The organism is Thalassolituus sp., from assembly GCF_034111725.1.
In the GTDB taxonomy this organism is placed as follows: domain Bacteria; phylum Pseudomonadota; class Gammaproteobacteria; order Pseudomonadales; family Oceanobacteraceae; genus Thalassolituus.
Map to the genome: position 1 here is coordinate 1 of NZ_JAWUWR010000033.1, position 57,671 is coordinate 57,671.

General features: G+C 47.4%; 47 protein-coding genes (1 of these 47 running past the window's edge). 27 read left to right on the forward strand and 20 right to left on the reverse strand.

What is annotated here, in order from left to right; all coding sequences use genetic code 11:
* Positions 1-489: 489 nt before the first annotated feature.
* Positions 490-2,346 (forward strand): hypothetical protein, encoded by a 1,857-nt coding sequence (locus UXZ23_RS04535; RefSeq protein WP_320819453.1) that lies wholly within the window; start codon positions 490-492, stop codon positions 2,344-2,346.
* A 63-nt stretch (positions 2,347-2,409) separates the two neighbouring features.
* On the opposite strand, the gene yihA is transcribed toward UXZ23_RS04535, so the two are convergent.
* Entirely contained in the window at positions 2,410-3,087 is a 678-nt protein-coding gene (gene yihA, locus UXZ23_RS04540; protein ID WP_025264446.1) for a ribosome biogenesis GTP-binding protein YihA/YsxC, read from the reverse strand.
* Between the two features lie 144 nt (positions 3,088-3,231).
* Here yihA and UXZ23_RS04545 point away from each other — a divergent pair, with 144 nt between their 5' ends.
* The 7 genes from UXZ23_RS04545 (at position 3,232) to glmS (ending at position 10,241) form a co-directional block, all read left to right on the forward strand.
* Complete coding sequence (locus UXZ23_RS04545) at positions 3,232-3,534, forward strand: c-type cytochrome (RefSeq protein ID WP_320819454.1); 303 nt, start codon at positions 3,232-3,234, stop codon at positions 3,532-3,534.
* Positions 3,535-3,592: 58 nt separating this feature from the next.
* A complete protein-coding gene (locus UXZ23_RS04550; RefSeq protein ID WP_320819455.1) occupies positions 3,593-4,195 on the forward strand; it encodes a c-type cytochrome in 603 nt (200 codons plus the stop codon).
* A gap of 187 nt (positions 4,196-4,382) precedes the next feature.
* Complete coding sequence (locus tag UXZ23_RS04555; RefSeq protein WP_320819456.1) at positions 4,383-5,015, forward strand: thiol:disulfide interchange protein DsbA/DsbL; 633 nt, start codon at positions 4,383-4,385, stop codon at positions 5,013-5,015.
* A 2-nt stretch (positions 5,016-5,017) separates the two neighbouring features.
* Entirely contained in the window at positions 5,018-5,806 is a 789-nt protein-coding gene (locus tag UXZ23_RS04560) for an endonuclease/exonuclease/phosphatase family protein (protein ID WP_320819457.1), read from the forward strand.
* Between the two features lie 86 nt (positions 5,807-5,892).
* Positions 5,893-7,542 carry a diguanylate cyclase gene (locus UXZ23_RS04565; RefSeq protein ID WP_320819458.1) on the forward strand — a complete coding sequence of 550 codons (1,650 nt, stop codon included), beginning with the start codon at positions 5,893-5,895 and terminating at the stop codon, positions 7,540-7,542.
* A 73-nt stretch (positions 7,543-7,615) separates the two neighbouring features.
* On the forward strand, positions 7,616-8,416 hold the full coding sequence (locus UXZ23_RS04570) for a DeoR/GlpR family DNA-binding transcription regulator (RefSeq protein WP_320819459.1): 801 nt from the start codon (positions 7,616-7,618) through the stop codon (positions 8,414-8,416).
* 1 nt (position 8,417) lies between these two features.
* Positions 8,418-10,241, forward strand: coding sequence for a glutamine--fructose-6-phosphate transaminase (isomerizing) (gene glmS / locus UXZ23_RS04575; RefSeq protein ID WP_320819460.1), 1,824 nt, complete (start codon positions 8,418-8,420; stop codon positions 10,239-10,241).
* 1 nt (position 10,242) lies between these two features.
* Here glmS and UXZ23_RS04580 read toward each other — a convergent pair whose 3' ends face one another.
* Positions 10,243-11,142, reverse strand: a complete 900-nt coding sequence (locus UXZ23_RS04580; RefSeq protein WP_320819541.1) for a surface lipoprotein assembly modifier — start codon at positions 11,140-11,142, stop codon at positions 10,243-10,245.
* Between the two features lie 36 nt (positions 11,143-11,178).
* Complete coding sequence (locus UXZ23_RS04585) at positions 11,179-12,546, reverse strand: S8 family serine peptidase (RefSeq protein WP_320819461.1); 1,368 nt, start codon at positions 12,544-12,546, stop codon at positions 11,179-11,181.
* A gap of 106 nt (positions 12,547-12,652) precedes the next feature.
* On the opposite strand from UXZ23_RS04585, the gene UXZ23_RS04590 reads away from it, so the two are divergent.
* The 5 genes from UXZ23_RS04590 to UXZ23_RS04610 all read left to right on the forward strand — a co-directional run bounded on the left by UXZ23_RS04590 (position 12,653) and on the right by UXZ23_RS04610 (position 18,642).
* Positions 12,653-13,150 (forward strand): RNA polymerase sigma factor, encoded by a 498-nt coding sequence (locus tag UXZ23_RS04590; protein WP_320819462.1) that lies wholly within the window; start codon positions 12,653-12,655, stop codon positions 13,148-13,150.
* An 11-nt stretch (positions 13,151-13,161) separates the two neighbouring features.
* Positions 13,162-13,833 (forward strand): hypothetical protein, encoded by a 672-nt coding sequence (locus UXZ23_RS04595; protein ID WP_320819463.1) that lies wholly within the window; start codon positions 13,162-13,164, stop codon positions 13,831-13,833.
* Between the two features lie 192 nt (positions 13,834-14,025).
* Positions 14,026-15,120: a hypothetical protein gene (locus UXZ23_RS04600; protein WP_320819464.1), complete on the forward strand. Its 1,095-nt coding sequence runs from the start codon at positions 14,026-14,028 to the stop codon at positions 15,118-15,120.
* A 23-nt stretch (positions 15,121-15,143) separates the two neighbouring features.
* Positions 15,144-16,049 (forward strand): hypothetical protein, encoded by a 906-nt coding sequence (locus UXZ23_RS04605; RefSeq protein WP_320819465.1) that lies wholly within the window; start codon positions 15,144-15,146, stop codon positions 16,047-16,049.
* 265 nt (positions 16,050-16,314) lie between these two features.
* Positions 16,315-18,642, forward strand: coding sequence for a hypothetical protein (locus UXZ23_RS04610; RefSeq protein ID WP_320819466.1), 2,328 nt, complete (start codon positions 16,315-16,317; stop codon positions 18,640-18,642).
* A gap of 59 nt (positions 18,643-18,701) precedes the next feature.
* Here the strand turns inward: UXZ23_RS04610 and rep are convergent, their stop codons facing one another.
* Positions 18,702-20,735: a DNA helicase Rep gene (rep, locus tag UXZ23_RS04615; RefSeq protein ID WP_320819467.1), complete on the reverse strand. Its 2,034-nt coding sequence runs from the start codon at positions 20,733-20,735 to the stop codon at positions 18,702-18,704.
* A 201-nt stretch (positions 20,736-20,936) separates the two neighbouring features.
* Here rep and UXZ23_RS04620 point away from each other — a divergent pair, with 201 nt between their 5' ends.
* A complete protein-coding gene (locus UXZ23_RS04620; RefSeq protein ID WP_320819468.1) occupies positions 20,937-22,544 on the forward strand; it encodes an EAL domain-containing protein in 1,608 nt (535 codons plus the stop codon).
* On the opposite strand, the gene UXZ23_RS04625 is transcribed toward UXZ23_RS04620, so the two are convergent.
* From UXZ23_RS04625 to UXZ23_RS04635, 3 genes are all read right to left on the reverse strand, one after another.
* A complete protein-coding gene (locus UXZ23_RS04625) occupies positions 22,507-22,710 on the reverse strand; it encodes a hypothetical protein (protein ID WP_025264426.1) in 204 nt (67 codons plus the stop codon). The two genes, UXZ23_RS04620 and UXZ23_RS04625, sit on opposite strands and share 38 nt — an antisense overlap.
* 280 nt (positions 22,711-22,990) lie before the next feature.
* A complete protein-coding gene (locus UXZ23_RS04630; RefSeq protein WP_320819469.1) occupies positions 22,991-23,875 on the reverse strand; it encodes a choice-of-anchor X domain-containing protein in 885 nt (294 codons plus the stop codon).
* A gap of 77 nt (positions 23,876-23,952) precedes the next feature.
* Entirely contained in the window at positions 23,953-25,470 is a 1,518-nt protein-coding gene (locus UXZ23_RS04635; protein ID WP_320819470.1) for a YifB family Mg chelatase-like AAA ATPase, read from the reverse strand.
* Positions 25,471-25,724: 254 nt separating this feature from the next.
* Between UXZ23_RS04635 and UXZ23_RS04640 the strand changes: the two genes are divergently transcribed.
* Positions 25,725-28,391, forward strand: coding sequence for a S8 family peptidase (locus UXZ23_RS04640; RefSeq protein ID WP_320819471.1), 2,667 nt, complete (start codon positions 25,725-25,727; stop codon positions 28,389-28,391).
* Positions 28,392-28,403: 12 nt separating this feature from the next.
* Here the strand turns inward: UXZ23_RS04640 and UXZ23_RS04645 are convergent, their stop codons facing one another.
* The 7 genes from UXZ23_RS04645 to UXZ23_RS04675 all read right to left on the reverse strand — a co-directional run bounded on the left by UXZ23_RS04645 (position 28,404) and on the right by UXZ23_RS04675 (position 35,453).
* The gene (locus UXZ23_RS04645; RefSeq protein WP_320819472.1) at positions 28,404-29,471 is read right to left on the reverse strand and encodes an SMP-30/gluconolactonase/LRE family protein; all 1,068 of its coding nucleotides are present in this window, start codon (positions 29,469-29,471) and stop codon (positions 28,404-28,406) included.
* A 93-nt stretch (positions 29,472-29,564) separates the two neighbouring features.
* On the reverse strand, positions 29,565-30,470 hold the full coding sequence (locus UXZ23_RS04650) for an MBL fold metallo-hydrolase (RefSeq protein ID WP_320819473.1): 906 nt from the start codon (positions 30,468-30,470) through the stop codon (positions 29,565-29,567).
* A gap of 238 nt (positions 30,471-30,708) precedes the next feature.
* Positions 30,709-31,479: an SDR family oxidoreductase gene (locus UXZ23_RS04655; RefSeq protein ID WP_320819474.1), complete on the reverse strand. Its 771-nt coding sequence runs from the start codon at positions 31,477-31,479 to the stop codon at positions 30,709-30,711.
* A 15-nt stretch (positions 31,480-31,494) separates the two neighbouring features.
* The gene (locus tag UXZ23_RS04660; protein ID WP_320819475.1) at positions 31,495-32,187 is read right to left on the reverse strand and encodes a histidine phosphatase family protein; all 693 of its coding nucleotides are present in this window, start codon (positions 32,185-32,187) and stop codon (positions 31,495-31,497) included.
* A 3-nt stretch (positions 32,188-32,190) separates the two neighbouring features.
* Positions 32,191-33,294 (reverse strand): phosphotransferase family protein, encoded by a 1,104-nt coding sequence (locus UXZ23_RS04665; protein ID WP_320819476.1) that lies wholly within the window; start codon positions 33,292-33,294, stop codon positions 32,191-32,193.
* Between the two features lie 4 nt (positions 33,295-33,298).
* Entirely contained in the window at positions 33,299-34,111 is an 813-nt protein-coding gene (locus UXZ23_RS04670; protein ID WP_320819477.1) for an SDR family oxidoreductase, read from the reverse strand.
* 118 nt (positions 34,112-34,229) lie between these two features.
* Positions 34,230-35,453, reverse strand: coding sequence for an acyl-CoA dehydrogenase family protein (locus UXZ23_RS04675; protein ID WP_320819478.1), 1,224 nt, complete (start codon positions 35,451-35,453; stop codon positions 34,230-34,232).
* Between the two features lie 482 nt (positions 35,454-35,935).
* Here UXZ23_RS04675 and UXZ23_RS04680 point away from each other — a divergent pair, with 482 nt between their 5' ends.
* Both UXZ23_RS04680 and UXZ23_RS04685 read left to right on the forward strand, forming a co-directional pair.
* Positions 35,936-36,745: a formate/nitrite transporter family protein gene (locus tag UXZ23_RS04680; RefSeq protein ID WP_320819479.1), complete on the forward strand. Its 810-nt coding sequence runs from the start codon at positions 35,936-35,938 to the stop codon at positions 36,743-36,745.
* 84 nt (positions 36,746-36,829) lie between these two features.
* Positions 36,830-38,557 carry a bifunctional protein-serine/threonine kinase/phosphatase gene (locus UXZ23_RS04685; RefSeq protein WP_320819480.1) on the forward strand — a complete coding sequence of 576 codons (1,728 nt, stop codon included), beginning with the start codon at positions 36,830-36,832 and terminating at the stop codon, positions 38,555-38,557.
* A gap of 51 nt (positions 38,558-38,608) precedes the next feature.
* Here UXZ23_RS04685 and lpxL read toward each other — a convergent pair whose 3' ends face one another.
* From lpxL to hldE, 3 genes are read right to left on the reverse strand one after another with little or no spacing between them, the layout of a single operon-like run.
* Positions 38,609-39,517 (reverse strand): LpxL/LpxP family Kdo(2)-lipid IV(A) lauroyl/palmitoleoyl acyltransferase, encoded by a 909-nt coding sequence (gene lpxL, locus UXZ23_RS04690; RefSeq protein ID WP_320819481.1) that lies wholly within the window; start codon positions 39,515-39,517, stop codon positions 38,609-38,611.
* Entirely contained in the window at positions 39,510-40,481 is a 972-nt protein-coding gene (gene rfaD / locus UXZ23_RS04695; RefSeq protein WP_320819482.1) for an ADP-glyceromanno-heptose 6-epimerase, read from the reverse strand. The genes lpxL and rfaD overlap by 8 nt, the downstream gene beginning before the upstream one ends.
* Complete coding sequence (hldE, locus tag UXZ23_RS04700) at positions 40,478-41,908, reverse strand: bifunctional D-glycero-beta-D-manno-heptose-7-phosphate kinase/D-glycero-beta-D-manno-heptose 1-phosphate adenylyltransferase HldE (protein WP_320819542.1); 1,431 nt, start codon at positions 41,906-41,908, stop codon at positions 40,478-40,480. The genes rfaD and hldE overlap by 4 nt, the downstream gene beginning before the upstream one ends.
* 112 nt (positions 41,909-42,020) lie before the next feature.
* Here hldE and waaA point away from each other — a divergent pair, with 112 nt between their 5' ends.
* The gene (waaA, locus tag UXZ23_RS04705) at positions 42,021-43,325 is read left to right on the forward strand and encodes a lipid IV(A) 3-deoxy-D-manno-octulosonic acid transferase (protein ID WP_320819483.1); all 1,305 of its coding nucleotides are present in this window, start codon (positions 42,021-42,023) and stop codon (positions 43,323-43,325) included.
* Positions 43,326-43,413: 88 nt separating this feature from the next.
* Here waaA and UXZ23_RS04710 read toward each other — a convergent pair whose 3' ends face one another.
* A complete protein-coding gene (locus UXZ23_RS04710; RefSeq protein ID WP_320819484.1) occupies positions 43,414-44,778 on the reverse strand; it encodes a TolC family outer membrane protein in 1,365 nt (454 codons plus the stop codon).
* 158 nt (positions 44,779-44,936) lie between these two features.
* Here UXZ23_RS04710 and UXZ23_RS04715 point away from each other — a divergent pair, with 158 nt between their 5' ends.
* From UXZ23_RS04715 to parC, 7 genes are all read left to right on the forward strand, one after another.
* Positions 44,937-45,551: an NUDIX domain-containing protein gene (locus tag UXZ23_RS04715; RefSeq protein ID WP_320819485.1), complete on the forward strand. Its 615-nt coding sequence runs from the start codon at positions 44,937-44,939 to the stop codon at positions 45,549-45,551.
* Positions 45,552-45,685: 134 nt separating this feature from the next.
* Complete coding sequence (locus tag UXZ23_RS04720) at positions 45,686-46,174, forward strand: DUF1249 domain-containing protein (RefSeq protein WP_320819486.1); 489 nt, start codon at positions 45,686-45,688, stop codon at positions 46,172-46,174.
* A gap of 117 nt (positions 46,175-46,291) precedes the next feature.
* Positions 46,292-47,098, forward strand: coding sequence for a 3',5'-cyclic-AMP phosphodiesterase (cpdA, locus tag UXZ23_RS04725; protein WP_320819487.1), 807 nt, complete (start codon positions 46,292-46,294; stop codon positions 47,096-47,098).
* A gap of 5 nt (positions 47,099-47,103) precedes the next feature.
* Complete coding sequence (locus tag UXZ23_RS04730; RefSeq protein WP_320819488.1) at positions 47,104-47,736, forward strand: YqiA/YcfP family alpha/beta fold hydrolase; 633 nt, start codon at positions 47,104-47,106, stop codon at positions 47,734-47,736.
* A 136-nt stretch (positions 47,737-47,872) separates the two neighbouring features.
* On the forward strand, positions 47,873-49,762 hold the full coding sequence (gene parE / locus UXZ23_RS04735; protein ID WP_320819489.1) for a DNA topoisomerase IV subunit B: 1,890 nt from the start codon (positions 47,873-47,875) through the stop codon (positions 49,760-49,762).
* A 3-nt stretch (positions 49,763-49,765) separates the two neighbouring features.
* Entirely contained in the window at positions 49,766-51,643 is a 1,878-nt protein-coding gene (locus tag UXZ23_RS04740) for a putative bifunctional diguanylate cyclase/phosphodiesterase (protein WP_320819490.1), read from the forward strand.
* Between the two features lie 125 nt (positions 51,644-51,768).
* Positions 51,769-54,030: a DNA topoisomerase IV subunit A gene (parC, locus tag UXZ23_RS04745; protein WP_320819491.1), complete on the forward strand. Its 2,262-nt coding sequence runs from the start codon at positions 51,769-51,771 to the stop codon at positions 54,028-54,030.
* A gap of 66 nt (positions 54,031-54,096) precedes the next feature.
* Here parC and UXZ23_RS04750 read toward each other — a convergent pair whose 3' ends face one another.
* Positions 54,097-54,915: a hypothetical protein gene (locus tag UXZ23_RS04750; RefSeq protein WP_320819492.1), complete on the reverse strand. Its 819-nt coding sequence runs from the start codon at positions 54,913-54,915 to the stop codon at positions 54,097-54,099.
* Positions 54,916-55,161: 246 nt separating this feature from the next.
* Here UXZ23_RS04750 and UXZ23_RS04755 point away from each other — a divergent pair, with 246 nt between their 5' ends.
* Together UXZ23_RS04755 and UXZ23_RS04760 are read left to right on the forward strand one after the other, a co-directional pair.
* The gene (locus tag UXZ23_RS04755; RefSeq protein WP_320819493.1) at positions 55,162-55,650 is read left to right on the forward strand and encodes a gamma-glutamylcyclotransferase family protein; all 489 of its coding nucleotides are present in this window, start codon (positions 55,162-55,164) and stop codon (positions 55,648-55,650) included.
* Positions 55,650-56,582: an alpha/beta hydrolase gene (locus UXZ23_RS04760; protein ID WP_320819494.1), complete on the forward strand. Its 933-nt coding sequence runs from the start codon at positions 55,650-55,652 to the stop codon at positions 56,580-56,582. Before UXZ23_RS04755 ends, UXZ23_RS04760 begins: the two co-directional genes overlap by 1 nt.
* A 91-nt stretch (positions 56,583-56,673) precedes the next feature.
* Here the strand turns inward: UXZ23_RS04760 and UXZ23_RS04765 are convergent, their stop codons facing one another.
* A protein-coding gene (locus UXZ23_RS04765) for a hypothetical protein (RefSeq protein ID WP_320819495.1) crosses the window boundary here: on the reverse strand, positions 56,674-57,671 show its 3' portion. The gene runs 19 nt beyond the window's last position; 998 of the gene's 1,017 nt are visible here — the last part of the coding sequence; the start codon falls outside the window, past its right edge; the stop codon is at positions 56,674-56,676.

Here is a 57,671-nt window from a genome sequence, read left to right on the forward strand (position 1 = left end):
CTTGAGAGCTGGCAAACGATAAGCAAAAAAAGACCCAGGCGCCATTGGGGGCAAACGACTGGGTCAACTTCGGATCGTTGGGGAAGTACCGAAGAAAAGAACTACCTATGACGGGAGAGCCAATCCTAGGCTCACAATCAAAGGGAACATTTTCACTATAGACCTACCCAGCAACCTCGCCTGTTATTTCCTGTTTAATTTTTGTATTGATTATCGATTAACGATAGTTAACATTTATTCCTAACAGGCCAAAGGATCCATATGCCGCGCCAATACTCGCCGCAGAACCCAAGGCAAGCTCTCTTTTGATATTCAAATTTGAGCGGTTGCTAACAAGCCGACTAGCTTGCTGGCTCAAAATGACGCATCTAGCCCGGCAAGAACGTATTTATTTAGGCCAGTATTGGTTTCCGATCATCTCCTGCTAGACCGAATCCATTTATTTGGGACACTAGTGCGATAATTAAAATAACAAAAACAGGTATCACTATGTCTAGTACTCGCTCATTGCGTCTGATGCTTGCGCCCATATTGCTCGCCAGTGCGATAACGGCTCAAGCTGACGCAAACTGCAATCCCACATCCGTTGGTGCCTGCGGCTTGCCGTTTCCATCTAATTATTGGAGTGTTGATGACAGCAATTCGCCTACCGGCAAACGCTTATCCGTTCCAAATGGCGTCGTAAGAGATGAAGTGATTGCCCAATTACCCCTACAAGACGGCTTTTCACCAGAAGGCATTTTTAACGATTTCAGCGGTTTTTCTGCCGCAACACCGGTGATGTTCGAATTTACTAGCACTCCAGATGCAGACACTTTGCCACAAGATGGCGGTACAGCGGTTATGGCATTCGACCTAACCACCGGCGAACAGATTGCTATTCGAGCTAAAGTAAGCGATTACGCTCAGTCTGACAAAGTCACTGAAAAAACCAACATCATTGAAGTATTCCCACAAGTTCGCTGGGAGTATGGTCACGAAATATTGGTCGTTGTGACCAACAAACTCGATTTAGAATATTTAGAGCCTGGCATCATCGCTAAGCTTTTGAGCGGCACGACCGAACAGCGTTCTTACACTTATAAAATAACCTCGTTGTTAACATCATTGGGCATCAACTCTCTGAATGTACGTAACGCCACTCGCTTTACTGTGCGCGATCGTGCTGAAGTTGTTGAACCGATGCAAACCTTGGTTGATAACGTCTGGAATATGGAACACCCAGTCCGCAACTTAAATGTTACCTACAACTATTCAAACGCCAACATCGCTGCGCGCATTGAAGGTGAAGTTTTAATCTACAACTACCGTACCAACGATGGAACGGGTGTCGTTGATTTCAATAAAGAACCTAGCGAACAGTGGGTTGAATTCCGTTTAACCTTGCCGAAAGCCTCACGCCAAGGCCCTGTGCCAGTTGCTCTATATGCCCACGGTTTAGGCGCAACCAAAGAATCCGATAGCACAGTTACCGACATGAATGCGGATATCGGCATTGCTACCTACTCGATTGGATTCCCAAATCACGGTGCACGCGCAGAAGCGGACGGCGGCATGGTATTAACCATCGCAACAACCGATCAGCTAGCCAAAACCATCGGTATGATTCAACAAAATGCCATCGACTTTGCATCTGCCCACCGTGCATTACAAACCAGTCTTGCCAATATCGACGTTGTCGGTAAATCAAGTTGGTCAAAGTGGTGCAGCAACTGTGCCGATGGCGTTGTCGATATTGATGCAACCAATGTGATGATGGAAGGAACATCTCTTGGTGGTGTGTTAGGTTCTGTATATGGCGCTATCTCGCCAGATTTAAAGGGTGCGGTTTATCACGTAACTGGCGTTGGTATCACCAGCATTCTGTCTGATTCAATTCTGTGGGAACTCATGTTCGCTAGCCTAGTCCCAAGCGAAGCTAACGGTAGTGAAGCGGTGTTACTGCGCGGTGCAATTCAACAAGCACTCGATTACGGCGATGCAATTAACTATATCGACTACTTCCGTTACCCTCAGGCGGGTAAAGACGCTCGTCCACTGATGATCACAACGGGGGCAGGCGACACCATTGTTGGCAATCAAAGCAGCATAGCCGCGGCCAATTTAGTCGACCTCCCAATTGTTGGTGAGCCTTTGTACGATATGCCCGGTGTTCGCTTAGAAGCCGATTATGACGAAGACGGATATGGTATTCGCCATTACAAGCCAATCGTGGGAACAGTTCCCTTAATTTGGGACGGCACTTGGGCAGAAGCATTGAGCGCTGCATCGAGTCACTTAATCTTCACTCGCAAGTCGAAACAAGGTGATCAGCAAGAATTTATTAAGCGTTTCATTATGAACTAACGCATTGATTTACCAATAAAAAACCCCGGCTAGCCGGGGTTTTTTATTGTTCAAAATAAGCGATTACACAGTCGTATTGAGATCGTCGTCAGCCACGTCATCATCCGCTTGCTCGTCATCCGCCAACAGAGGCGGTAACAGCCAAGTGTTCAAACGTCGCTTTAATTCTTTCATGCCATCACCTGTGAGTGATGAAAATGTCTGAATTGTGACCAGATCACCCAAATCAGCAACGGCTTTCTTTACTTTAAGCAAAGTCGACTGAGCAGGGCCGCGTTTAAGCTTATCGGCTTTGGTTAACAGGATATGCACGGGCATTCCAGTTTCACCAGCCCAATCGAGCATAGCGTTATCAAACTCTTTCAGTGGGTGGCGAATATCCATGAGCAGAACTAAGCCCACTAGAGAATCGCGGTTATTAAGATAATGATCGAGTTCTTTTTGCCATTCGTTTTTCACGGCAACCGGGACCTTGGCAAAGCCATATCCGGGTAAATCGACCAATGCGAGGGGTGCTTCACCTACCTGAAAGAAGTTAATTAGCTGTGTTCGACCCGGTGTTTTACTGGTTCGAGCAAGTTTTTTTAACTCGGTCAGGGTATTCAGCGCACTCGACTTTCCAGCATTCGAACGGCCCGCAAAAGCCACCTCACGCAGGATATCTGTGGGGCACTGACTCAACTTCGCAGCACTTTTAACGAAGAAGGTATTGGTATATGTCAATGAAACCTGTTCTATCATGGGGTAAACGTAATGACCGTCTGGAAATTAATGTTATATAATGCGTAGCCTTGGATGACAGTCCCATTCTATCACAGGGCAATGAGTTCGAGGCCAAGCTGTTTTAACGGTTACGCAAAACAAGCAAGAGAGAGACTCACTATTATGAAAAAACTCGCTGTGATGGCGGCTATTGTCGCCGCTATGAGTGCCAACACTCAGGCATTCGATGTTGATGCTAAATACAAGCAAACCTGCGGTGCTTGCCACTCAATGGGTGTTGCTGGTGCTCCTAAAGCATTTGATGCGGCTGCTTGGGCACCGCGTTTAGCAACGGGAATGGACGCACTGGTTGCCAGTGTCACCAACGGTAAAAATGCCATGCCTCCTCGTGGATTGTGCATGGACTGTACTGCCGATCAGTACAAATTATTGATCAATTACATGTCGACTCCGAAGGCGGACTAATTTCCCCTTCGGCTACACTGCTGTAATAGACGAATTCACTTACAACCTGGATCTGATGATGAAAAACCTGTTGATTAGCCTGATTGTTTCTGCCGGACTAATGTCTGTTGCTCATGCGGGTGACGCGGAAGCCGGTAAAGCAAAATCCGCAACCTGTGCTGCCTGCCATGGAGCTGATGGTAACAGCATGGCCCCTACCTTCCCTAAAATAGCCGGTCAGGGCGAGCGTTATTTGATTAAACAGATCAAGGATATTCGTGACGGTCGTCGTAATGTTGCTGCCATGGCACCATTTGTTGCTGGCCTAAGCGATGAAGATATTGCGGATCTCGCCGCTTACTTTGGCAGCCAAGTTCCAACGACAGGCGGTGCTAAAGAAGAATTAGCTGAACTAGGCAAGCGCATTTACCGTGGCGGTATCGCAACCAAAGACGTACCAGCATGTATGGCATGTCACGGCCCAGACGGTAAAGGTGTTGACTTAGCGGGCTTCCCACGCCTAGCCGGTCAGCATGATGCTTATACTCAAGCTCAGCTAAATGCGTTCAGCACGGGTACTCGCGCCAACGATGGCGATAGCAAAGTAATGCGCAGCATTGCTTACCGTTTACACAGCAGTGAAATTGAAGCGGTATCGTCGTACATTCAGGGCCTGCGTTAATTAGCAGTTCCTCGATGAGAAAGGTGGCTTAGGCCGCCTTTTTTTATATCTCGACCCCAAGCACTGTCTCTAAGATTGCGTTAGGACAGTTTTACAGTCCTTTGCACTGTCAGTGGTGGGCAGCACTTACGCTTTTGTGTAAGAATACTGGGACAATAATTCACATTTAACACGGATTGGAGCTCTCATGCTTTCTCAGTTCAAACACTGGTTCACAGCCGCCCTTGTGTTGGTAAGCGTTTCTGCGTTCTCTGCTGAATACGAAGCCAACAAGCACTACAAAGTTTTAGAGCAGCCAGTGCCTGTGGTTCAGGATGGTAAAATTCATGTGGAAGAAGCCTTCTGGTACGGTTGCCCTCATTGCTTCGATTTGGAAGCTATCATTACACCTTGGAAAAACGGACTAGCCGATGACGTTCAATTTGAAGGTGTCCCTGCTATGTTTGGACGTACTTGGGTGTCGCACGCACAGATGTACTACACAGCCGATGCTCTAGGTGTACTGCCAAAAGTTCACACCAGTATTTTCGATGCTATCCACTTGCAAAAAGTACGCTTAGTTACCCGCGAAGACCAACGCGCATTTTTGATGGAAAAAGCCGGTGTTAGCGCCGAAGATTTTGATAAAACCTATGAATCATTTACGGTTAAGACTCGTATGAATCGTGGCGACAAGCGCGTGCGTTCTTTCCAAATTAGCGGTGTACCTGCCTTGATTATTAACGGTAAGTATGTAATTGATGCCACCTCTGCCGGTGGTCAGAAAGAGATGCTTGAAGTCGCAGATTACTTGATCAACAAAGAGCGCAACGGCCTATAAGGTTGACTGAACGCGTTACACTCCGTGAGTTTGTCGCAGTCCCAAAGGCTGCGGGAAGCTTGCGACTACTGACTTTCAATATGCAGGTTGGTATTCAAACCCAAGCCTACCACCATTATTTGCTCCGCAGTTGGCAGCACCTTCTTCCTTTTAAAGCCCGGCATCTAGCTTTAGATGCTATCGCAGATCTGGTTAGCCACTTCGACATTGTTGCCTTACAAGAGGCTGATGGCGGTAGCTGGCGTAGCGCAAAAGAAAACCAAGTGGAGTACATCGCGCAGCAGGCTAATTTCCCTCATTGGTATCATCAGGTTAATCGGGATTTGGGACGGCTAGCACAGCACTCGAACGGTTTGCTCTGTCGTATGGCAGCCAATCATATAGAGAAACACGCATTACCAGGAGTCTTACCTGGCCGCGGAGTTATGGTTTTTCGCTTTGGTTCTGGAGATCAGGAGTTAGTTATTGTCATAACTCACTTAGCTTTAAATCGTCGTACCCAACAGAATCAAATCGCGTATTTGGTGGATGCCGTTCGAGACGCTAAACACTTGATCATTATGGGAGATCTCAATCAAGAGGCTGAGTGGCTACTGCAACACAGCGCCCTGCAAACCTTAAGTTTGCATCCGATTGCGCCACATCTATCGACTTACCCCAGCTGGCGTCCCAATCGCGCCATTGATCATATTTTAATCAGTAGCAGCCTCAAGCTAGACCGCATCGCAGTTATAGACCATCCGCTTTCAGATCACTTACCGGTAGCGGCAGAAATCATCTTTTCTATTTAAACTTCCGGCTCACGATCATCCAGCACTTCAATAATTCTTATCTATACTTGCATCAATAATACACATTTACTTACTAGGGGTATTGAATGGCTGCTGGATCGGAAGCGGATGCTGCGCGCCGTTGGCGGGATAAGTACTTAAACTTACTCGACGAACACGAAAAACTTAAAACCTCGACCGACGATCGCAGCGATCAATTGCGCCGTGGTTTGTTAATGGTGTCGCTACTCGCAGAAGGACAAGCCGATAATGTCGACTCCGCACTCGGCAACCTGAGAGATACCATGAAGGATGGTAGCTTAGGGGTAAGTCGCAGCATGGACGAGTTAGAAAAAGTCGTGCGCCGCTTTGAAACGCAAAATGAAACCCAAGCTGGACTGCTAGCGAACGAGTTAAACTCCGTCGCCGATAAACTGTTGCAGTGCCCACTGCCGAAAAATCTGCTGAAAAAAATCCGCGACGTACGCAAGTCTTCCGCTAAAGACCTTAGCACTTGGGCGGGATACATTACTCAGCTGAAAGCTTGGAGCGATATTCTTGCCTCAGTAGCGACCCTTGAAGGTTACGATGAAAACGCTAAATCATCCTCTTGGTGGCAGCGCTGGTTAAAACCGCAAGAAAAGACAGAACAGCCCGAACCGACTGAAGAAATTGCAGAAGAAGAGAGCAGCGTAGCTAAGCAAGAACCGGGCTTTTCCCATATTGCCGCAGAAGTTGCCGATACCCTGGGTAAATTATTGTCTCGTCTTGTTATTCCGGAGCGTCTAGAAACTCGAGTGACGACGTTACAAGAGCGCCTTAATGGTGGGCTCAATTGGTATGAACTCGTTCCTCTGTTAGAAGATACGTCGCAATTTTTACTCGATTGCCTTGGTAGTGGCCAAGAAGAATTTGAGCGCTTCTTGCAGAGCCTCGATCAGCGCCTACAAGCAATCCAGTTGATGGTATCGGATGCCAACACAGACCAGAACGACCGCGAAAAAGCCCGCCATGATTTAGAAAGTATGGTGCGCGAGCAAATTGCAGATATACGATCAGTCGTTAACGGGCTCGGCGACTTAGGGGAATTGGGGTCAAGTGTTCGAGATCACCTTACCCTTATCGTTCAGGCAATGGAGCATTACCAAGAATGCGAAGTCGCGCGTGAACAGCGCTTAGCCGAGCAGTTACAAGTGCTGCAGGCTCGACTCAGTGAAATGGAGGCTGAGGCCTCTCAAGCACGCCAGATTATTGAAGACCAAAAAGCACGCGCAACCCAAGATCATCTCACCGGCTTACCCAATCGTGGCGCTTACCAAGTGCGCCTAGACGAAGAGTTATCGCGTCGCTCACGCGGCGGCGGCGCACTATCGATTATTATTGCCGACGTCGATCACTTTAAACGCATCAATGATGGTTATGGCCATCTAGCTGGCGACAAAGCACTACAACTCATCGCCTCTACTTTGCGAAAAAATCTACGCACTATGGATTTTATTGCCCGCTACGGTGGCGAAGAGTTTGTCATCTTACTGCCTGAAACCAGTACTGAAGAAGCGATGGACGTCGCGGAGAAACTGCGCAGTAAAATAGAAGCTTGCCCGTTCAACTTTCGCAGTGAACGCGTCGTCATCACTATGTCCTTTGGCATCAGTGAATTTCGCACTCTCGAAGCCGTTGAAACGGTATTTGAGCGTGCCGACAAAGCTCTCTACAAGGCTAAAGAAGAAGGCCGCAACCAATGCCAGCGCGGCTAGTGAAGTCAGTACTTGCCATTTAGTGTCGTTTTGATTATTTTGCTTAGCTAAATTTCGAAACGAAACCTTATTGATGACTCGTCGCCCAACTGTTGCTCGTCGAGAGCAAATATTACAACGCTTAGCCGAACATGGCCGCGTTCAGGTCGACGAGCTATCACTCCTGCTAAAGACCTCTGAAGTTACCATTCGTAAAGACCTTAACGTTTTAGAAAACGCGGGAAAGCTCGTTCGACGTTACGGGGGGGCAGTTCCCTCTTTTGCTGCCGATCCAACAAACGTTGGAACCGACTCTGAAGTTTCGAATCGAAAGGTAGAAATAGGTGCTGCAGCTTCTCGGCTGATTAGCGATGACACTCGTATCCTTATCGATTTTGGCAGCACAACGACGACTCTGATTCCTCATCTCAGTCGCTATAGCCAGCTGGTAGTCATGACCAACTCGATGCGCACCGCCAATGCCGTACTGGCATTAACCTCAGCGCCGACCTTGTTAATGACAGGCGGAACTTGGGATGCCCAAACGCACTCGTTCCAAGGGCAAATTGCTGAACAAGTATTACGTTCATACGACTTCGACCAGCTTTTTATTGGCTGCGACGGCATTGATTTAGAGCGCGGCACCAGCACCTTTAACGAATTACTCGGCTTGAGCCGGGTGATGGCCGAATCGGCAAAGCAGATTATCGTCATGGCCGAAGCCGATAAAGTAGGCCGCCGTATTCCAAATTTAGAAATTCCATGGCGTCAGATCGACGTTTTGGTCACCGATAAGCGCTTAAGCACAAGCGCCAAAACTCAAATTGAGCAGCACGGTGTCGAGGTCATTATTGCCGACATCCCTGCAACCCAGAATAAAACCGGAGAACAATAATATGTGTGGAATCGTCGGAGCAGTCGCCCAACGTGATGTGGTTCAAATCCTATTGGAAGGCCTACGTCGCCTAGAGTATCGCGGATATGACTCCGCCGGTGTCGCGGTAATCAACCCAGCGCAAGAGCTAGTGCGCGTGCGCCGCATGGGCAAAGTTCAATCGCTGGCAGCCGCCATTAATGCCGAACCCGTTCCCGGCGGTACGGGTATTGCGCATACACGCTGGGCAACCCACGGCGAACCTTCCGAAGCCAACGCTCACCCACATGTATCTGGTGACATAGCCGTCGTACATAACGGTATTATAGAGAACCACGAACACCTGCGCCGCGAGCTGCAAAGCCAAGGCTATGTATTCAGTTCGCAAACCGATACGGAAGTGATTGCCCATCTGATTGAACGTGAATTACGTGATGCCAGCGGCGAGAATCAATTGCTCACCGCTGTTATGGCTGCTCGTACCTTGCTTGAAGGCGCTTACGGTATGGTCGTCATCGACCGCAACGACCCAGAGCGTATGATCGTCGCCCGCTCAGGTAGCCCACTCGTGATTGGCTATGGCATTGGTGAAAACTTTGTCGCCTCCGACTTATTAGCCTTACTCCCCGTAACGCGTAAATTTGCTTACCTCGAAGAAGGCGACGTTGCTGAAATCAGCCGTTCGGACGTACGTATCTTCGACGCCGGTAATGAACCAACAGAACGCACAGCCACCGAAACGACGGTTGAGCACGATGCGGGTGACAAAGGCGAATTCCGTCACTACATGCTCAAAGAAATCTACGAGCAGCCAACCGCCATTGCCAATACCCTAGAAGGTCGCTTAGTGGGCGGGAAACTCAATCTCGAAGCACTTGGTGATTTAAGCGATATCGACCAAGTGCAAATTATCGCCTGTGGCACTAGCTATCACGCTGGCATGACGGCGCGCTATTGGATTGAAGAACTGGCCGGCATTGCCTGCAATATCGAAATCGCCTCGGAGTTTCGTTATCGCAAATCGGTTGTACGCCCAAATAGCCTGTTAGTAACGATTTCGCAAAGTGGCGAAACGGCTGACACCCTCGCCGCCCTGCGCTTAGCCAAAGAACTCGGCTTTACCCGTTCGCTGACCATATGCAACGTACCTGGTTCGTCGTTGGTGCGTGAATCGGATATGGCGCTGTTAACTCGAGCAGGCACTGAAATTGGTGTTGCCTCAACCAAAGCCTTCACCACTCAACTCGTTGCCCTGCTGCTGTTAACCGTCGCACTAGGTCGTGGCCGCGGCTTAACGGCTGCCGCTGAACAGAACGTCGCCAATGCACTGACCTTACTGCCGGGCTTAGTTGAAAAAGCCCTTACTATGGACACCGCCATCGAAAAATTGGCTGAACACTTCGCCGAGAAAAACCACGCCCTCTTCTTAGGCCGTGGTGATCAATATCCGATTGCAATGGAAGGCGCATTAAAGCTAAAAGAAATCAGCTACATACATGCTGAAGCCTACGCCGCAGGTGAGTTAAAACATGGGCCACTCGCTTTGATCGACGCCGAGATGCCGATTGTTGTGGTAGCACCACATAACGACTTGGTAGAAAAATTAAAATCGAATATTGAAGAAGTGCGCGCCCGTGGCGGTGAGCTCTTCGTATTCGCTGACGAAGCCGCCTATATTCGCCCAGAACGCAATATGAAGGTCATGGAAGTACCGCATTGCGACGCCATTATCGCGCCGATTGTTTACACCCTACCGCTGCAGTTGCTTAGCTACCACGTAGCTGTGATCAAAGGCACGGACGTAGACCAGCCGCGTAATTTGGCCAAGAGTGTGACGGTGGAGTAACTCAGTAGCGCCAGCGTATTCCGCTATCAATGCGGAATTGCTTGTAATCCGCGGCTTGGAGGTTCGATTCATTCCAGTCGCGAATCAACTCGAACTGGGCGCTCCAGCGCGGTGTAATTTGCCAATTAAGATCGGCACTTAAACGGATTTTGTCATCATGGCGCGCGGCGAGAATATCGCTGCGAATGCCATCGTATTGGCGCATTTCATAACGAGCCTTTATCTGTGTGCTCACGGTATCAGCTCCAACTTGCCAAGCCCGTTTCCACCCGAGACGCACAATACCGCCTTGATATTGATAAATATCATCCGGGGTTTGTTCGCGCTTCAATTGCACATTAGCACTGATAAAATGGCGGGTTTTATCGATAAAGCGATATAGATATAAACCCACTGCGTCACCATCACTATCGCGTAATGGGTAATCGACAAACTGCTTTTGCGTGCGGTCGTATTGCGCACGCCAATACCACTGCTGACCAATAAAAGAGCCAATGGCTGGGCTAATACGCCGCATGGTTAAAAACGCCTGACCATTCACATCTGCTTGTGCATAAACACCCGCTAACTCGTTAATAAAATGTGAGGATTTGTACGTTACTTTGCCAAGGCCGGTGTGCATTTGGGTATCGTATTGCGAGTAGTTTTGCCACTGACTGTCGTGACCTTGGTAGCGTCCAGTCCATTGCCAATGTGCCGGCCAGCGACCACTAGCACCCATTGCCACATTAAGATTTCTTGACCAATCGCCAAGGCCGGAAGTTCTGTCGATTGAATCAACAGCAACATTACTGTCGTACTCTAAGCCTGCAGCCAATTCGGCGCTGAATTCCGCCTGTGCCGAAACCGCAAAAACCGCCAACATAAAGGCGGTTTGTACTGGTCCCAATAACGTTTTCACAGACAAGATTTAAATCCTTCTTTACGGTAATTCCATTCAGTTAGAAGCTGCTCGCAGTTGTGGAAGCCCGTAACCAAAAACAGTGTCCTTGCCGCGAACGCCTAAATCTTTGGCCTGAACTTCCATACGCTCTACTTTATCTACGCCGTTACTCTGCTCTAGTGCCAATGCAGCGGCAACAAATACTGCAGCAACGGAGGTGCCATCCATCGTTTGTTCTCGCCCAGTACTTGCATCAGCGACTCGAACTCCAACGCCAGGAGCAGCGAAGGCTATATGATCCCCTTGGCAAGCTCGCGAATAAATATTCAAAGCCGCATCAATCGCGGTCACGGCAACCACACTAGAATACGCGGCAGGATAACGAGGAAAGGCAACTGGACCATCATTGCCAGCCGAGGCGACGATAATCACACCGCGATCATGAACACGATTTAATGCTTCTTCTAGTACTCGATTCGGAGGGCCAGACAAGGACAAGTTAATAACATTGACCTGTTGCGCTAATAACCAGTTCAATCCGGCGACTAAATCAGCCGCTGTCGCCACCACTAAGCCATGATCTGTGCGTGCAAACACCACGGCATTGTCTAATTCTGCCTGCGCTAAGATACCTGGCGCAGCACAATCTGCTCGGCCTGCGAATATTGATGCCATCGCAGTCCCGTGAGTATCGTCATTCGTTGCCTCTGGCAGGTAATACGCAGCTTGATGAATTTGTACACCAACCAAACAAGGATGGTCTTCCTGAATATGAGAATCCATCAAACCGATCTTAACGAGTAAAGATATCGGAGCCGATATGCCCATCATCTTTGCCAACGTCGGCACAGGAGTCGATATCGAAGATGGCGTCGTCGCCCCGTCCAGCCCATATAAATGGTTACTATCTGAGTCTTTTGGTGGGCGTACGCGCGAATCGTCGAAGGTAACTAAAATTCCGCCTAATTCAGTCATGACTTCGGTGGCGATAATATCTGCACCACTCGCTTTAGCATCGTTTAATTCTTGCTCGGTTAGCAAAGCGATGGTTTGTTCAGGTAGTGCTGGAAAACCACTTTCATCCAGCATCTCTTCCAGTTGCCAAAGTTGATGAATATGATCCTCAATGCCTTGGGTGATGAAATCATCATCTCTATGACTGCGGGCCTCAAACATACGTTCTAAGCGCTCTTCTAGTTCATCTTCTAATTCTTCAGCTCCCTCAAATTGCTCTTCAAGCGAATTCTCAATGTCGTGCTCGGCGCGCTCAAAGGCTTCGTCTTCACCTTCACTTCCAATCTCTGCCGTCAGCGATTGTTCTAACGCTTCTTCTGCATCGTCATCCGCCCACACACAGCTCGCAGCGACGAGCAGGCAGGTCGTAATAACAAAATGGCGCCAACTGGCGGTGTTGCGTTTCATCTAGTTCCTCGGTACAAACTGGGCAGCTTTCATCACTATAACGAAGATTGTGCATTTTTATTTCACAACATGGGAATAAAGCCCGTTAACGGGCGTTGTTAGGGGCATGGATACAACCGAATCTGATTTTCGCCAACAGCTGATCGCAGCGTTACCGGCACTGCGACGCTATTGCTATGCCTTAACAACACATCCGCAAAATGCGGAGGATCTTTTACAGGCATCCGTTGAGCGGGCACTGAGTCGATGGCAACAGTATCAAGTTGATACTCACTTTGATCGCTGGTTGTACCGTTTATGCCGAAACTATTGGATCGATACCATGCGTAAACAGAAGCCCAGCGAAACGTGGGATGAAGAACATGATTATGAGCAACAAACGCTGTCAACTGAACAGGTGTATAGCTCCAGCGCAACCCTGAGTAAAGTGCAGAGTCACATGCAAAAACTCAACGAAGCGATGCGCTCGGTACTCTACTTAGTGGCTGTCGAAGGTCGCAGCTATCAAGAGGCCGCCGATATTCTTAACGTGCCGATTGGTACGGTAATGAGCCGTTTAACCCGCGCGCGTCAGCAACTCAGCCGCAGCGTTGGCGATATTTAGGGGGGAAAACAATGATCCATTACAGCGATGAGCAATTATCTGCATTTTTAGATAACGAACTATCACCGAGCGAATACCAGCAGTGCGCCAAGGGTATCGCCGCCAGTGCTGAGCTGCAGCAACGTGTGGATGCCTTGCGTGCCGCTGACGAAATCGCCCGAGACTATTTTAAAAGTGTCGATGAGCAAGCCGACAACAGTGCCTTAATCGACTTAATCAACTCGGCACCATCAATGAACTCGGCAACGTCGGCCGCGAACAAGATCGTAGTCTTTCCGGCAAAGAAACCACTATTGACTCGCATTGCTAGCTTAGCCGTCGCCGCCAGTGTTCTGTTTGCAGTCGGTGCTCTGTGGCGTAATGTCACAGTCACCTCGCCTTATGCACAAGAGCGAGTTCTATTGTCGGAACTGAGTAGTGGTGAAATTCGCAGCTATGATGATTCTCGTGCCGAGTTAGTGCAGAGTTGGCGCACGAGTAACGGTGAAATCTGTCGCGAATTAATGCTGCATCGCACTGAAGGCTCCGACACTATAATCGGCTGTTGGCGCAATCATGGATGGGACATTGAAATGTTCAACAGCGATACTGCCGACTACCAACCGGCATCAGCTAACGATGTTACGTTCGGTGCTGAACTCTTAACAGTAGAAGAAGAAAGACGCTGGCTTGAGCAGCATTAACGTATATTGCCAAGCCTAGTTCGGCCAGCACCTCCTAAACAGGCAAGTTTCTGTCTAATTTGCTGAGCTTAACGTCAAGTTTCGCTCAATCCGACTTGCCTACGCGCCCCCTAACCCTGCACACTCCCTGTCCTGAGCGGCGAATGAATAGATAACGGAAGTATCGCGGCCCATGACCGAATGGATTGCAGCATGAGTGCTGCCAAGGAGAAAGTTGCCATGAACTTCAAGCCGACGGCTGGTCTTATCGGCATGCTACTGGGTGGCGTTTCAATACTCTCAGGATGTAGCCCTAGCGTACAAACCAATTTGATTCATCCCGATGCGGATAAGAGCATTGTATTTAATACCAGCAAAGGCAGCGTGAAAGGCAATGTCAGCCTGCTTGAACTGGAAGTTGGTGGCAGTATCGTCGCATCCACCAGTGCCTCATCGTTAGAATATACCGGCGGCCCCTATCCCATATTCAGCAATATGATGCTGCCATACAAAGTGTATGCGCATTCGAACTATGGTGTGAAAACCAACACGGGATCGCTTTATATCGCCAACGCTAAAGGTCATTACCGCTATACAGTCGCCTCCGGTAGTAACAACGGTTACCCCAATAGCACCGCGGAACAAACGGGGCCCAATCTTTATCGTTTAGACAAAGCCGTTGTTCGCACCCATGCACAGAATGCGGTTATCGAATACGCCAACGCACGAGGCTTAACCACCACTCAGGTATTAGCAACCGCCGACCATATGGTCGAAGCCGTTGCACGCTATGTTTCTCAGCATATGAGCTGGCGCTCGGACGAACTCAACCGCCAAGTTTTTGCCGATAACGGCTATGAATCCTATTCCCCTGGTTGGGATTTTCCACAACCTGCCGATTTAACCTTAACCATCTCTGGCGCTTTAAACAACGTTAGTTCGTCGGATGACTTTATGGGCGACGGCGAAGACCACGCCATTTTGCGCGCCGCTCTCCTGCACGCCTTAGGCTTTGCTCCATGGGCAATCTGGAATGTGATTGATAGCCCTGTTAGCCACGAATACAACGTGGTGCTCTACCAAGGCGCTTTTCGCTTAATGGATTACGGTACTATCGACCGCTGGCTTAAAACTCATACTTGGGATGCTCACCAAAGCTACTTCGGTTGGAACGCAGAGCATGGGCCGCGCGGAACCGCTGACCTGAATCACGATTATTTAAAAGATAATACGCATAATTATCCCGGCGGACGTAGCAATGGCAACACCTGGAGCTACCAAGGTTACTACCAAGACGTCGCGCCATAAGCCCAGATTAAAGAGGAATAAACATGAATTGGTTACGTATGATGGGCTGCTTAGTTGGCGTTATTGTCAGTGCTAGCACCCTTGCTGTTGAGCAAAAGATATCGACGATGGACGTCGGACCGGCAGACATTATCATCACCCATATGGAAGGCAGAATAGCGTTACAAGATGGTGCAGCACCAACCACAGATATCACGCTAACCATTACCAATAGCTCCGAAAAGAATTTCACCGGCACGATCGGATTTCGTGGCGGTGACAGCCAACCTATTACTTTAGCGCGCGGCAATACAGCAACCATCGCAGTAGCACCGGATGTGCAATACCGCGGCGAACGCGGCCATATTCAAAAGGCGGCAATTGATCTAACCATTTTAATGGATGGTGACCTACCCCAAAACGCCGTTGAATCGGTGAACGTTGCCGTATCTCTGCCAGACGGTGGCAGCCCACTGATGAAAGCCACACCGCCGCTAATCGAGAACGAAGGAGCTGTACCGTCGTATATTTTATTTTCTCGCGGGCAATACACATCGCCTCTGACCATGCTCTATACCATGGCGCCTGTGAATGTACGCATTCACAAAACCCTAATGCCTAATCCGATCAAAGAAGGGCCTGTGACCGTGTCGCTCACCCTAACCAACGTCGGAAAAGAAACAGCTAAAGGCTTAATCATTAAAGACAGCCTAGATCCGCGTGATTTTTCCGGCGAAGGAGAAGGCTTTACGCTCTATCAGGGTGAAGTCAATGATCAGCGTTTGTTATGGGAACATACGCTAGAGAGCCTTGGCGCAGGAGAAAAAACGACCATCTCCTATGAAGTAATCGCCAATGGCGCTGTTCATGATGTCGCTCTTGATGCCGCTAGTGTCATTGTCGATCAAGAACTTGCGGGTATCAGTAACAAAGTTTGGCTACACAAATAGCAGTGCGGTTACTGGATTAAAACCGAGTAAATTCCTAGGTTTTTAATAAGTGGCGGACATTCCTGTCAGCCACTTCTTGCTAAATAACAACCATAACAATAGCTAAAGTCTTGCAGCCCAGAACCCGAGCGGCTTGCACAATTCAGTAACATTTCTTCACGACAAATAACTACTTTATGTAGGTGTATTTTTCAAAACACTCGCCAAATAACTGCTTAACTCAGTGCATCGACCAAGGGTCACGTCATTAGTTAGGAGTTACAGCATGAATCGAATTACCCCATTGCTAGCAGCCATGTGCGTATCAAGTGCGCTGGTTGGTTGCTCTAATACCAATAACGATAACGCCTCTGCCTCGGCAGAAACCGGCAGCGAATCATTATCGGGTAAAGTCGCTGACGGTTACTTAGCCGGAGCCACCGTCTGCTTAGATCTGAATGACAACCAAGAATGTGATGCTGATGAACCATCAACGACATCGACCTCGGGCGGTGCCTACACCCTAGATGGCGTAACGGCAGAACAGTTAGCCAGCGCAGCGATCGTAGTAGAAATCGTCGTCGGTGAAACTATCGATGAAGATAACCCAGGTGTTGCCATTGATCGTACCTACACCTTAACCGCCCCTGCTGGTTATAATTTCGTTAGTCCTCTGACCACTATGGTACAGAACGAAGTACGTGAAAATGGCGTCACGCCCGACGAAGCCAAAGCCAGCGTTCAGACAAAACTTGGCACCGAAATTGACCTTGCCGAAGACTATGTTGCCGGTAGTAGTGACGAAACCAATGGCGCTGAGTTTGAGCGCCTACACAAGGTGGCTCAGGTCACCCGTGTGGTAATGCAAAATAATATTGAAACCGTGAGTCAGCTTACCGATGGAACCGGTGTTGCATTTGAAGATCTTCTGTCACTCATCGTAAAACAAGTCGTTGCCGCACTGAGCTCCATTTCGTCACAAGTGGATGCCGCCGGTGAAAGCTTTGATCCTGATGATGTTGTTTCCTCGGGTGGCGTTGACGGCGCCAACGTTGATACCGCAACCATTAACGACGATCTTGCCGAACGCGAAGCAAAACGCAGTGCGACCGATGTAAGCATTGCCGAAGTATTAACCTCTGGCGACAGCCTGCACTTTTTTGAAAGTGATGAGTACGACCAAGGCGTTGTTGATTTCTTTTACGGCACAGTGAGCGCAGATAGCAGCAATAACGTTACCATCACGCGTTCTATTTACAACGCCTCAACCGAAACTTGGGATGCTGACTCAGAAGATAATGGTGATACCTACCAAGATTGTATTTTGGATAGCGATGCCTGGAACTGTGTATCTGATAGCTCTGAAACCATTACCGTATCCGGCGACAGCGTTATTGTTAAACGCGGTGGTCTTGATGCTTCAGAGGAAGTGATTACTGGCATTTCTGTCAATTTGACCGGCAAGCGCATCGCGAGCTTCGCAGACGACGAACGCTATGAATACGTACTTGACCCTGCCGCTACCTTTAGCGAAGGCGCAACAGGCTATCGTTTAAGCTTTGTACGTGACTCAGCTATTCATGTCATTTTCAAGGATAACGTTGAAACCGTATCTCAGTGTTGGGATGGCTCTGGCAACTCTGAAGGCCCATTCTCGCCAACGGATACTTGGTGTAATAACGTCTTCCTGCGCACCGGTGACGGCAACTACGAAACCGATGGCGACGCTGCTACTGCACTATCGCAGCTGGTTTCTAGCGCGGCGGCTAGTAACCCAAATGATCCATCCGATATTAAAGGAACCGAACTTTATGGTCGTGATATTAGTATCATGGCGGAGTTCGTCAGCGGTGGTGTCGCTAACTATTATTTAGTTGATTATCGCGATGCTGCGGGTACCAGCTTAACCACTAAATACACCGGCACTTGGGCACAGAATACGGTGGATACTAAGGTCATCATGCAATTCACCTTACCTGCTATTTTGATCTCAAAAGGTGATCTTGACGACGATGAGAAAACTCAGTTTTTTACCGTTCATGATGGTTATGTGCGTCGCGGTGGCATCATTCCAGCGGGGAGCAGCAATGACAACCAATGGGTATTTAACAACAGTGCTCGCGATGAAATTAAAGCAGCATTTGATTACAGCCTACTTACCGATCTTGAGCCTTGCTCAACCGGTGATATTGAAAACGGCGAAGATCAAAGTGGTGTTGCAACGAGCGGAACGTCATCCGATTTCATTGCCGCTGCTGAAGCATGTTCAACCTCTAGTTTTGTCAGTGCCGACTTAACGGCTCAAACCCTTGTTTCTGACTTTGGTGTCTTTAATTTCAAAGCAGCCGGTGCAGGTGTATTTGTTGGCGAAGTGGGTGGTGAAGAAGATTCAGTTCTCGACTTTACTTGGGCAATTAATAGCACTGGCCACGTGGTCATTAACACCTCTAATACACAAAAGGGCGAGACGACATTCCTGCGCTTAACGATGGCGAAAATTGAAGTGAATGCACGTCAAATTAGCTTAAAAACCTTTAGCCAAGAGGCCAGTACATCTGCCGCCGTTGATCAAGCCGTTGGCGAAGTGTACGGCGAGGTTTGGGCAATTAAATAACCACGAACCAAACATAAAAAAGCCCAGCAATTGCTGGGCTTTTTTATATTCGTTAATCGTTAAAAATCAGCCAACATATTTCGTAAGCTACTCAGCGTTTCTTGCCCGCGTTGTTTTTGCTCTTCAGCGCTGGTTTCTGTTTTGCCTTCCCAAGCAACATCATCTGGCGGTAATTCATCCAAAAAGCGCGAGTGCGTAGTCGACGCTGCTTCACCATACTGACGGCGCTTTGCCGCATAGGTCAGTGTTAACGTCCGCTTTGCACGGGTAATACCCACGTACATTAAACGGCGTTCTTCTTCGATGGTGTCCGCTTCAATGCTGTTGCGGTGTGGCATGAGTTCTTCTTCCATGCCCATAATATACACATGTGGAAACTCCAAACCTTTGGAGGCATGCAAGGTCATTAATTGTACTTGGTCGCTTTCATCTTCTTGCGCTTGTTGCTCCATCATATCGCGCAAAATTAAACGTCCTACGGCATCTTCGATGGTGCATTCATCACCCTCTTCTTCCGCTTTGGAAATCATCTTGCTAATGGAGTCGATTAAAAACCATACGTTTTTCATGCGCCGCTCGGCTTGATTTGGCGTGCCAGAGTTCTGCAATAAATAGCTTTCGTAATCGATGTCGCTAATCATTTCTTTAATCGCCGCCACCGGATCATCGGTATAGGCATTGCGGGTAATGCCATCCAACCAATGCCCAAAGCGACGCAAGCGATCAAGCGCCTTCGGCATAAGCGATTGCTCCAGCCCCATCTCAGTGGTGGCCGACAACATACTCGTGCCACGCATGGCGGCGTATTCGCTTAGCTTTTCAATCGTGGTCGGACCAATTTCGCGACGTGGGGTATTAATAATACGCAAAAAGGCCGCGTCATCGCTTGGATTAATGATTAAGCGTAAATAGCCCATGATGTCTTTAATTTCATTGCGGCCAAAAAACGACTGGCCACCACTAATTTTGTAAGGCACCTGATAGGCCTGCAATTTCATTTCGATATTGCGCGATTGATGATTACCACGGTACAGCACGGCAAAATCTTTATAGCCGCAGCCATAACGCAAGCGGCGCTCAACAATTTCCGTCGCAATGCGCTCGGACTCAACGTCGTCGTTACGACATTTAAGAATCTTAATTGGATCGCCGTAGCCCATATCGGACCAGAGCTTTTTCTCAAATTCGTGCGGGTTGTTATCAATCACGCGGTTAGCCGCATTAAGGATCAAACCGGTAGAGCGGTAGTTTTGCTCCAACTTAACAATTTTAAGCGTCGGGAAGTCTTTCTTGAGTAGCGACAAGTTCTCGGGCTTAGCGCCGCGCCAAGCATAAATCGACTGATCGTCGTCCCCAACCACCGTCAAACCGGTGCGATGACCTACGAGTAACTTAACCAGCTCATACTGACTGGTGTTAGTGTCTTGATACTCATCCACCAGCAAGTAACGAATCTTCTTCTGCCAGCGTGTTAACACTTCAGGATTGTTCATAAACAACACGGTTGGCGCCATGATCAAATCATCAAAATCGACCGCGTTGTACGCCTTGAGCATGCGCTGGTAAACCGAATAGGTTTGCGCAATCAGAGAATCTTGCTGAGTTTGGGCCATGTTGACCGCTTGCTCAGGAGTAATGAGATCGTTTTTTAGATTCGAAATAGCGCTCTGAATCATGTCGAGCATATCGCCATCATCACCGTGCTCACGATGCATAACGTCACGGATAATGCCTTTGCAGTCGTCTTGATCGAGAATCGAAAAGCCGGGCTTGTAGCCTGCGGTTTTGTGCTCAAAACGAATGATGTTCAAACCGAGATTGTGGAAAGTAGAGACGGTTAACCCCTTGGCACCACCCTTGCCAACCAAGGCGCTGACTCGCTCTTTCATCTCGCGCGAGGCTTTATTGGTAAAGGTCACCGCTGCGATGTGGTGCGGCTTAATGCCGCAAACACCGATGAGGTAGGCAATCTTACGCGTGATCACGCTGGTTTTACCCGAACCCGCACCGGCCAACACCAACAGTGGACCGTCGATGTATTTGGCTGCTTCTTTCTGGCGGGGATTGAGTTGACTTAGATCGACCACGGACATACCTCTCTCTGGGCCGGGGATTTTAGCAGTTATCGACGGCGATTAAATCGTTCCTTTACTAACAAGACCTGACATTCGGCAGCAAAAACGACCCAGCGACTCTCGTGTTTTCATATTTTTTCGCAATCCAACGGCAAGAGTCGCGCTAATGACCTATACATATAGGAGCCTTTAATTTACCTACGGTTTTATTGTTTTCTTATGGTGTCTCTACCAGACCACACAATACTCGATCTCTTGGTTCTGGGGACTGAACGCCCCGTATCCTCAACCTTGATTCAATGGTTAAGTGAGCAACCAGGAGCCGCTGCACATCCCATTCGTAGTGGCATGTTCGATGCCTTTATGCCGATTCCAAGTGGCCATATGGTTATCGTAATCGCGCCTCATGACTCACCTAATTTACGTGATCGCATTCAGGAAATGAGCATTCACCATGCGTGCTTGATCATAGGTCGTCCGACAGAACGCGCTTATTATCCCGATGCGAGCGTGTGGCTGGATGAAGATCAGCTCTCACCGACGTCAATAAGCCATGGCTTAGAAGACTTACGTACGAGCGCCCTCGGGTTGCAATGCCCACTACTCACGCGCCAAATGTTTTTACGGCAATTACGCATCCGCTTAGAGAAGCAACCTGACCTGTTTTTGCAAGTAGTGAGCTGTCGATGGCGGCCAGCAGCATCTGGCGATAGCGCTGAACTGCGCTTTGCCACACAGCAAGCGTTTGAGCATCGCCTACGCTCGAATGCACCGGCTGACGCCCTGATCGGTAAGTTGTTGGATGACCAGTTTGTGGTGGTGAGTACTCAACAAGCAATATTGGCAGAATCTTGGCTTGCCTCATATGAAGACGACAGTGCCTATCTGTGGACGTCTTTCCTTAGTAATCCCTTGATGTTGCACAGCTATAATGACCTCGGTAAAACACTACAGGCCTGTGTGCAGCAAATTGAGCACAAACGTATGATGCAAAGCGGTATTGGTACACGCTCGCTCAGTACAACAGAGAGCCTAGTCGTATCCGATTTAATTCGCGCACTAAGGCGCAAAGAGTTTTACCTAGAATTTCAGCCACAGTTCGAAACCGCGAGCGGCAAGCTAGTGGGCGCAGAAGCCCTATTACGCTGGCTGCACCCAGAGTTAGGGGTTGTGCCACCAACGGTATTTATTCGCGATGCCGAAATGGCCGGTTTAATTCGGACTTTGGGCTTATGGGCCTTGAGCGAAACGTTAAAAGCATGGCATCGACTTGCCGAACGCGGACACTCATTACGCATGGCGGTGAATGTATCCTTCCCCGAAGTCGCCGATCCTGATTACGCCGACAAAGTTCTCAGTCTGCTTGAAAAAAACGGCGTGCCATCCTCTTGCTTAGAGTTAGAGCTGACCGAAACCGCCATGATGCTGGATGCCAGTGTGTCACTGCTAAATTTGCGCACACTAAAGCAGGCGGGTGTTCACATCGTATTGGATGATTTTGGTACGGGGTTTTCATCACTCTCGCACCTCAACGAGCTCCCACTAACCGGCATAAAACTCGATCGTGCGTTTGTAACGCCGTTAGGTTCTGACGGCCCACAAACACATATCGTTAGCTCTATGTTGTATTTAGCGCGGCGCTTAGGCTTAGAAACAACTGCCGAAGGCGTAGAAGACAGCAAATGCTTAGAGGTAATTCACTCTCTCGGCTGTGATCGGGTTCAAGGCTTTTTATACGCCCAACCTATGTCTCTCGATCACCTCATCGAACGTATTGATGGTGAACTAATTATGAGCGAGGGATCTGGGCAACAGTGCCTGTTTTAGGCGCTACGGGTAAGGGAACAACAGGGACAGCACCCGTTTCACCGAAGAAAGCCTTCGCATCAAATGGGCTAGGCGTTACTTTGTGGTAATACACCATACCCGCCACAATAACAGCTGTAACAGCCAAGAAAATAACCAATTGCTTTACCGAATCAGAGTCGCGCATCAAGTGCTCCAACGCTACAAAAAAAGATGAACTGTCTTTTTAGTCTGGTCTAGTCTCGGTAGAACGCAACTTTACAAAGTTTACCATTCCCTCTTTACAATATTCATAGATAAAAGACGTCCAAGATCTCTAGCACTGACATCTATAGTGCTGGCTTATCGACGAGCATCGGTTGAATGCATCACTATCGATAATTGCTATGAGTACATTTCCGGTAGCCAGATTTCATGTTTCAGGAGCACGAATTTCTTTTAGTCCATTTTGAAACTCAAAAAACTCATCATTGGGGATTTTTTTTAATATCCGCCCCTGATACCACTACATTTAGGGACGCTGACTTTACAAGGGTATTGCTTAAGAGAGTATTCAGGATTTCCTGCATATTGTCGTGAGACGTAGCCGGAACGCTTAGTCTTAATAAGTAATAATCAGGCGAAGGACTCCATCTCACAACGACGGCCCCAATACTCTCTGCAATCGGATCAATCTCTGCCTTTTTAGTGTAGTCTCTGAACGTAACCAAGATTTCATTGGCAGAGTATGATGTACCATTTTCAGGATCCGTCAAAGTTAGACTCATGCCGTTAGGAGAACTACTAAGAGGATACGCACTGACACAGATCTCTTCTGTAGGTGAAGACTTGTGTATGCCACTTTGAATTAATTCAGCTTTAAAATTTAAACACTCCCCCTCAGTTAATTGGCTAGCATCAATAGAAAAGCTTGATGAAAAACTACCATCTCCTGCGATTAAATCGCCATTAACGCCTTCATCATTTAGTGTTAATTCAATATCTCCACTAATGACCACCTGAGCCGGAATGTTCTTATTTCCTATCGCGGTACTTACATTAAACCTAACTTCGGTTATTTCATTCGCAACAATAGCGTCTGGATAGATACTTGGTTTAAATATTTTCAGTACCTCACTTTGAAGTCCAACCTTAATGTACATACTGTCTTCGTATCCTTCTCCAGTTTCTGCTAAAAATACGGTGGTTTTAACAAGATAATTACCAACTTGATTGGCCGAAATCTCAGTCTCTAACATCGTCGAAGAAAATAGCTCAGTTATCTCCACCGCATCAGCTAGAGAAGGATTAAACGGGGCTAACATTGGTACAAAGTAACGCAAAACAAAAACAAATCTGCACGCTAATAGCAAAAGAATCACTCCCAATCGAAATTTATATCTTTACGTTATTACCCTAATTACGCTCAACGTTTAAAAACACAAACACATCAAGTCACCTGCCGGTAGCGATCCAAGCTACGATAGCCTAAAGCCTCCATAAGATGAATTTTTTCGATATGCTCGGCTTCGGCTAAATCAGCAATGGTGCGGGCAACGTTCAATAAACGGTGATAGCCACGAGCGGATAATTGCAGCCGTTCGATAGTATCCAACAGCCACGTTTGGTCATCTTCTCGTAGCGCGCACACACGATCGCGCGTTGCTCCCGATAATTCAGCATTCGGACAGCCTTGCCGTTGCATTTGCCGCGCGCGCGCAGCGATCACCCGTTGCTGCACCTGCTCGCTTGGCTCTGACGGCGGTGCTTGTTGCAAAACCGCCACTGGAAGCGGTGGCACTTCAATGTGCAGATCAATACGATCAAGCAGTGGCCCAGACGTTTGCCCTTGATAGCGCCGTATTTGCTCTTGGCTGCAATGGCAACGCCCCGAGGGATCACCGAAATAACCGCAAGGACATGGATTCATGGCCGCGATGAGCTGAAATCGAGCCGGAAATGTGATGGATCGATTAGCACGACTGATCACAATACGGCCGCTTTCAAGCGGTTCGCGCAATACGTCGAGTACTTTGCGACTGTATTCCGGTAGCTCATCTAGAAAGAGCACACCGCCATGGGCTAACGATATTTCTCCTGGCTTAGGGTTTCCTCCGCCCCCCACCAGTGCAACCCCAGATGCCGTATGATGCGGTGCGCGAAATGGACGCTGACGCCAGCGCTGCTTCCAGCCATCATCTTGATGACTAATCGAATAAATCGACGCCGATACTAAGGCTTCGTCTTCGGTCATTGGCGGTAAAATCCCCGGCAAACGACTGGCGAGCATGGTCTTGCCCGTTCCTGGTGGGCCAATAAATAGAAGATTATGCTGCCCGCTGGCAGCGATTTCTAACGCCCGTCTGGCCTGTGGCTGACCGCGGACATCTTGTAAATCCTCACCCAAGCGCGTTAATGCGAAAGCATCAAGGTTAGGCTGTACCTGAGTTAGCTGGTGCTGGCCATGCAAGAACGCCGTTACCTCGCTCAGTTCCGAAGCGATACGGTAATCACCAGTACTGCACAAACTGACTTCCGCGGCATTACCTGCGGGCAGTATTAAAATCCGTTGTTTTTCTGTGCACTGTAACGCTGAGGGCAAAACACCCGATACCGGCTGTAAAGCACCACTTAAGGCCAGCTCACCAATAAACTCGTATTTTTCTAAAGCATCGGCGGGGATTTGATCGGAGGCGGCGAGTATGCCTAAAGCAATGGCCAAATCATAACGACCGCCTTCTTTTGGCAGATCCGCAGGGGCGAGATTGATCGTGATGCGTTTCGCCGGAAATTCAAACTGGCTGTTAATGATGGCGCTGCGCACGCGATCTTTTGACTCGCGCACGGCGGTCTCTGGCATGCCGACCAAACTCATGGATGGCAAACCATTCGATAAGTGAACTTCAACTTGAACTTGAGGTGATTCAATACCCAATTGTGCGCGGGTATAGACCTTGGCGAGTGACATTGGCATTCCTTGCTGGCGTCATTTTTTTCAGACTAATAAAAGCAACTGAGAAGTGCCATAAGGCAAAAGGCTGATGAAAAGCCGATAAAACCCAAAAAGATACTGCGCCAGCTCGGTAAAATGCCTAACATTGAACCAGTTATTCAATTTGTTATGCATAAAAAGCAGGAGGGGAAGGCATCCAATCCCTCTGTTCAGACGTATGTTATATGACCGAGCTTGCTTTAGTTTTTGCCAAGCTTGTGGAGAAGTTAATGATTACACCCGCTCGTATCACTCTTTCGATTGCCTTAGCTTGTACACTTATTGCCTGTAAATCTGGCGGCGGCAGTGGCAGCGACTCGGGCTTGCGCTTGTCAGGCCAGTTAAGCATCCCGGTTAACACCGTCACCGATTCAGATGTTAACGATAGCTTGGCAACCTATGCGTCTAACAATGATCCATCGACACCACAAAGTATCCCTAACCGTGTAACTGTACATGGCTTTGCCTCGGCGGTGCCGACTTTTGCAGCCGCCAGTGATGCCGGCGATTTTGAGCGTTTTGACAACGATGCCGATGAAGACGATTACTTCTCGGTTAGCCTCCAAGCTGGGCAAAAAATTACCCTGCAAGTCGTTGATTTTGAAGGTAATAATACTGGATCAGCGTACAGTGGCGACCTCGATCTTTATCTATTCAAACCGCCACTAGAAACCTCTATTTTAAGCTCACTAAACGAATCTGAGTTTGAAGAAATCATCGTTCCCGCCGATGGTGAATATTTAGTTAACGTCTATGCCTACAGCGGCATCTCTAAATACGTACTGCGCATTCAACCGGCAGATACCAGTATTACCAGTACATCCAATAGCAAAGGTTTTGCACCTTTCGTACTCGATCAAGCCGTCGTGCAGTGGAAGGACAATAGCTCAGCGGCTAATGCTAAAGCCCTATCAGGTATAGAGCCGCCAGCAGAAACACACAGCCGTGCCTTAGGTACAACTAGGTTGAACGCCGACCACTACTCCAGCGAGTATCCGGCCAAGGTTAAAATGGCGCGCATTCAAGCTGCGGCACTAACACCACTACAAGCTTTCAATCCTGAGCTAGCGCGAGCAAGGCAAACCCTGATTGATATCAAACGCTTAAACGAACGCGACGACGTCGAGTTTGCCGAGCCAAACTATATTCGCCATGCGCTGCGAACACCCAACGACCCGTTATATCGTAATCAATATCACTACAACGACATCAACCTGCCTCAAGCATGGGATATCACCACTGGCAGTCGCGCTGGCGGCGGTAATGTCATTGTTGCCGTACTCGATACAGGGGTATTTCTCGCGCACCCCGATTTAAGTAACCAATTGGTGAGTGGTTATGACTTCATTTCAGACAGCACCAATGCCAACGACGGTAACGGTATTGATAGTAATCCTGATGATCCGGGTGACAGCACTCAGCGTGGCGGTAGCTCATGGCATGGTACACATGTCAGTGGCACGGTCGCAGCGGAAACCAATAACAGTACCGGCGGCGCGGGTGTGAGCTGGAGCGCTAAAATTATGCCGGTGCGGGTATTGGGCACCCAAGGTGGGGAATCGAGCGATATCATCCAAGGTATTCGCTACGCAGCAGGGTTAAGTAACAATAGCGGCACAGTGCCCAGCCAGAAAGCCGACATCATCAATATGAGTTTAGGTAGCTATGGTGCATCAACCGCCGAACAAAATGCCATTACCGCGGCGCGTAATGCAGGTGTCATCATTGTCGCAGCTGCCGGTAACGATGGTAGCTCCGAGCTATCCTATCCCGCCTCCTACAATGGTGTGATATCGGTTAGCGCCATCGGTCCTGATGGCAATATCGCTTATTACTCCAACTCCGGTAGTAAAATCGACGTAGCAGCACCTGGAGGTGATCTAACGGCTGATCGTAATGCCGATGGACAATCTGATGGCGTATTAAGTACTTCCGTCAATGATGCCAGTGGCGCTCGTGTTGCCTCTTACTATTTGGAACAGGGCACCTCAATGGCGACCCCTCATGTGGCTGGCGTGCTCGCGTTAATGAAAGCCGTCAATCCAGATCTAACACCCGTACAAGTCGATAATGCGCTTGCAGCAGGAGAGCTAACCGATCAAAGCGGACGTAATAACGAATTTGGATACGGCGTTATCAATGCCTATAAAGCAGTTGTCGCTGCGCAAAATATTGGCGGCACTAGCAGTACCACTCCCGTGTTGGAATCTTCACCGAATAACCTCAGCTTAGGTACGGATGACAGCGCTAACTTTACCGTTAGCAATGCCAACCAAGACTCTACCGATCCTATGATCACCAGCGTCACTGACGATGCTAACTGGCTAACGGTGTCGTCGAGTAGCGTCGATGCTAATGGGCTGGGCAGCTATAGCGTCACCCTTGATCGCACTGACTTGATCGATGGTATTTATGACGCAACGATTACCGTTACCCCCGACAGCGGTTACCCCTTGTCGATCAGCGTAACAATGCAAGTCGGTGATGTCGTGAGCGGTGGAGGCATGACGCAGCAATACATTTTATTGCTCGATGCCGACAGCGAAAACGAAGATGTAGTCGCCGAGACACAAAGCGATAGCAGCGGTAATTATGAATTCACAGGCCTAAAACCCGGGCGCTATATCATTAATGCTGGTTCTGATATCGATGTCGATTTGTTGATTTGCCAAAGCGGGGAAACCTGTGGTGCCTACCCGAGCTTAGGAGCAGAACAAATAATTGAACTGACTGATACAGACCGCGCTAATGTCGATTTTGTTATTAGTGTAATTGGTGGTTTTAATAGTAGTGCTGCTAGCGTTCAAAGCCGTCCAATTACCAATAACGACGCGGAAAAGAGTAACGACACTGAGGAAAATAACAGCAAACAATCAGTTCACTCTATCGCAAACTGATTGTTCATAAGCCTAAAATCTAAGCACACCAATGGCACCTGAATGCAGGGTGCCTAGGTGTAACCCATCGTCTTCGGGTTGCACCGAGGTTACATTACCCACAGTAACGGCCGCTCTATCATGCAAGCTTTGCAATACTTCACCTTGCGCAGAAAACTGCACAATCAAACCGTAAGCTGGCGGCACAGGTAATAGCGAACTTGGTAATTTAGCCATTTGATTTTTCACCCAAGGATACGGGTGCAGCGCATCTAAAACAGGGCTGCGCAAAGCATACATAGCAACCCAAAAACTGCCATCGGCAGCACGCGCAATACCATCGGGAATGCTCGGCAATCCATCAGCAAAAATCACTTTCTCGCCTTTTCTATCGCCTGTTAGAAACACTTTGGTAATTTGATAACGATAGGTTTCATTGACCAGCACGAATGACTGATCGGCGCTCACAGCGACACCATTTGCGAAGGCTAAATCATCCGCCAACAAGGTTAATTCACCGCTCGGTTTAAGCGCAAATAAACGGCCACTGGGGCGGGCTTCGAGTGCGTCATTTAAATACTGCGCTAATGGCCAATGCGTACTAGCATCCGAGAAATAAATCGTACCGTCATTACCGATATCAACATCATCGACAACGCCTAATGCTTCGCCCTGATAATGATCTGCTAATACTTGCAATGTCCCCTCATGCGTCCACTTCAATAAACCACGAACACCATCAGCAATAATAAGTTCATCGCTCGACGTCATGGCCAGTCCAAGGGGACGGCCTTGAGTATTCGCAACCGTTTGCCAACGACCAGCATCCTCACCGCTAGTGCAGAGTTTCAGAATGCTGCCATCATCGACACCGGTGTAACGACAGCCGTTGCGATCGAGTGCGACATCTTCACCACCATGCACGCCTGCTGGAAGAAGAGTCATTTGTGCCGACTGCAACATGTCGTTAGGCGTATAGGCACCATCCAATAATTGGGGAGTTGAGGGTGTGGTGGCAGCAGAGTTAATCGGTGAAGGCAGCAATAAAGCTGCACCGACAATGACACCTAATCCAACGGTTAAATAGGTTAGTGATCGCATAATGTCCTCTTTTTATAATTATAAAAAGCCAAGAAACATTAAGTTCTTGGCTTAAATCAAATAACGTCTATTTTAAGCTAGATTGTACTGGTATTACACACCTTGATAAACAATGCCAACCCACTGATCTGGCTTAAGGAATCCATCACCCCATTCGGCGTCTAAATCGGCGGTAGGTTTCGCAGCAACAACCTCATCTTGAGTTTTACCCGCATCTTTCATTGTTTTAATACGCTCATAAACAGTACTTAGCATATCCCGATAAGCCACCAACTCTGCTTTATTCGATAAAGCGCCATGACCAGGAATAACTTTAGTATCATTATTAATGCGCGCTAATACTTTATTTACTCCGGCGATAACACCGGCGATAGAGCCTTTACTATCAGGATCAATAAAAGGGTAAAAGCCTGAGAAGTATAAGTCGCCGACATGGATAACATTCGCATTTTTGAAGAAGATATAGCTGTCACTATCGGTATGAGCATTATCAACATGCACCATATTCAGGTCATCGTTATTCCAATGAAAGGTCACTTCGTTAGTGAAGGTGATCACAGGTAAAGCAGCTTTCGGCTGAGGACCACTTTTCATATTAAATGCTTTAACAAACTGATCGCTTGATAAACGCTTACGGACATTTTCGTGCGCGACAATAATAGTACCCGCTTCACCCATCGCTTGGTTGTCGCCAGTGTGGTCGCCATGCCAATGGGTATTAACCAAAAACTTAGGGGTATCGCCACCCGCGGCTTTAATGGCTTTCATGATTTTTTTGTTCAATGGTGCAAATTGATCATCAATTAAAAAGGTCCCATCAGGCCCGATACTCACAGCAATATTACCACCCGAACCTGTCATCATATAAATACCTGAAGCCACTTCGGTGGTTTGAATGGTGACATCGGCATAAGGATTTTCATGCTCGTGGGCAACCGCTCCCGCGGCTACAAACAACGCACTCAATAAAAAACTCGTGGATTTAGCCATTTTCATCATATTGCTCCTGATATTTAGGATTAACCGACGGAAAGTCGTTGTCGGGAAGAACAGTTTAACAATATTTATATGAAATAAGCGATGTCGAAAAAGTATGATAAGAGCAACAGTCTGTCGCAGATAAGCAGAGAAAAGAACGATCCACAAAGAGTGGATCGGGATTATTTAAAAACTCTATAGAGGCCAATCACAAGAATATAAGCTGCTATTGATGATCCATGTATGTAGCGCCAAAGTGTTACACCAGCAAATAACCACCATCAACATTGATACAGGTACCCGTGGTGTAGCTTGCGGCATCAGATGCAAGATACAAGACAGTGCCCGCCATTTCTTCCGGCATGGCAACACGCTTCATCGGAATGTGCATCATCGCATGCTTTAAGATAGCGTCATTCTTTGTTAGCGCACTAGCAAATTTGGTATCAGTTAAACCGGGTAACAATGCATTCACACGAATACCCAGCTGCGCACATTCTTTTGCAAATGCCTTTGTCATCGCAATGACGGAAGACTTGGTAATGGAATAAATACCTTGTAAATCACCCGGCACAACGCCATTAACGGAAGCAACGTTGATAATACTGCCGCCGCCATTTTTCTTCATCAGGTTACCGCCTTTAACGCACATAAAGAAATAACCGCGAATATTTACATCAACGGTTTTACTGTAAGCGCCTAAATCGGTATCTAAAATATGACCAAAATACGGATTAGCAGCAGCGTTATTAACCAAAATATCTAACTTGCCATGCTTGGTTTCGATCGCGCTGAAACACGCTTCAATTTGATCCATCTCGCCGATATGACATGCTAGTGCTTCTGCACTACCACCCGCTTCATTGATCGCATTCGCAACCAATTGGCAATCGTCAACTTTACGGCTAGAAACAATCACATGTGCGCCTGCAGCGGCGAGTAGTTTTGCGATGCTTTCGCCAATACCACGGCTAGCGCCTGTTACCAATGCTACGCGGCCAGTAAGATCAAATAAGCTCGTTGGATTCATATGTGTTTCCTAGTTTTAACGATAGGTCAGATACTGTTTACCAGCACTGGCTAAATGATGATGTTCGTTACACGAGGCAAGGCTAACTTTGCCTTCGCGGTTATAAAGCAATTGCGAGATTCCGGCATTTAGCAGCGTCCAATTTAATTCGAACGCTTTGTCATGGCTTAATCCCAAGCAGTGCTGGGCAATTGCAGTGACGGGTCCACCCGAGGTAAATACCACAACATTTTTGCCATTGGCCTTCGTCAAAAGATCGGCTAAGGCTTGCGTGCAACGCTCAGTGAAATGGCTCCACGATTCAATATAATCATCATCGTGTTCTCCAGATGTCCAACGCTCAACAGCTTTTGCAAATAACTCTTGAAAAGCTTTACGGCGATTTTTTTGCGTTAACAACCAAGCTCCCAATGCAGCCTTGTGCTTAAAATTCGGAAAAGCACAGGCAATGACATCGTCTGAATCAAATTCATTAAATCCGGGCATTTCAGTAATCGGCCCAAAACTATGCCAATGACACTGCGCCGATTGCATCGTTTCGCGATGGCGCTGCATTGCGCCATGAACAACCATCGACGCTTCAATGCCGCGCTGAGCCAGCGCCTTACCGACTAACTCGCCTTGAGCAAAACCTAACTCAGACAGTTGATCATAATTTAATTTGTCAAAACCCGCCTGACCATGACGTACCAGATAAATGCTGGCCATAACTTAATGGCCAGCCTTTGGTAATTGGCTGCGCTTGATAATGCGATTACAGCGCCAGTTTAAGTAATTCACCATAATCCAAAAATTCTTAAAGGCTGGATTATCGGTTTGCTTATGGTGATAACGGTAATAAATTTGTTGCGCAATAACGGCTAAGCGGAACAAACCAAAGACTTCATAAAAAGGCCACATAGCTTTATCGAGATTCATACGTTGGCAATAATGTTCAACAATTTCATTACGAGTTAGCATGCCAGACAAATGGCTTGGTTGACGGCGAACTGAACGCATGACCACATCATCGTCGGCTTGCACCCAATAAGCTAAAGCACCACCCAAATCCATAAGTGGATCGCCTAAGGTTGCCATTTCCCAATCAAGAACGCCGATAATTTCACCGGGATTATCTGGATTAAGAACCACGTTATCCATACGAAAATCGTTATGAATAATACACGTCGCTACGTCGTTCGGCTGATGCTCTTGCAACCATTTAATGGTCTTTTTAAAGCTGGGAACATTCCATGTTTTCGATTTACCATAGCGTTTCGTCCAACCATCAACTTGGCGCTGCACATACCCTTCGCCTTTACCTAGTGAATCAAGACCCGCTGCCTTGTAATCCACTTGATGCAAGTCGATCAATTTATCAAACGTGGAAATGCATAGATCACGTGCTTGTTCTGCACTCAGCTGCATACCTTTCGGTAAATTACCGCGAGGAATAATACCAACCAAACGTTCCATAACATAGAAATCGCTACCGATAACGTTTTGGTCATCACACATAGCGATCATTTGTGGAACATAAGGATAAACAGGTTTTAACGACGCCATGACGTTATATTCACGCTTCATATCGTGAGCACCGGCGGCCTTATGGCCCGACGGAGGACGTCGCATAATATAATCGACTGGCTTACCATCCGCTTGCGCAGGGTAACTCAATTGATAGGTTAAATTCGATGCTCCACCAGAAAACTGACGAACCTCTGGCGTACCGCTTAAACCGTCAACCTGCTGCTGCAACCAAGTATTTAGCGCTTCAACATTAAAACTGTCGCTATCGCGTAAGGCCTTGGCCTGATCGATATATTCCTTAGACATATTATTATTTCCTGCGCTCTTCACGCTTTTTCAATGCTTCAGCCATCTTGCCGATTTGATTACGGTAAATCCAAGGCAGGAAGCGTTTTACAAAATACGCACGACGACCGACGGGATGCGGATTGCAAATCAGTTCATTTTTCTGCATCGATACGTAAGCTGCATCGGCTACATCGTCAGCATCTAAAGCGGATGATTCGAATACTTTATCGACGAATTTCAACATATCTGGATCAGATGTTTTCATTCCCACATTTAAATTGGTGCGGAAGAAACCTGGGCATAATGCGGTAGTGCCAATGCCGTACGGTTTTAATTCGTAATGTATAGTTTCTGACAGTGCAACAACACCGGCTTTTGTCACGTTATAGGATGCCATCGAAGGTGCCACCATTAAACCGGCCAGCGATGCGACGTTAATAAAGTAGCCCGAACCTTGTTTTTTCATCAAAGGTGTAAAGGTGCGACAACCAAGAGCCACACCTTTTAAATTGATATCGATGATCCATTCCCACCACGCCCACTCACCGGCATCAATACGATCTCCAGTAGCAACGCCCGCATTGTTAATGACGACATCAATGCTGCCCCAACGCTGACTCACTTCTTCAGCTAGCGCTTGCCATTGTTCAGGACTGCGAACATCCAAAGAATAAATCCAACCATCACTGCCGGCAGCTTTGACCATTGCTAACGTTTCTTCTGAACCTTCAGCATTAATATCAGCGATACAAATATGAGCACCCGCTTTGGCAAAGCGCAGCGCTAAGGCACGACCTAAACCGCTAGCGGCACCGGTAATTAAAACGTATTTCATTATGTATTTACTCTAACGTGAAATTATCGCCGAACGTATCGACCTACGAATGTGTCTGCATTCTAGGCTGTGAACAAACGGCTCCTTAAGAGTCGTTTGTGCCACATCCGCTTGCTTCTTACTCTTCCACCATATATTTGCGGTATTTCATCAGCTCGAACTTCGCCACCAATCCACGGTGCACTTCATCAGGACCATCAGCTAAGCGCAAAGCGCGAGCCTGAGCATAGATACCGGTTAACGGGAAATCATCAGATAAACCACCACCACCATGAATTTGCATTGCGGCATCACAAATCTGTTGCGCAATATTCGGTGCAATCACTTTGATTTGCGAAATTTCACTCATGGCAGCCATAACGCCGACCTTGTCGATAATCCAAGCGGCTTTAAGTACTAACAAGCGTGCTTGTTCTATGCTCATGCGCGCATTAGCAATGATGTCGCGGTTGCCGCCTAGGTTAGCAATCGGCTTACCGAATGCCGTGCGGCTTACTGCACGCTTGCACATCAACTCGAGCGCTTTTTCCGCGCCACCGATTAGACGCATACAGTGATGAATGCGACCAGGCCCCAAGCGACCTTGGGCAATTTCAAAACCACGACCAGGACCTGCAATCATGTTGCTTAACGGTACTCGCACGTTATCGAATGTCATTTCACCATGACCGAACGGCTCATCGTAGTGACCAAACACAGGCAGCATGCGCTCGATTTTCACACCAGGAGTGTCAAAGTCGAACAACACCATAGAATGCTGCTGGTGACGATGCGCTTCAGGGTTGGTTAACCCCATAAAAATACCGACTTTGCAGTTAGGATGGCCGATTCCGGTAGTCCACCACTTGCGACCATTGAGTACGACTTCATCGCCTTCAACAATTGCGGTTGCTTCCATATTCGTTGCATCAGAAGACGCGACACCGGGCTCAGTCATACAAAAGGCCGAACGGATTTCACCCGCCATCAATGGCTTTAGCCACTTTTCTTGCTGCTCGGCTGTGCCGTACTTCTCTAGCACTTCCATATTGCCGGTATCTGGCGCATTGCAGTTGAAGATCTCAGAAGCAATGAACGAGCGCCCCATAATCTCGGCCAACGGTGCGTATTCAAGATTGCTCAAGCCAACACCGTGGGATTCATTCGGAAAGAATAGATTCCATAAGCCCGCGGCTTTCGCTTTTGCCTTTAACTCCTCGATGATCGGCAGTACAACCCACTTATCATCTAGGCTGTGCAGCTCGCGCAGATAACTTTCTTCAATCGGATCAATCTCGTTCTTCATGAACTCAGAAACGCGTTTGATGTATTCCTGAGCCTTGGGGGAATGCTGGAAATCCATTCGATTTCTCCTAGTGAATAGCAATAATTACATTGAGTGTACGCAGAGGATTCGAATAGATGAAATGAATAGTTGTTATCTTAAACTATTCTTAAATCATATAACTGTAAGTCTGCTACCGAATGCGTCATAGGGACAAAATCAGACATGTATACGGCATGAGATTCGAACCAATCTAAAGCGCAGCTAATCCACTCTGCACTTAAGCGGTGCACCTTACAAAATTCATAATCGAAATATTGACTTAAATTGCGAAAAACTCGAAGAATTTCTCAAGTTTTTTCTTATTTTTAAACATGGCATAGGTCATGCAAAGGTATTAACAAGTGAGCCAACGGCGGCTCTTACAATTTAAAGAATTCTGGATAACGGCGTCCATCTCACGAGCAATTTTCTGCTCGTGAGAGGGCGCCTTTTTTTTGGCTGTAAGCTAAGAAATCCTAACGATTGACTAACTTTTAATAACCCAATGAGGTGAGACTATGTCTTATTTAGCTCCAGCGGAATTCGTCACTAAGATGGTGGATGCAGGCGAATCAAAAATCTTTATGTCGACGCGCGATACATTAATTCGTGCCTATATGGCAGGTGCGATATTAGCACTTGCGGCGGCTTTCGCCGTAACGGTAGCAGTACAAACTGGCGTATTCTTAATTGGTGCAATTCTTTTCCCTGTCGGTTTTTGCATGTTGTATTTAATGGGCTTCGACTTATTAACCGGTGTGTTTGTACTTTGCCCTTTAGCCTTATTAGATAAGCGCCCCGGTGTAACGATTGGCGGCGTGCTACGCAACTGGGGTTTAGTATTCCTAGGTAACTTTGCCGGTGCTTTAACCGTTGCCTTTATGATGGCCTTTGTTTTTACCATGGGTTTCAACACTGACCCAGGTGCTGTTGGTGCAAAAATCGCAGCGGTTGGTGAGTCTCGTACTTTAGGTTACGCCCAATATGGTGTGGATGGCTGGTTAACTATTTTCATCCGCGGCATGTTATGCAACTGGATGGTATCTATGGGGGTTGTTGGTGCCATGGTTTCTACTTCTGTCAGCGGTAAGGTTATTGCTATGTGGATGCCTATTATGCTGTTCTTCTTTATGGGTTTTGAACACTCGGTAGTAAATATGTTCTTGTTCCCTTCAGGCATCATCATGGGTGGCGATTTCTCTGTCGCTGATTATTTCATCTGGAACGAAATCCCAACGGCAATCGGCAACCTTGTTGGTGGTTTAGCGTTCACTGGCTTAACTCTATACACTACTCATGTACTGACTAAGCCAAAGCGTAATGCTTAAAAAAGTTGCCTGCCTTTAACTAAAAGACAGTAATTAAAAGCCTCGGTGAATTATTGCCGGGGCTTTTTTCTTAGGGAAATATTGATGTCAAAGCATCTGAAAGTCACCGTTGGACAATGCTCCGATAAAGGCATTAAAGACATCAATCAGGACTTTCATGGTGTCGCTATACCACAAGAACCCCAGCTGAGTTCTAAAGGTATCGTCGTGGCTCTTGCCGACGGGATTAGCAGCAGCAGCGTAAGCCAAATAGCCAGTGCGGCAGCCATTAATGGATTTTTAAGCGATTATTACTGCACCTCCGAAACATGGTCAGTTAAGCAATCTGCGCAGCGGGTTTTATACGCCACTAATTCTTGGCTTCACTCACAAACACGCCAGAGCCAGTACCGTTATGATAAAGATAAGGGCTATGTCTGCACCTTTAGCTGCTTAGTTATAAAATCGAATACGGCGCATATCCTTCATGTTGGCGACACCCGAGTCTATCGTTTACACGATACTGCAATGGAACAATTGACTAATGACCACCGCTTGTGGATATCAGAAGATAAAAGCTATTTAAGCCGCGCGCTCGGTATCGACCAGCAACTGGATATCGACTATCAGAATTTTGCCGTAAGCAAAGGCGAAATTTATATTTTAGCTACCGACGGAGTGCATGAGTTCGTCAGTGCCAATGATATTATTGCCATCATAAAACAGAATGGCGACAACTTAGACTTAGCCGCTCAAACAATTGTCGATAAAGCTCTTGCCAACAAGAGTGATGACAACCTCACGATTCAGATATTACGCATCGACGATTTGCCTGATCAAGGTCTCAACGAAGTTCAACTGCAAATTACCGACTTACCTTTCCCGCCAGAGCTGGATGCTCGCATGGAATTCGATGGCTACGAAATTATTCGTGGTCTGCATTCTACGAGTCGCAGCCATGTATTTCTGGCTAGAGATATTGAATCTGACCAACGGGTGATTGTTAAAATTCCTTCAATCGATTTGCGTAACGACCCCGCCTATTTAGAACGTTTTTTAATGGAAGAATGGATTGCTAAACGAATAGACAGTGCTCATGTACTAAAGCCCATTGCCAATACTCGCCAACGACAGTTTTTATATGTGGCGATGGAATTCATAGAAGGGAAAAATCTTGCCCAATGGATACGTGACAACCCAAAGCCGAATCTAGATGACGTGCGCGACATTGTTGAGCAAATAGCTAAAGGACTGCGGGCATTCCATCGTTTAGAAATGCTGCACCAAGATTTAAAGCCCGATAACATCATGATTGACCAAAGCGGCACGGTGAAGATCATCGACTTTGGTGCCACCTTAGTAGCCGGTTTAGAAGAGATGGAAAGCGCTGTCGACCAGCCATTAATTTTAGGCACAGCACAATACAGCGCACCGGAATATTTTTTAGGTGAAAATGGTACGGTATATTCCGATCAGTTTTCATTAGGTGTGATCACCTATCAGATGCTAACAGGCAAGTTACCTTATGGTTCGAATATCGCTAAAGCTAGAAGTAAAACGGCACAAAACAAACTAAAGTATCAATCACTGATTACCGATGACTCCGAAATTCCTGCATGGATCGACGAAGCTATCCGCAAGGCCGTACAAGTCAACCCCTACAAACGCTATGAAGATTTATCTGAGTTTGTTTACGATTTACGCCACCCTAGCAAAACCTTCTTAACTAAAACAAAACCACCGTTACTGGAAAGAAATCCCGTTGCGTTTTGGCAGTCAATCTCATTTCTGTTATTAATTGCTTGGCTGCTGACCTTATTTTCTAAAGCATAACGCTGAAGTCAGCATAAAAAACGCAGCTTAAAGCGGCGTTTTTTAAAACCGTCATTGATAGATCTTACCTTTTTTCTCATTTTTATCAGGCCGCGTCTTAAAGCGCTTATGTAGCCATAAATACTGAGAAGGATGTTCACGCAGTCTGCTCTCCAAAAAAGCATTTGCTACGCGTGCATCTTCGACTTCATCGTCACTAGGGATTGGTAATGGATCATAAGCGGTTAGTACATAACCGCTATTATCTTCTTTCCGAAAATAGGTCATCGGAATAACGACCGCGTTGCCGGCCTTGGCTATTCGAGAAGTAGCAGTAATAGTTGCTGCAGGTACACCAAAGAAGTCGACAAACACACTATTTTTACGTCCAAAATCTTGATCTTGGGCGTACCAAAGCACATTGCCTTTTTTCAGCGTTCGAATAAATCCGCGAATATCTTTACGGGTAAAACACTGCTGATATAAACGATCTCGATTGCGTTCCATGACATAATTCATGACAGGATTATCTTGAGGGCGATAACTCACGCTTACCGGCAAGATATTCGTCGTTAAAGAACCTGCCAAATCCAGCATTGAGTAATGAGCGCCTAAAAGCATCACACCACGACCTTCAGCCAGGTGGGATTTAACCTGATCAAAGCCAATGAACTCAGTACGATCAAGTAGATAATCTGGAGCACGAAACCAAGCCATCATGGTTTCCATTAAGCCAATACTGTTATCAATAAAAATCTGACGCACCAGTATCGCTTGCTCTTGTTCAGATTTTTCCGGAAAGCAAAGTTCAATATTACGTTCAGCAATGCGGCGGCGACTTTTAGCAACTTTATGCAACAACAAACCAATAACGCGGCCAATCGCTAACTGCCAAGCGTAAGGTAAAAACGTAATAGCGCGCAGCAATCCCAACCCCAGCCACACGAACCAGTGCTGGGGCATCAGTAAAGATTTAGGCATTCAACCAGTCCAAGTAGGCGAACACACCCTGTTCTACGTTGGCAAATGCATCGGTATAGCCTGCAGCACGCAATGCACTAATATCGGCTTCAGTGAAGCTTTGATATGCGCCCTTCAAATGTTCGGGAAATGGCGTATACGATTTACTGCCTTGCAGGCCTTTTTCACCATGCCACTTAATCACGGCATCCGCGACATCATTGAAGCTCTGGCAGTTACCTGTGCCTAAATTAAAGATGCCGCTTTGTGTTGGGTTTTGCCAGAACCATAAATTGACTTTGACGACGTCACCAACAAAAACAAAATCGCGACGCTGTTCGCCATCACCATAACCACCGCTGCCACCAAACAGCTTGCAGATACCGTTGTCTTTTAATTGATTATTAAAGTGGAAAGCAACCGATGACATTGAGCCTTTATGCTGCTCGCGTGGCCCATACACATTAAAATAACGGAAGCCAACGACTTGGCTAGGAAAGGCGTTATTGGGATAGCTCAGTTGTAATTGACGCACGTACTGATCAAACTGCCACTTAGAGTAGCCATAAACATTTAATGGCTTTTCAAACCGACGTTCTTCTTTGAAAACATCACTACCGCCGTAGACAGATGCGCTCGACGCATACAAAAAAGCGATGCCTTTTTCTAAGCATGCGTGAAGTAAGGTTTTGGAGTATTCGTAGTTATTTTCCATCATAAATTTGCCATTCCACTCGGTAGTGGAAGAACAGGCGCCTTCGTGGAAAATCACTTCAACGTCATCAAGCAGGCCATCGTCTAACTGCACACGCTGGAGAAAATCGTCTTTATCGAGATAATCTGCGATATCACAATCGCTGATATTATAAAACTGCTTACCATCGCTCAGGTCATCGACAACGATAATATCGGTACGGCCTTGCTCGTTCAGCGTTTTTACAATATTACTGCCAATAAAACCCGCACCGCCGGTTACGATAATCATGCTTCTGTCTCCTGAATTCGTTTTACAATCGCACTAGTAGAGCAGTTGTCTTTAAAGCTTAAAATAATAACGTCGCCACCATTTTTTTGTACGCACTGGCCACCGGCAACTTGCTCAATTTTATAGTCGCCACCTTTGACTAAGATGTCAGGTAATACTCGGCAAATTAAGCGTTCAGGCGTGTCTTCTGTAAAAGGAACTACCCAATCAACACTTTCCAACCCTGCCAATACCGCCATGCGATGATCAATGGTATTAATTGGTCGGCTTGGCCCTTTTAAACGACTTACCGACTCGTCAGAATTAACCGCGACTAATAGCCGATCACCTAATGCTTTGGCTTCTTTTAAATACTGCACATGGCCGGGATGAATAATATCAAAACAGCCATTGGTCATGACTAATGTTTCGCCACGCGCACGCGCTTCTTGCACTAAAGCCATTAAGGATTCTTCATCGAATAAACCAGCACCTTGCTGACTCTCGCTGCGTAGTTCACGACGTAATTCTTCAGTCGTCACGGTGGCCGTACCCAACTTACCAACCACCACACCAGCCGCAGTATTGGCTAACGTCGTTGCCTGTTGAAAACTTTGCCCCGCCGCTAAACACGCCGCTAATACCGAAATAACGGTATCGCCGGCACCGGTAACATCAAACACTTCACGGGCGCGCGTGGGTAGATGGAAAGGTTCTGCATCGCGCTCTATCAGCGTCATGCCTTTTTCGCTACGCGTCACTAATACTGCCTGCAAATTATAACGCTGAATTAACTCCTGCCCCTTAGCGACCAATTGCTCATCGGTTAAGCACGGACCAACAACGGCCTCGAACTCACTAAGATTTGGGGTAATTAAAGTCGCACCGCGATAGCGCTCGAAATCGGTACCTTTTGGATCAACCAAAACAGGTATATTTTGCGCACGCGCAACCGCAATTAGGCGCTGAGGATTACTAAGTGCACCCTTTCCGTAATCCGACAAAATAATCACACCTGCACGTTCAATTCGCTGATCGAAATCGTCATACAAATTGCTTAGGTCAGTGGCATCAAATGCTTCTTCAAAGTCGAGACGAATCAACTGCTGATGACGGCTAATAATGCGTAATTTGGTAATAGTAGGGTGCAAAGGATGCTGCAAAAAGCCGCAATCTACGCCCGACTTTGCCAAGAGATCAGCTAAAGCTTCACCGTTTTCATCGTTACCAGTAATGCCCAGCAAATCAACGCCTGCACCTAGAGTCGCAATATTGAGAGCGACGTTACCAGCTCCGCCAGCGCGATTTTCGATATCTTGAATTTTAACCACAGGCACTGGTGCCTCAGGCGATATACGAGAGGTCGGCCCTTGCCAGTAGCGGTCTAACATTACGTCACCAAACACCAAAACACGGGCTTGATGAAAATCGGGAATGGTTACATCCATCGTTAACTTCACACGAATTTTGAAAGGCGACATTCTAGCATATTGATCCAGCCAGTTCCGCTACTCAGTGTTTCATTACCTAGGCATATAAGCACTCGCATTGGCTTGTGCTATGATTTGGCTCCCGTCGCCTGTCTTGATTTGGATTATCGTGCCTCGATACTTATACACCCTGCTTTATACTTTATTACTGCCGATTTTTGTTGCTCGTCTATGGTGGCGTGGTCGAGTAAATCCCGGCTATCGTCAACGCATATCCGAGCGTTTTGGTATAATCCCACATCGTCCAGCAGCAAATGGACTTTGGATTCATGCCGTATCGGTTGGCGAGACCTTAGCCGCAGCGCCGCTAGTGCGCCGCTTCATGCTACAACATCCTAATGTACCCGTGATCGTTACCACCACGACACCCACAGGTTCAGAGCAGGTGAAACGGTTATTCGGCGAAAGCGTATTCCACATGTACTTGCCTTACGACGTTCCATTATTTTTAACTAGATTTATCAATAAGTTACGCCCAGGCTTGTTGATTATTATGGAAACCGAGTTATGGCCTAATCTACTCGCTAGCTGCGCCAAGCACCGAGTACCTGTGATGCTTGCAAACGCACGTTTATCCGAAAAATCAGCGCAGGGTTACCAAAAATTCAGCAAACTAACCGGGCCGATGCTAAGCCAATTAAGCCTAGTGGCAGCTCAGAATGCCGACGATGGTCAGCGCTTTTTGGCTTTGGGGCTGGCGGAAAACAAACTTGATGTCACCGGCAGTATTAAGTTTGATGTAACGGTTCCTGCGGGTATTAGCGCTAAAGGAGCAGAGCTACGGCGACAGTGGGGAAGCGAACGTCGAGTACTGGCCTTAGCCTCGAGTCACCCTGGCGAAGACGAACGTCTTTTAGACTTATATCCGCAACTGCTTAAAGCTTGTCCAGATTTGCTACTGATGCTGATACCACGACACCCAGAACGTTTCGAGGCAGTGACCAATGCTGTACGCAGTCGCGGACTCAGAGTGCAACGCCGCAGCAATGGCCCAGCAACAAAAACAACCCAAGTATATGTCGCCGACAGTATGGGCGAGATGCTGCAGTTACTTGCCGCCGCCGATGTGGTGCTGATGGGTGGCAGCTTAATCGAACGCGGTGGGCACAATCCGATTGAACCAGCAGCACTAGGTAAAGCGACGTTGATTGGTCCTAATTACACCAATTTTGCTGCAATTGTGGACACCTTAGTGGAAGCAGAAGCGCTTGCGGTAGTCGATGCTGATGACGGCTTGTTAGCGGGTCTACAGACATTTTTGGCCGATCCAGAGCGGTGCGCTGCAATGGGACGCAATGCTCAGCAAACGGTCGATGCGAATCGCGGTGCCGTTGAGCATTTAAGTGATATAGCCGCTGGATTTTTGCGGCTCTAGGCCTATCACCAAGCCAGCTCGCAGACATAAAAAAACAGCGGCTAAGCCGCTGTTTTTTTATCCCTAATTTTAGACTTTAGCGTCTAAGTTAAGCTTCCAACCAAGTATTCAGCATTTGAATATCTTGCTCATTCAAGGTGCCGGCAAAGAACTTAAGATTCAGCAAATTGATGATGTAATCATAACGGGCATTCGCATAATCGCGCTGTGCTTGGTAGAGGTTACGTTGCGCATCCAATACTTCAACGATATTACGAGTACCCACTTTATATCCCGTTTCTGTTGCATCTAACGCACTCTTAGCCGACTTGATAGCCTGCTTACGCGCTTTGATGTTCAGCACGTCAGTGCGAACCTTGTGATACAAACTACGAATGCTTTGCTTAACATCACGACGTTGCTTCTCTAGATCATAATCTGCAGCGGCATAGTTCAATGCTGCTTGCTTACTTTGACCATAAAGAGAACCACCCGCTAACAATGGTACCGAAATTTGCACCCCAACAGCCGTTGTCGTGCTACCAGTTTCCATAGAATCTTGACGAGAATCGGTATAAGAAGCGATCAAATCAACCGTTGGCATGTGATTCGAACGAGCAGCGTTACGTTGCAAACGCACGGCTTCACGACCACTTTCTGCCAATAGAATACCAGGATACTTACCAAGGCCAGAATCAACCCATTCGTTTACATCCGTAGGTTCTGGCATTTCCATTGATACTTTCTCAAGCAACGGGGCAACGCTTTCGTAACGCTCACCGGTTAAGTTTTCAATGGCTTCGTAGCTGATTTCAAGCGCCGCTTCTTGTCCTAGCAAATTCACGTAGCTTAAGTCGTAGCCCGCTTGTGCCTCATACACTTCAGTAATAGCAATCAAGCCAACGTCGTAGCGCTGTTTCGTTTGCTCAAGTGAGCGCTTAACTGCTTTTTCTTCTGCTTTGGCAGTCGAAAGATTGTCTTGTGAGCGCAGTACATCGAAGTAGGCTTCAGCAGTACGCAACAACAGCTGTTGTTCAGCCAGCTGTAAGGTTAAATCGGAACCGGCATTGCCAGAACGGGCAGCTTGGTAGGTATACCAACTGTTTAGATTTAACAACGGCATGCTTGCAGAGACAGCCAACTGATTCTGACGATAGTTACTCTCTGTGGAGCCCGATTGAGCGCGTCCACACTGCAATGAGTCAGGGCCAGACACACCGCAGTAATAAAGATCGATACCAGAATCGAGCTCTAGTTCAGTATCGACTTCGGTGATTTTGTAGTCCAATTGCGCTTTGGGTAGCAAAGCACCGCGAGCAATCATGACGTTGTAGTCATCCGCTTCGCGGGAAGAGCGCGCCGAGGCAACTTCGGGGTCATTACTGGCCGCTTGTTCATAAATGGTGCTAAGGTCAGCCGCGCTAGCAAGGGTAGACGCTAGCAGGGCTGAGGTAATAGAAAGCAATTTTTTCATACTAGTGCCTTTCGCAACGGGCGGTGTAAAAATAGAGTATTTGGATTCTACCAGAAAAAATCCAATCTACCCGGCGAGGATTGTTCCACATTTAAGAACACTGAGTGCTGTCGCCGTCGGGTTTTACATTCTTATTCAGTAATATAGGTAGGTCAAGCATGGCAGAAATACCCACCACATTTGATGCGAGGGATATTGTAGTTGAAGATCGTAGTATCCTGTTTAAACGCTTCTTTGCCATTGAAAAAATTCGCCTTAAACATCGCACCTTTTCCGGTGAATGGACCGATAGTTTCGAGCGCGAACTCTTTGAACGCGGTGAAGCCGTATGTGTACTGCTATTTGATCCCCTGCGTGATTGCGTCGTACTAACCGAGCAGTTCCGTATTGGCGCTCTTGCCGATGAACGCTCCCCATGGTTATTGGAATTGGTGGCAGGGATGGTTGAAGAGGGTGAAAGCTACGAAGACGTAGCCGCCCGAGAAACAGAAGAAGAAGCTGGATGTCAGTTCACAAAATTACATCCTATTTGTCGCTATTGGGTATCTCCGGGTGGCACCAGTGAAAGGGTTCAACTTTACTGTGGAATTATCGACAGCAAGGATGTTGGCGGGATTCACGGCCTAGCGGAAGAAAACGAAGATATTCGCTTAACAACGTTATCGTTTGCTAACGCTTGGGCAGCTGTTGATGCTGGCGTGATCAATAATGCGGCCACTATTATTGCGCTGCAATGGCTAAAGATACATCATGAATGCATGACCAGACCGTAACCGCCACCAAGGTTGGCTTGTCTTGCTATAGACACTTAAAGGCTAAGGAAGACATTGCTTAGTTCGATTCATTCTGTCACTAGTAAGCGATTCCGGGATTCGATAGGCTGCTTGACCAACGGTAACAAAATAAGGTGTTCACAAACATTGAAGGTAATGAGGATATCGTGATTCGTAAACGCTACGTGCCTGATCTACAAGAATTAGCTGCCCTATGCGAAGCTAATTATGTGCGATTTTTAAAGCTTCTTCCCAATAGTGAAGCGGGTAGCGAGCGTATATTTGCCATTACCTCGGATTCCGAGAACCGTGCGCAGGTGCGTATTCGCGTGCAAGAACAGCACCCCTACACCACCATGCTTGAAGTCGTCCAAGAAGGGCTCAGCCCTGCATGGATTCAACCTCCATCAATGCAAGTTCGCTTATATCACGACGCCAGCATGGCCGAAGTGCTTAGCTATCAAAATCAACATAGATTTGATGGTCGCTATCAATATCCGAATCCACAAATGCGTCTCCCGGATGAGAAAGTGCAGCTCAACCGCTTTCTTGCTGATTGGCTCGACCACTGCTTACGGCATGGCCACGTCAACATTCCATTCTCGTTTACCCCAACGTTTTAACCGCTCCGGATCGTGTTTTACGCGAGTTCATCGCAGAATTTGTGAACCGTGTCCGATACCCATAGTCTGAATCTTGTTACTATCAAGCGCTGACTCAAAGGGTATCTGGAGGATATCTTGCACACGCTAACGACAAACGGGCCGCTGCGGCTAATACAAATTACCGACACGCATTTGCTAGGCCCGGACGACGGTCGCCTGCTCGGTATGCCGACGTCACAAAGTCTGGATAGTGTGTTAAACAGCATTCGAAAACAGCACCCACAGGTTGATGCTTTTCTGGTTACGGGAGATCTTACGCAGGATGGCAGTGAGAAATCCTACCAACACCTACACGATGTAATGAGTAACTTTCAACGCCCTACATTTTGGCTACGCGGCAATCACGACGAGTCGATCGCTATGAGCAAAGTGGCACAAGGAACTGAACACTTACAACGTGTGATTCGTAGTGAACACTGGCAAGTTATTATGCTCAACTCTCAAGTTAAAGGAGCCGTATTTGGCGAACTAGCGGGAGAAGAACTCGAGTTTCTAGACCACACTCTTGCTGAAGAACCAGACCTTCACACACTTGTTTGTCTGCACCATCACCCAGTATCGATGAATTGCGCGTGGATCGACCCGATTGGATTACGCAACAGCCACGAATTTATGCAGCTACTTGGCCGCCACAATAATGTTCGTGGTGTGGCTTGGGGTCACGTCCATCAGGCATTAGAAGGCGTACAAGATGGTATTCGTCTGATGGCAACGCCCTCAACCTGCATTCAGTTTGAACCAAATTCAGATGACTTCGCCCTCGACGATCAAAATCCGGGCTATCGTTGGTTTGAGCTATACCCCGATGGCAAATTCGATACCGGCGTGGAGCGCGTGAAAGGCGTTCACTTTGAAGTAGATCATTCGCAAACCGGATACTAGTCGCTATGCCAGCTGTATCTATTGATGCCTTACCCGCAGAGGTAAATCAGTTCGGTTGTTTGTATTTGCACGGCTTTTTAAGCTCACCGCAATCACAGAAAGCGCAGGAGCTAAGGCGCTATTTCGAGCGGCATCTCGATGCTCAACAACTTAGCATTCCAACCTTGCCCTTTGCTCCAACGGATGCAATCGAGGTTGCCAATAGCGCCCTAACCGCGCTCCAATCTTACTATCCCAAAGTCTTTCTTATTGGTAGTTCACTCGGCGGTTTCTATGCCACATGGCTGGCGCAGCAACATCAAGTCCCCGCCGTGCTAGTGAATCCAGCCGTGCGTCCCTTCGAACTATTTGAGCATTACCTTGGACCACACACCCATTATTATTCCGGCGAAGTACATCAGTTGACGACCGAACATCTCGACCAGCTAAGACGATTAAATGTCGATACCGTTATGCATCCTGAGCGCTTACTGCTATTACTACAAACCGGTGATGAAACCCTCGACTATCGTCACGCTGCGCAGCTTTACAGAGAAAGCCCAGCTTGGCTTGAAGGCGCAGGCAATCATAGTTTCGAACGATTCATTGAACGACTACCACAAATTTTTCACCATATAAGTCGCTGTTTAAAGCCCTAAATACCCTTAACCCGCCTGAATGGCACGCCATTCAACTGACCAATTGTGCAGAATCCTCGACACAAGCTGCACAAGTGGCGGGTCCTCGGTATACTCTGCGGAAAACAAGCACTATGGATTGCTGGCTGAGGTCTGAATGTCAAAGCAATACACCGCATCTTCTATTGAAGTATTAAGCGGCCTAGACCCGGTACGAAAACGTCCGGGCATGTACACAGATACCACCCGACCAAATCATCTAGCGCAAGAAGTTATCGACAACTCAGTCGATGAAGCGTTAGCCGGTCATGCCACCCTTATCGACGTCACATTGCATGGCGATGGCTCCATGACGGTACTCGACGACGGTCGCGGCATGCCCACGGATATTCACCCTGAACATGGCGTTTCAGGTGTTGAGCTGATTCTTACGCAGCTTCATGCGGGTGGTAAGTTCTCAAACGACAACTATCAATTCTCCGGTGGTTTACACGGGGTTGGTGTGTCTGTCGTGAACGCGCTATCACAGGTGTTAGAAGTCACCATTTGGCGTGATGGCCAAGTACAACGTATCGGCTTTAAAGATGGCTACAAAGCCATGGAATTACAGGTCGTGGATACCTGTGCGAAAAAACGCACCGGCACCAGTGTGCGCTTCTTGGCTGATCCTAAGTATTTCGACTCACCACGCTTCTCAGTCGCGCGCCTCAAGCACGTTTTACGCGCTAAAGCTGTTTTGTGTCCGGGTTTACGCATTAAGTTTACTGCACCGAATGCCGAAGACAGCGCCGAGTGGTATTACGAAGATGGCCTCCGTGACTATCTAGAAATCAGCTCGACTGGCTACGAAGTCGTACCATCAGCGCCATTTACCGGTTCTATGATGGGCAACCACGAAGGCGTCGATTGGGCTGTACATTGGTTGCCAGAAGGCGGCGAACTGCTGCAAGAAAGCTACGTTAACTTAATTCCTACTGCCCAAGGTGGTACACACGTTAATGGCTTCCGTTCTGGTTTGCTGGACGCTTTGCGCGAATTTTGCGAATACCGCAACTTGCTACCGCGCGGTATTAAGCTTACGCCTGACGATTTATGGGAACGCTGTTCTTATGTGTTATCAGCAAAATTAGGTGATCCACAATTCGCTGGTCAAACCAAAGAGCGACTGTCTTCACGCGAAGCATCGGCGTTTATTTCGGGTGTGGTGAAAGATGCCTTTGCTTTATGGCTGAATGAAAATACCGCTGAAGCCGAACGCTTAGCCGAAATGGCGATTAGCAGTGCGCAAACGCGCCTGCGTAAATCGAAAAAAGTAGCGCGTAAAAAGATTACCCAAGGCCCAGCGCTACCCGGCAAACTTGCCGACTGTAGTGGCCAAGATACCGAACGCAGCGAACTGTTTTTGGTAGAAGGTGATTCCGCCGGTGGCTCGGCTAAGCAAGCTCGTGATCGCGAATTCCAAGCGATTATGGCCCTGCGCGGCAAAATCTTAAATACATGGGAAGTCGATTCCACTGAGATTTTGGCCTCGCAAGAAGTACACGACATTGCCGTGGCTTTAGGTATTGATCCAGGTACCGACGATCTAAGCGGTCTGCGCTACAACAAAGTCTGTATTCTTGCCGATGCCGACTCCGACGGTTTGCACATTGCCACACTGCTTTGTGCCTTATTTGTACGTCACTTCCGTAAGCTGGTATCCGACGGCCATGTCTATGTTGCCATGCCACCGCTATACCGAATCGACATTGGTAAAGACGTATATTACGCCCTTGATGAAAGCGAAAAACAGGGCGTGCTAGATCGCATTGCAGCCGAAAATAAACGCGGCAAAATCAACGTTCAACGCTTTAAAGGTTTGGGTGAAATGAACCCACTGCAGTTGCGCGAAACCACCATGGATCCGAATACTCGGCGCTTAGTTCAATTATCAATTGAGCCCGGCGATGGCACTAACGAGCTGATGGATATGTTACTTGCCAAAAAACGCGCGCCAGACCGTAAATCGTGGTTAGAAGCTCGCGGCAATGAAATCGAGATTCTGTAAATCGTGTATTTACGTCGCTGGTTTGCCCCACTAGCTCTGCTACTGATCGTCTGGTCTTTATTTACCGGCGCGTCAGTAGCCGACGGTGATCGAAATAACAGCTTACCCACCGATTTGTTGGTTTTGCTATTTACCATCGTGATCTTGGGGGCTTCTGTTGTCTTTTTTTATTGGCGCCAAATTCGTCGACGCCAAGAAAGCGATCAACGCTTAAAAGAGCATACTGAGCTCATTCGTAATATCCTCGATTCGCAGCCTGACATGGTGTATTACAAAGACACCGAAGGTCGCTATCGGCTTTGCAATGAAAATTGCGCCCGCTTTATCGGCCGTTCCGCCAAAGAAATTTACGGCTTAACCGATGCCGATTTTTACGACAGCCCAACCGCAGCGCTCGCCAGCCAAAGGGATAAGGAGACGATTGAGCGCGGTGCCCAGTGCATCCACGAAGAATGGCTGCATAATGCTGAAGGTCGTCCAGTATTACTCGAAACACGTAAATTGCCGTTATATTCGAAAGACGGTCAATGCACCGGCATTCTTGGCATGAGCCGCGATATTACCGAAAGTAAAAAGGCGCAGAAAAATTTAGAGCACATGGCACATCACGATGTGCTCACCGGCTTAGCTAACCGTATTTTATTAAACGAACAATTAGACTACGCCCTGCAATTAGCCAAACGCAGTAATAAAACAGTTGCCGTATTATTTATTGATCTCGATAAATTCAAAGAAATAAATGACTCCATCGGCCATGCCGTAGGCGATTTATTATTAAAAGATGTCGCTCACAGGCTAACTAAAAATCTGCGCGACACCGATATATGCGCACGCTTAGGGGGCGATGAGTTTATCGTCGTTTTAACCCAAGTTGATGACGCTAGTACCATTAATGAAAAATGCGATCAGCTACTCAATGTTATATCGCAACCCTATTCTTTGCAGGGCCATTTACTCAGCGTCTACGCTAGCGCGGGCATCAGTGTCGCTCCACAGCATGGTGAAAGTGTTGATGCACTTATCCGCAATGCCGATGTCGCCTTGCATAAAGCAAAAGAACTGGGGCGCAATCGCAGCTGGATGTACCAGCCAGAATTAAGCCGCAACATACATAGTCGCATGTCGCTCGAAAAAGACTTACGTGATGCCTTAGTTCAAAATGACTTCCGCTTGGTCTATCAACCTCAGTTCCGAAAACATGAATCAAATCCACTGCGCGTAGAAACCCTTTTACGTTGGCCGCATCCCCTTCGCGGGCTCATTTCACCACATGAATTCATTCCCCTGGCCGAAACCAGCGGTTTAATTATGGAGTTAGGTTTATGGGTTTTACGCTCAGCATGCGAACAATTTTTAGCGTGGCGTGACCAAGGATTAAACCTAGAGAAAATTGCCGTTAACGTATCCGCCATTCAAATCAATGGTAGCTTTGCAGAAAGCGTGGCAAAAATATTAGACGATCTAAATTTCAATCCACAATGGTTGGAATTGGAAGTAACCGAATCGTTAATGATGTCAGGCATTACCGAAGTAACTCAACAGATCCATTTGCTGCGCAATATGGGTGTGGAGTTCTCGATAGATGATTTTGGCACAGGCTACTCATCATTAAGCAAAATTAAGTCGATGCCGGTTAGCGTATTAAAAATTGACCAATCATTTGTACGCGATATTAGTGATGAATCCAGCGACTACGAGATCGCCCGCGCTATTATTATGATGGCAAAGAGCTTAGGTCTATCAGTGGTAGCGGAAGGTGTAGAAAGCCAGATTCAAGAAGATACCTTACATCGTTTGGGTTGCGATTGGTTGCAAGGGTACTTTTATGGCAATCCATTGAGTGGTGAAGAATTTTTAACAAAATATAGTACTAACCAATGACGTTTACTGGTTGGCATAAAAGAACAATGCGGCACTGTTGTGTTGCGATCAGGGTAGAGTCACAATCGGCTCAATAAACATAGACCCGAATAAACTGAATCAAACGAAGCGATGAAAAGCGACCTATGACGGATCAGATCAGTTATACAGACGACGGTGTCGAACGCCAGACTCTCAAACATTACACCGAGAATGCGTACCTCAATTATTCGATGTACGTCATTCTTGATCGTGCGCTGCCGCACGTTGGCGACGGCTTAAAGCCAGTACAACGCCGTATCGTCTACGCGATGAGCGAGTTGGGCTTAAAGTCGACGGCTAAATACAAAAAATCGGCTCGTACAGTGGGTGACGTGCTGGGTAAATACCATCCTCATGGCGACAGTGCATGCTATGAAGCGATGGTCCTCATGGCGCAGCCGTTCTCTTATCGTTATCCATTGGTCGATGGCCAAGGTAACTGGGGCGCCCCGGATGATCCAAAATCCTTCGCCGCCATGCGTTATACCGAAGCGAAATTAGCGAAGTATGCCGATGTGCTGCTATCGGAGCTGGGCCAAGGTACGGTTGAGGGGCAACCTAACTTCGACGGCACCATGGACGAGCCCATCACCCTTCCGGCGCGCCTACCGAATATTTTATTGAATGGTACAACGGGGATTGCGGTTGGTATGGCCACCGATATTCCGCCGCACAATGTGCGCGAAGTCGCCAGTGCCTGTATTCATTTATTGGATGATCCGTCCGCGGATATTGAAGCTCTGTGCGAGCATGTGATTGCACCCGACTTCCCGACCGATGCCGAAATCGTCACGCCCCGCGCAGATTTACGCAAAATGTATCGCGAAGGCAAAGGCAGCGTGAAGATGCGTGCCGTTTATACTGTAGAAGATGGCGACATTGTCATTACTGCACTACCGCATCAAGTATCCGGCGCGAAGATCCTAGAACAAATCGCAGCCCAAATGACGGCTAAAAAACTGCCCTTGGTCACCGATTTACGCGATGAATCAAACCACGAAAACCCAACTCGTTTAGTGATTATTCCTAAATCCAATCGAGTGGATGCCGATGCGGTGATGGCGCATTTATTTGCCACCACGGATTTAGAACGTAATTACCGCATTAATATGAACGTCATTGGTTTAGACGGACGTCCGTCCGTTAAAAACCTACTGACCATGCTAACCGAATGGCTAAGCTATCGCACTGAAACCGTACGGCGTCGTTTGCAATATCGTTTAGACAAAGTGATGGCTCGTCTGCATATTTTACAAGGCTTGTTAGTTGCCTTTTTAAATATCGACGAAGTAATTGAAATTATCCGCGCCGAAGATCAACCTAAGCCAGTTTTAATGTCACGTTTTGACATCAGCGATATTCAAGCAGAAGCCATTCTTGAATTAAAATTACGTCACCTCGCCAAATTGGAAGAAATGAAAATTCGTGGCGAACAAGACGAATTAGAAAAAGAACGTGATTACCTAGAAAAAACTCTGGGTTCTGAGCGTCGCTTAAAAACCTTAATTAAGAAAGAAATCACCGCAGACGCCGAAACCTATGGCGACGAACGTCGCTCACCTGTGGTTGTTCGTGGTGAAGCAAAAGCCTTTAGCGAAACGGAATTAGTGTCGGCAGAAGCGGTCACCGTTGTACTCTCCGCAAAAGGTTGGGTACGTGCGGCGAAAGGCCATGATATCGATGCCGAAAATCTCAGCTATAAAGCGGGCGATAGCTTTATGATTGCCGCCCAAGGCAAGAGTAATCAAAACGCGATATTCCTCGATAGTAGTGGTCGTTCTTACAGCTTGCCTGCACACCAACTGCCATCGGCACGCGGCCAAGGCGAACCCCTCACCGGTAAGCTGAACCCACCGGCGGGCGCTAGCTTCCTAAAAGTATTGATGGGCAAAGACGAAGAACAATATTTACTGAGCACCGATGCAGGCTATGGCTTTATTGCCACCCTTGCCGATATGCAAAGTAAAAATAAGGCTGGCAAGACACTGATTACCATTCCTGATAATGCCCGTATTCTTGCGCCTGCACGTTTAGCCGATCCTGAAAAATGCTGGATTGCAGCCATCAGCAACGAAGGTCGTATGTTGGTATTCCCAGCAGCAGACCTGCCGCAAATGGCACGTGGCAAAGGCAATAAGATGATCAGTATTAACAGCGCACGTGCCGCCAGTCGTGAAGAATTAATGGTGAGTGCTGTTGCCTTCCATGAAAATGACACCTTGCTGGTACACGCCGGTAAGCGTCATTTGAAATTGAAGTTCTCCGATTTGGAACATTATCAAGGCGAGCGTGGACGCCGTGGTAATAAACTACCTCGTGGATTCCAAAATGTAGACTTAATGGAAGTCGTAAACGCTGGGGAATAAGCACCTAGCAAAGCAAAGGGGCGTTACCATATTGCAACGCCCCTTTTTTTATCGACGGAAATGCACTTACCAGCTAGAGACCTGATTAGATTCGTCTCGGCTAACGCCATCTTCCGCAATTTCCTCAGCGCCATTTGCATTAATATCTGCCGGCATAGCATCGAGCTCTTCACGTACATCATTAATAACGTTACGCACCATTTGCGGAACGCTATCCCAATTGTTAGTACCGTCAGACTTTATTTTTGACGACGCTAAACACGTAATACTATGAGCTTCATTCGTCGATTGCTTATTAATTTTCTCGCCAGCAAACGCACTAGCAATATCTTCATCGGTTAATTCGCTTAGAGAGCCAACATCACTAAATTTATTACCCGAAATCATCGCATGCTGAATACCGTTGTAACTGCCGTTGCTATCTTGGTCGGTCACTAATAATACGCCATTGAGAAATTGATCGTTCAACACCTCAAACTCAATTTTATACGATTCGGAATATTGCACTTCACCGCGCTTATCTTGGTAAGCACCTTGATCAAATAAACGCTCACCGCGTTGCACTAATTTCGTTGTTGCGTAATCAACATCGATATTCATACCGCACTCGTGAAAACGGAAAACACCGTCGCCAATTTCTTCTAGCACAACCAATTGTTTGCTTTCAATGCTACTGGTGATGCCAAACTCAGGGCTGGTATTCGTTTCGAGAAGCTTGGATGATATTAACCAAACACCCGCTGGCGATTTAAAAATAGGAGCGTTGGTAACCGAATTACTAGATTGTTCAGAAACCACCGCTACTGCGGCATCAGTCGACTCGTTTGAACAAGCCGTAATTGCAGCAGTCATTATTCCTATGGTGAACAATCTCGAACTCAACATCTATGCGCCCTCTTATTTGATCATAATATTGGCGGTATTTTTAAAACGAGACTCACTCTAACACTCGTTTTATGACACCCAGACGACCACAAGTACTCTTTTGTATAAAATGAGGCCGTCGTCACAGAATCTCCACTACCTGGTTTCCTAACAAGGCCAATTCAATACGAAACAGGTAAATTTCAAGATCAGAGAGGACAATACGGCTAACCGATTAGTCGCATTCTAACCTAAAGGCCAGACAAAATGACCGAAGAATACCTGTTTGTTTATGGCACCCTTCGCCCTGAGTGCCAGCAACATAGCCAACATTTACCTAAGGGCGGCAATATTGCCCACGAAGCCTTACAACTATACGGCGAAGCCATGGGACAATACATTTGGCAGGCTCAACTGTTTGATTTGGGACGATACCCAGGCGCAAAGAGCAGCACAGCGTCCAGTGATCAAGTCATTGGCGAATTGTTTTGCCTAAAAAATCCACAAGCTGCACTGGCTATTCTAGATGAGTATGAAGCCTGCAGAGCCGAAGATCCGTTCCCACACGAATATGAACGCTGCGAAATTCAGGTACATATGGGCCAAAATGGATCATATCAAGCCAGCCGACCCGAACTATGGCCTAATAAGGTCTGGGTTTACGAGTACCGTCTGAGTACTATTAGCCATCGTCGAATTCCAACAGGTGACTACACATCTGTTTATCCACCCATCGATAACAATAAGGTTTACTGATGAATCTCGTTAAAAGCCTGCTAATACTGATTTTGATCGCAGTGATCGGAATATTTGCTAGTGTTCACTTTGCTCCATTGAAGACCGCCACTTTCCTTGTCGATATTAAACGCGATATCGCTGGCCTTGAGCGCAAAACCATTTCCTTAGCCGATGGTAATCAATATGTTTACCTTGAGGGCGGTAAAGGCGAACCATTAGTCTTGTTGCATGGTTTCGGCGCCGACAAAGATAACTTTACCGAAGTTAGCCCATACCTAACGGGCGACTTCCACATTATTGCTCCCGACCATATTGGCTTTGGCGAATCCTCGAAGCCAAAAGGTGCAGATTATGCCCCTATCGCACAAGCACAACGCCTACACGAATTGGTTTCGCGCCTTGGCCTAGAGCGCTTTCACTTAGGTGGAAGTTCCATGGGTGGCCACATTGCAATGACTTACGCCAGTCTTTACCCGCACGAAGTTAAGAGCTTATGGTTGCTCGATCCAGGCGGTGTTTGGTCTGCTCCTGAAGCAGAAATGCGTACTATTATTCGTAAAACTGGAGTGAACCCTTTAACGGCCAAAACTCCAGAAGAGTTTCGTAAAGTATTCGATATGGTCATGAGCAAGCCACCTTTCATCCCAGATTTTGTACTGGATGAAATGTCAAAAAAACGTATCGCTAACTTCGATTTAGAGCAGAATATTTTTGCGCAAATATCAGCAGACAATGTTGAAGAACGCGTCCGCGGCTTAACCACCCCAACCTTGCTGGTGTGGGGCGCTGAAGATCGAGTACTCAACCCAGAAGCTGCACCGATATTGGAAGGCCTTTTAACCAATGTTAAAACAATTATTATGCCGGGTATTGGTCACTTGCCAATGCTGGAAGCGCCGAAGCAAACGGCAACCGACTTAAAAGCATTTATTGCTAATTTACCTGAATAAAACCGATAGGCGTTGAATTTAACAGCGCACAGAAAAAAGCGGCCCTCTGCAAATAAACAGGAGCCGCTTTTTTTATACTTAAAAGGTCGAATTAATTAGCTTCAATGCTCACATCTAGAGACATTTCACCGTCATTTTCATCAGTACCGGATGCCGTGAATGCCAGTTTATCTTCACTCGTTGCCGTAATAGCTAACGAATACGCCGTAGTGCTCTGACAGGTATCATCGCCTTCATCACACGTACCCTCTCCATAAATATCACTTTGGCCTGAAATAATATCCTGCGAGAAAGTGTTGTCGTAAAACAGCGTTGCGCTTAATCCGATCGTGCTCGCATCGCCAGAGAACGCGGTCTTCTCGCCAGTGAGTGTCATGATTTCAGCGTAATTGACAGCAGATATAGAAGTGTTGTTATTCACCACACCGGCACCAACCCCTTTTGAAGCACCAACACACGCTAACGAATCACTTAATTCAGCAAAGGTGGCACTGGCGGAACCCACAGTAAAATCGACGCCAATCGCATATTCACTTGCGGCATCGTTGAACGACGTCGCATCGCTGATCTTCACACCCACCATACGGGTGTTTTGCGCAATACTGTATCCGTCCCCCGTCGCATCAGTCTGCAAGCTACCGGATAAACTCCGGTTGTTGGTTAAAATCAGACTCCAATTATAAGAGTCCTCAACCGAGCCACTCAACGTGCCATCAGCAAGCGTTAACGTGATAGCAGTAAAATCTAACTCGTGATCAATATTACACGCCCACAAGCGGTACTCCCCCTCGGTTGCTAATGCGCTTAATAACACCAGTTCTCGGCCCTGATAGTAATTAGAGGTATCACTACTATCGGTCACGACATAATCAAACTTGGAACTGGTATTGATCAGCCATAAGCCTTCAGGGGTATCTGAACTTAATGCCGCATCCGCTGCCGGAAGATCTGCTCCCAATTCAGCCAAGGTTTGCTGAGCAAGTTGAGTGGTAGGATCAACGTCGACCACAGTAGCAACATTGGTACTGCTGCTGTTGCCACTGCAAGCCGATACGAGCGCAGCCGCGACCAAGCAATAGGCCGACTTTT

Excerpts from the sequence above, each read along its gene's own strand:
- UXZ23_RS04535 (WP_320819453.1), top strand. The coding sequence starts at position 490 with ATGTCTAGTACTCGCTCATTGCGTCTGATGCTTGCGCCCATATTGCTC.
- yihA (WP_025264446.1), bottom strand. The coding sequence starts at position 3,087 with ATGATAGAACAGGTTTCATTGACATATACCAATACCTTCTTCGTTAAA.
- UXZ23_RS04545 (WP_320819454.1), top strand. The coding sequence starts at position 3,232 with ATGAAAAAACTCGCTGTGATGGCGGCTATTGTCGCCGCTATGAGTGCC.
- UXZ23_RS04550 (WP_320819455.1), top strand. The coding sequence starts at position 3,593 with ATGAAAAACCTGTTGATTAGCCTGATTGTTTCTGCCGGACTAATGTCT.
- UXZ23_RS04555 (WP_320819456.1), top strand. The coding sequence starts at position 4,383 with ATGCTTTCTCAGTTCAAACACTGGTTCACAGCCGCCCTTGTGTTGGTA.
- UXZ23_RS04565 (WP_320819458.1), top strand. The coding sequence starts at position 5,893 with ATGGCTGCTGGATCGGAAGCGGATGCTGCGCGCCGTTGGCGGGATAAG.
- UXZ23_RS04570 (WP_320819459.1), top strand. The coding sequence starts at position 7,616 with ATGACTCGTCGCCCAACTGTTGCTCGTCGAGAGCAAATATTACAACGC.
- glmS (WP_320819460.1), top strand. The coding sequence starts at position 8,418 with ATGTGTGGAATCGTCGGAGCAGTCGCCCAACGTGATGTGGTTCAAATC.
- UXZ23_RS04585 (WP_320819461.1), bottom strand. The coding sequence starts at position 12,546 with ATGAAACGCAACACCGCCAGTTGGCGCCATTTTGTTATTACGACCTGC.
- UXZ23_RS04590 (WP_320819462.1), top strand. The coding sequence starts at position 12,653 with ATGGATACAACCGAATCTGATTTTCGCCAACAGCTGATCGCAGCGTTA.
- UXZ23_RS04595 (WP_320819463.1), top strand. The coding sequence starts at position 13,162 with ATGATCCATTACAGCGATGAGCAATTATCTGCATTTTTAGATAACGAA.
- UXZ23_RS04600 (WP_320819464.1), top strand. The coding sequence starts at position 14,026 with ATGAGTGCTGCCAAGGAGAAAGTTGCCATGAACTTCAAGCCGACGGCT.
- UXZ23_RS04605 (WP_320819465.1), top strand. The coding sequence starts at position 15,144 with ATGAATTGGTTACGTATGATGGGCTGCTTAGTTGGCGTTATTGTCAGT.
- UXZ23_RS04610 (WP_320819466.1), top strand. The coding sequence starts at position 16,315 with ATGAATCGAATTACCCCATTGCTAGCAGCCATGTGCGTATCAAGTGCG.
- rep (WP_320819467.1), bottom strand. The coding sequence starts at position 20,735 with ATGTCCGTGGTCGATCTAAGTCAACTCAATCCCCGCCAGAAAGAAGCA.
- UXZ23_RS04620 (WP_320819468.1), top strand. The coding sequence starts at position 20,937 with ATGGTGTCTCTACCAGACCACACAATACTCGATCTCTTGGTTCTGGGG.
- UXZ23_RS04625 (WP_025264426.1), bottom strand. The coding sequence starts at position 22,710 with ATGCGCGACTCTGATTCGGTAAAGCAATTGGTTATTTTCTTGGCTGTT.
- UXZ23_RS04635 (WP_320819470.1), bottom strand. The coding sequence starts at position 25,470 with ATGTCACTCGCCAAGGTCTATACCCGCGCACAATTGGGTATTGAATCA.
- UXZ23_RS04640 (WP_320819471.1), top strand. The coding sequence starts at position 25,725 with ATGATTACACCCGCTCGTATCACTCTTTCGATTGCCTTAGCTTGTACA.
- UXZ23_RS04645 (WP_320819472.1), bottom strand. The coding sequence starts at position 29,471 with ATGCGATCACTAACCTATTTAACCGTTGGATTAGGTGTCATTGTCGGT.
- UXZ23_RS04650 (WP_320819473.1), bottom strand. The coding sequence starts at position 30,470 with ATGATGAAAATGGCTAAATCCACGAGTTTTTTATTGAGTGCGTTGTTT.
- UXZ23_RS04655 (WP_320819474.1), bottom strand. The coding sequence starts at position 31,479 with ATGAATCCAACGAGCTTATTTGATCTTACTGGCCGCGTAGCATTGGTA.
- UXZ23_RS04660 (WP_320819475.1), bottom strand. The coding sequence starts at position 32,187 with ATGGCCAGCATTTATCTGGTACGTCATGGTCAGGCGGGTTTTGACAAA.
- UXZ23_RS04665 (WP_320819476.1), bottom strand. The coding sequence starts at position 33,294 with ATGTCTAAGGAATATATCGATCAGGCCAAGGCCTTACGCGATAGCGAC.
- UXZ23_RS04670 (WP_320819477.1), bottom strand. The coding sequence starts at position 34,111 with ATGAAATACGTTTTAATTACCGGTGCCGCTAGCGGTTTAGGTCGTGCC.
- UXZ23_RS04675 (WP_320819478.1), bottom strand. The coding sequence starts at position 35,453 with ATGGATTTCCAGCATTCCCCCAAGGCTCAGGAATACATCAAACGCGTT.
- UXZ23_RS04680 (WP_320819479.1), top strand. The coding sequence starts at position 35,936 with ATGTCTTATTTAGCTCCAGCGGAATTCGTCACTAAGATGGTGGATGCA.
- UXZ23_RS04685 (WP_320819480.1), top strand. The coding sequence starts at position 36,830 with ATGTCAAAGCATCTGAAAGTCACCGTTGGACAATGCTCCGATAAAGGC.
- lpxL (WP_320819481.1), bottom strand. The coding sequence starts at position 39,517 with ATGCCTAAATCTTTACTGATGCCCCAGCACTGGTTCGTGTGGCTGGGG.
- rfaD (WP_320819482.1), bottom strand. The coding sequence starts at position 40,481 with ATGATTATCGTAACCGGCGGTGCGGGTTTTATTGGCAGTAATATTGTA.
- hldE (WP_320819542.1), bottom strand. The coding sequence starts at position 41,908 with ATGGATGTAACCATTCCCGATTTTCATCAAGCCCGTGTTTTGGTGTTT.
- waaA (WP_320819483.1), top strand. The coding sequence starts at position 42,021 with ATGATTTGGCTCCCGTCGCCTGTCTTGATTTGGATTATCGTGCCTCGA.
- UXZ23_RS04710 (WP_320819484.1), bottom strand. The coding sequence starts at position 44,778 with ATGAAAAAATTGCTTTCTATTACCTCAGCCCTGCTAGCGTCTACCCTT.
- UXZ23_RS04715 (WP_320819485.1), top strand. The coding sequence starts at position 44,937 with ATGGCAGAAATACCCACCACATTTGATGCGAGGGATATTGTAGTTGAA.
- UXZ23_RS04730 (WP_320819488.1), top strand. The coding sequence starts at position 47,104 with ATGCCAGCTGTATCTATTGATGCCTTACCCGCAGAGGTAAATCAGTTC.
- parE (WP_320819489.1), top strand. The coding sequence starts at position 47,873 with ATGTCAAAGCAATACACCGCATCTTCTATTGAAGTATTAAGCGGCCTA.
- parC (WP_320819491.1), top strand. The coding sequence starts at position 51,769 with ATGACGGATCAGATCAGTTATACAGACGACGGTGTCGAACGCCAGACT.
- UXZ23_RS04750 (WP_320819492.1), bottom strand. The coding sequence starts at position 54,915 with ATGTTGAGTTCGAGATTGTTCACCATAGGAATAATGACTGCTGCAATT.
- UXZ23_RS04755 (WP_320819493.1), top strand. The coding sequence starts at position 55,162 with ATGACCGAAGAATACCTGTTTGTTTATGGCACCCTTCGCCCTGAGTGC.
- UXZ23_RS04760 (WP_320819494.1), top strand. The coding sequence starts at position 55,650 with ATGAATCTCGTTAAAAGCCTGCTAATACTGATTTTGATCGCAGTGATC.